This window comes from Deltaproteobacteria bacterium (genome assembly GCA_009692615.1).
Lineage (GTDB): Bacteria > Desulfobacterota > Binatia > UBA9968 > UBA9968 > DP-20.
Genome location: SHYW01000030.1, coordinates 1 through 47522, shown reverse-complemented (window position 1 = coordinate 47522; position 47522 = coordinate 1). Strand labels below are relative to the sequence as shown.

Below are 47522 nucleotides of genomic sequence, written 5' to 3'. Positions count from 1 at the left end.
GCCTCAACCACGGTGATCTCGCTGCGATATACTCGTTGAATTACGTCTAGTCGTTTCTCGTCTTTCATTGTCAGGGTTGTCATCCTTCCACCCTGACATAATTACGTTGCCGTTAACCCCTGACATAATCACTTTGCTACAACATTGAAAATCGCGTTGAATTGGCGAAGAATTGTGCGAAGATCGAAAAGCATGGTCGTCAGCGCGATAAATATTTGTTCATGAGTATGTGGCAGCCTCTCAGTCTACTGCTGCACCTGATCGCCAACGCCCTTTGGCTCGGCGGCATCGTTTATTTTCTCGTCGTCGCCGGCCCGTCAGTGCATGACGAAGAAGTCATCAGCGTGAAAATCGCCATCAAGACGATGAATCAAAGCCGCATCGGGCTGGAACTACTTTCCTGGACCGCCATCGCGCTGTTGCTGCTCAGCGGAGCGATCAATTTGATTTTGCGCAATCCAAACAGTGCGCCCAACGATTCGTTTCCGATCCTACTCGGCGTCAAATTATTTCTCTTCGGCGCCATGGTCATGCACCATGGACTGCAAGTCTTCAAATACGGCCCGCACATCGCCGCGCTCACCGCCGAGGTGCCCGCCAACGTGATCGATTGGCCCGAGCCCTTGTTATCGCACTGGCGCCGCTGGTTTTTGCTGCTCAAGATCAACGCCGGCCTCGGCCCCGTAGCGGTCCTACTCGGCATGGTGTTGCTGAAAGGTTAGGCCGCTGCGTTTGCATAACGTCTCATCGTCCCCGACACATTCTCCCACCGAGTAGTACCATGGCGCAGAGCACCGCCGCGGCGCGACGGATCAAACATGCCTTTCCCGGCGGCATTTTTGCTCAACAGTCTGATCAACGTTTTGCTATTCGCCGGCAGTATACGTTTACTGCTAAAAAACTTAGCGCTATCGGCGGATCAAAGAGATTGGCTGTTGTTGTTTACGTTCTGCAATTTCGCCACCCAAGCGGCGGTATTCAACGCGCACACTTCGGCCTTAGTCGTCTACTTCTTAACCCGTCACGTGGTCGCACAAAAGCGAGATCAATTCAGTCACGCCGGTTTTTGGGCCGCGCTGCTCAGCATCAAGCCGCAGTATTTGGCGATTCCGCATTTCGCGCTGCTCGTGCAGAAAAAATGGCGTGGACTGGCGGCCGGCCTCACCGTGACCTTCGCCTTGACCATCGGTTTTTTTCTTTGCCTCGGCAAAGACGTGACTGGAGACTACATTCGGCTCGCGCAATACATGGTAACCCACGACGCCGAATGGTGGAGCGAGTGGCGCGACATGCACAACCTGCGCGCCCTAACCACCTATTGGCTGGCACCCAACTGGCATCTTTACACTTGGTGGGCGGGTGTGGCGATCACTCTGGGCTTGGTAGCTTGGGCGAACTGGCGTGCCCAACGACAACCGAAAAATTTCGCGGCTTGCTGGATCGTCAACATACTCGCCCTACTGGTCGTGTCGCCGCATCTTTTTTCTCACGATCTGAGTATACTGATCATTCCCTGCGCGCTCTTTTTGAGTATCGGCAAACCCCAAGTGCCCGTTGGTCTCGGAATGAGCTTAATAGTGATCGCGCTCCTACCCGCGGTGAACTACCTACTGCCGACGATCATGGCATCGACACTCGCGATCTTGTTCATCCTCAGCGTGCGCCTATCCGAAAGCCAGCTAATTCGAAGTAACTGACGCCGCGGTTTTCGCAATCTGAAATCTGGAATTTGGAATTTGGAATGACCAAGGGTCGAGCCTCACCCTTTCGGATACAGCGATTTTATAAACCCGCTATCCTCAAGCTGCTTGACGAAGCGGGTGTCCATGAATGACTCCGGGGTAAAATTTTTCGCCCGCGGATCGCGCAGCGCGACTTCGTCCAAAACAAACTTGAGACCGCCAACGGTCGGATAGGGAACGCGTAGGAGTTTCGCCGTGTAAAAATCCACCGTCGCGGCGAGCACCGTGGCATCTTTGATGCCGGTATATTTGCCGGTGATCTTCATCGCCAACTCGCGGTTATTTTTGTAGATCGCGATGGCCTCGGTATAAGCACGGACAAAGCGCTGCACGGTGTCCAGGTTGTCCTTGATGTAAGACTTTTTCGCGACCAAGCCGACGAAGGGAAATTCCAAACCCAGGGTCGCCAGATCGGCGAGTTCTTTAAAGCCCAATTTCTTGGCCGCAAAGGTAAACGGATCGGCGAGCGCGCCGGCGGTCACCCGCCCGGACTGCATGCCGCCGAGAATATTGCCGTAGTCTTCTAGTTGAATCAGCCCGACATCTTTTTCCGGCTGCAACCCGGCCTTGCGAATCGCGTAGCGCGCCGAGGTGTCGGTGTTGGAACCGTAGCGCGTCACGCCGATGGTCTTGCCTTTCAGCTCTTCCATCTTCGAAACACTGCCCATGATCACGATTGGCGTGGTATTGAGCGCCACAGCGACAAACGTCACGTCCATGCCGGCGACACCGGCGGCTAACATCGCGGGTCCGCCCATCTGCGACAGCTGGATTTCTCCCGATACTAAAGTTTGCGCCATAGTCGAACCGCTGCGGATATAGGCGACATCGGTGCGCAAACCGTTTTTCTCGAACAGCCCAGCATCCCGCGCGATCCACAACACCGCGTGGGGACCGGAAGTGGCGCTGTAACCCGACATGACGCGCACCGGCGTTTGCGCCGCGGCCCAAGCACCAGTGAGAAACACGCTGAGTAGAACAATCGCGAATGAAATCATCGATCCTCCATGAATCCGTTCCTTAGACCCTCGACAACCACGTCCATACTACTAGCAAAACTCGCAGGCGCTGTCATTCACGCTCTATCGATGAAATGCCGTTGCCAGCTTCGTTTGACTCCCAATTCGCCAGACGATAAATTGCCCCTATCATTTCACTGGGCTTGTTTGAGCGCGCAATGCCCTCGCCAGGTCTGAGATTCTAATCGAAACTATTTTCTTGAGGAGGCTTTATGGATCATCCCGCAGAATCAACGTTTAAGGAACCGACGGACAATAAGACCAGGGCTGGACTGGGTAAATTTCTCCGGCCCAACACACCCTACGACAATTACATGGAATCTCAGGGCATCCCGATCTTCCGCGACATCGGCGTGCGCCGGGTGCAGGATCTGCCGCGCAAGCCGTGGAAAAAAATGGGCGGCAACGGCACCTTCATTCAGCTGCTCGGCACCGAAGGCCTCTGGGGTTGCTATGTCGTCGAAGTTCCCGGCGCCGGCGCGTTGAATCCCGAGAAGCATCTCTACGAGGAACAGTATCTCGTCGTCGACGGCCGCGGCACCACGGAAGTCTGGGTCGATGGTAATCCTAAGAAGCTGACGTTCGAATGGCAAAAAGGTTCGATCTTCGCGATCCCGATGAACGCCACCCATCGCATCGTCAACGCGACTTCGAGCCCGGCGCTATTGCTCGCCGGCACCACGGCGCCGAACATCATGAACAACTTCGGCAACGAAGATTTCATCTTCAACTGCCCCTATCAGTTCAAGGACCGTTTCGATCCCACCGACGACTATTTTAAATACAAAGAGGAAGTAACCCCTGATCCAGTGCGCGGTCTCGCCATGCGCAAGACCAATATTATTCCCGACGTGATGGGCTGCGAGTTGCCGATGGATAACCGCCGCTCGCCGGGTTATCGACGCATCGAACCGCATATGGCGGGGCAGCATTTCTACATGTGGATCGGCCAGCATGAAACCGGCCGCTATTCGAAAGCTCACGCGCACGGCTCGGCCGCGGTTCTGATTTGCTTGAGCGGCAAAGGCTACACTTACACCTGGCCAGCAAAATTGGGAATGCACCCCTGGGAAAACGGCACGACGGAAGAAATCAGACGGCAGGATTACGAACCAGTTGGCATGGTCAGCGCCGCGCCGATGAGCGGCAACTGGTTCCATGCGCACTTTGGCGCGAGCAAAGAGCCGCTGAGATTAACCGCCTGGTTCGGCCCCAACGCGCCGGGCCGCGAACGCGGCCGTCCCGGTGAGAAAGCGATCGATTACGGCGCCATCGACATGAAAGACGGCGGCACGGCGATCCCGTACAACGAAGAAGATCCGTACCTGCGTAAAGAGTTCGAAGAAACCCTCGAAAAGGTCGGCACCAAGTCGCGCATGGAAGCCGATCTGTACAAAAACTCCTACTAAGAAACCGTTCAGCGTCCAGGGTCTGGCGTCTGGGGTCTAGCGTTCTTAAGCGCCGAACTCCAGACGCCAAACGTTTTCAGCCCACACCCCCAAAGGATTTCTAATGGCCACCGCACCTAGAGGTTCGTTTTCCAATGCCAACCGCCACATGCAAGATGAGGAAAATCTCAAGCTCACCAGCGTCGGCGTCGACATTGGCTCGTCGACATCGCATTTGGTTTTTTCTCGCCTCGAATTGACCCTCGAAGGATCGCGCTACCGCGTCACCAAGCGCGAAGTAATCAACGAATCGCAAATCCTTTTAACCGCCTACGTAGACGACACGCGAATCGATGTCGACGCCCTGGGCAAGTTCATCAACGACCAATACGCGATCGCCAAAATTAGCCGCGAACAAGTCGACACCGGCGCGTTGATCTTGACCGGCGTCGCCGTGCGCCGGCGCAACGCCCGCGCCATCGCCGAACTGTTCGCCGAAGAAGCCGGCAAGTTCGTCGCGGTCAGCGCCGGCGACGGCATGGAAGCGACCATGGCGGCCCATGGTTCCGGCGCCGTGGCGCACTCGGCGAAAATGGGCGGCGTGGTGTTGAACATCGACATCGGCGGCGGCACCAGCAAGTTCGCCATTTGCAGCAACGGCAAAGTCCAGGAAGTCTCCGCCATCGATATCGGCGCGCGTCTGCTCGCCTTCGACAAAGACGGCGCGGTGGTGCGCATCGAAGAAGCCGCGCGCAAACACGCCGGCTGGGCCGGCTTCTCAGTGACCATGGGCGAAAAAATCCCCGAAGAAAATCTGCGCAAGATGGTTTCCGGCATGATGGACAAGCTGTTCGCGCTGTTGAAACCTGAATCGGTGAATGACGACATCAAAAGCTTGCTGCGCCTGCCGCCGCTCAGCTACACCGGCGAGATCGATTGCGTGATGTTTTCCGGCGGCGTGTCGGAGTTTATTTACAATCGCGCCAAGACCAGCTTCGGCGACTTGGGACCGCTGATCGCCGATGAAGTGCAAAAACGCGTCGCCAGCTTGGGCCTCTTCGTGATGGAACCCAACGCGCGCATCCGCGCCACCGTCATCGGCGCGTCGCAGTACACCGTGCAAGTGAGCGGCAACACCATCTTCATCATGCCCGAAGACGCCGTGCCGGTACGCAACATCGCCGTGGTGGCGCCCGAATTTCCCCTCGACAAAGACGAATTCACCAAGGACGCCGTGCGCGACGCGCTGCTCGCGGCACTGCGCCGCTTGGATCTATTGCACGGCCGCCAACCGGTCGCGGTAGCATTTCACTGGGACGGCTCAGCGACCTTCGCGCGCTTGCAAGCGTTCTGCAGCGGCGTCGCCGAAGGACTCAAAGATATTTTAGCCAAAGGCCACGCACTAGTATTGGTCAACGACGGCGACATCGGCGGCATCATCGGCCTGCACTGCCAAGAAGAATTGAAGTTGGACAGCGCGATCATCTCCATCGACGGCATCGCCCTCAGCGATTTCGACTTCATCGACGTCGGCGCGCTGATTCCCTCCTCCGGCGCCGTGCCGGTGGTCATCAAGTCGCTGATCTTCCCAGCCTCGCCGTAGTAGACGAAGACGCAATTGACCAGCGTCGCGGCAATTTTGCGTGGCGTTCGGCCACTGCCAAGATTGACCAGAGTCGGAAATCTTGGGACATAACGCCCTTCTAACGAATCGATCAAGTTAACTCGCTGATTATCCGCAAGAAACTTCGGCTATGCCGGGGCGTTTCCCTTGACATCCTCGACGAATACGAATATTGAAACGCCATCATCTGAGGCAACACAATGCTCAAATATCGCGCCCGGCTTTGTCCTAAATGTGATTACTACGTCGGCTTCGCTACCCCCACACCGGAGGCGACGAAAGGCACGGTTTCGGTCACCAACTTCTGTCTCAATTGCAACTACAAACTGCCCATGCACACCGTTCTTCGCGGCCCTGGGCGACCCAATCGGTTAGCGCGGCGCGCTTCCTTGCGTCTGGTTCATCGCACGGGGCAAGCGCTGCAAGAACCAGAGTTGGTAACGGCTCCGACTGAAATTCGCATCAACCCATCGGATTACGCCTGCCATTTGCGCGCCATCGGCCAAGATTTAGAGAATCTCCATCTCGCCTCGTTCAACTTAGAATGCACTGGCACCGCGTACCTGGTCTGGGTTCGGAACGAAAATCAAGCGGACAACACCAACCCGTTGTTTCGCATTAGCCGGAGCCGTTTACAAAAACTGTGGCGTAATAAATCCCAACCGATAGTGCTCGGCCAAGAAGAATCCTACACACTGCCGACGGCGCAAACCGGACACCGACTCCGCTATTCGGTTCAGGAATTGGATCGCATCGAACGCGAGCAGCGCGCCCATCGCCGTTATCAAAGCGGCACCGCCGACGGCCACTCGCTGCCGCAATTGATGCGCACCGTGGGCGACATGATCGGTCAACGGGGCGAACGGTTGCTGGGTATCTCCTGGCAGGATCTATCGGTCAGCACTGTCGTGGAAACCGCCGAGGGGCGTAAGGAGATCGATGTCTATCGGCCGGATAATCTCTACGATCTTTGGGTCGGCATGTTTTTGCGGCGCGACAACCGCGCCTTTTCGGCTGTGCCGCGTTAGCTAACTGCAATACGACGATTGTCAGCGACACCCACTCAAGCGTTAAAATTATTTTCAGCGGCGAGTCCGAGCTGCTCGGGCACCGCCGAGGATTGCGCCATCGGCGCGGGAATCCGCAGCGTAAACATCGCGCCCACTCCCGGCATGCTATCCACGTCAATCGAACCGCCGAGAAGCTCGGTGAATTTCCTCACCACATAGAGACCGAGGGTGACACCGCCGCGATCGGCAACGGCATCATTCGACGCATGCCACAAGCGCTCAAAACCGGTTTCGCCTTGCACTTGAACTTTTCCCGCATTGTTTTCAGCGACCCGCACCTGAAGGCATTGTTGCGCCGGTAAATAACGCACCATGATCGAGATGGCGCCGTGATCGGTAAACTCGATGGCGTTGTCGAGCAAGCTCGTCAGCACCTGCTTGAGTTTGCCACGGTAGGAACGCACTGCCGGCAGATCGATGGAATAATCCCATAGCAGTTTAACCTCTTTCACTGGCCGACCGTCGTACGCCGAGCGCAGTTCGGAAAAAAGCTCCCAAAGGCTCAGGTCATGGGCTTCGACATAAACCGCTTCCGCGGCAAAGTGCGACACCGACAGCAGCGCGTCAATCGATCCTTGCAGGAGTTTCGCCTGCCTTTCCATCGCTTCAATCGCCTGCTCTTGGATCGGCGTCATGGTGCCGAGCAGGCCGTCGCGAAACATATCGGTGTAACCGGTCACCACGTTGAGCGGCGTCTTGAGATTGGTCGAACAGGATTTTAGAAATTCGTCATTCACCCGCTGCGCCGCGCGCAACTGCGCGGCGAGCCGACGGCGTTGGCTATAGAGCTGCGCGCGATCCAGCGCCATGGCCGTGTGGCCGGCCAGGGTCTGGAGAAACTCTATTTCAATCGCGTTCCAGACATGTTCGTCGCCCGTCACCAGAACTAAAACTCCGAGCGCTTCATCGCTCGCCATGAGCGGCAGTGCGAGAATATTTTTCAGCCCCTGCGCTTTGAAAAGTTCGAGCTGGCCGGCGCGCGACAATTTACCAACCTCGCCGTCGATAACATCTCTGACATTTCCAACGTTGCCAGGAATCAACGGCCGTTTTTCGGCGGCGACGCGGTCGACGTATTTGAGTGTTTCCTTCGACTGACGCAGCCGTTCGCTACGCTCGCCGGCCGCCGCCACCGTTTCCAGTTCGCCGGATTCGCCATTCTTGAGCCGGATCAGCGCCGCCGTGTAAGGCAGATGCGCCAACGCGCGTTCGAGAAATAGCTCGACAATCGCGCCGACGTTAAGGGCCGAACTGAGCGTTTGATTGACCTCATGGAGTAGCTCCAGCCGTTGGCGCTGCTGGCCGATCTCGGCATTAGCACGCTCTTGGCGTTGGGCCAGTATTTGCTCGGTCAAGGCGTGGCTGCGGAGCCGCTCGACTTGGCCGAAGTAACCGTAAAAAAGCGCGATGGCAAAGGGAAAAGGCAAACGCAAGTAAATCGTCGAATCGAAATGCGCCGTGGTATTGAAAGCGATAAAAGCATAGACCAACGGTGCCGTGAAGGTGACCAGTAGTAAGCCGCGCGTATCTTGGCAAATGCAACTCAGCACCAGCGTCAACAAACAAGTGGCGACAAAATCCGGCGCCGCGGCGCCGCCGATTTCGAGCACTACCAGCAAGACGAGCGTATCGAAGAGCAACAACGGTGCGCAAAAAAATGGCGAAGCGAAGCGTCCGTCGGGGACAAAATAAAGCGCCGCGTGGCTGAGCAAATAGAGACTCAATAGCGCTTGCAACTGCAGCGCCGACAGCCACGGACTCTCAGCGTAATAGAGCAAATAAGAAGAGAGAATCACCAACGGCCAACGCAGCCGGATCACCATATTCTTGCCGGCGGTGTCGAAGAGCCGATCCAAACTCCAGCCGCTCCAACCGGCAGAGGAAAGTGTCAATTCTTGTGTAGCATTCATAGGCAACTCTCAGGGTGACTGGTTCGAGATTTCTAAAAGTATTGATGTGCATTTAATATGCCACGAGCGCAGTGGCGCGCGGCAGCGCTGCCGTCAATTGGAATTGCGCACAACCTTGCACGACTTGACCACCCATGGGATGTGAGTTTTGGCAGTTGCGTCTGCGCTGCCGGCCAATTTACGCCGACGCGAAACACATTTGTCATCCGCGGGCTAACCAAGGAGTATGGAACGAGAAGGAAGAATGCGGCACGGAAATGGAAAAGTTAGGAAATATGATTCGCCGCGGGCGTAATTACGCGCGCAGTTTTTTTTGCGCCGAGCGCACCGCGCGCAGAATATCGGCGTAGCCGGCACAGCGGCAAAGATTGCCGGCGAGATACTCGCGAATCTCATCGTCGGTGGGATCGGCGTTCTCTTCAAGCAGCGCTTTGACCGAGAGCACGAAGCCCGGCGTACAATAGGCGCATTGCAGGGCGCGCTCTTCGACCCAGGCTTGCTGAATCGGATGGAGCGTTTCGCCGTCGCTCAAGCCTTCGAGAGTGAGGATCTCATGTCCGGCAGCCCGTGCCGCGAGTAAAAAACACGAACTCACCGGCTTGCCGTCGAGCAATACGGTGCAGGTGCCGCAGGCGCCGACCCCGCAGCCTTCGCGCACGCTCCACAACTTAAAGCGCTCGCGCAACAGGTCCAACAAAGTGTCGGCGTCGTCAATGGTGAAACTCTCAACTCGCCGGTTGATCGTCAGTGTGATTTCACGCTTCATAAATTATTATCGCGCAACCGAAAAGGGCGACCGCCGGTCGCCCCTACATCGGGACGTTCTCGGAATCGTATTTTGCGCTTTCTGCGCCTTTTGCGGTTAGATATCCGAATCCCTGCTTTGTGAACTTTGCGTTCTTTGCAGCCAATCCTCCGACTCCGAATCTTCTACTCTGTACTACTATATCTCAAAATTTGCTTGTCACGCGCAAATTTTCCGACAGACAAAACATTTCGGACTCGGACATTCCTCTCGCCAAGGCGCCAAGGCGCCAAGTTCGGAAAAGAATTTATTTCTTAAAACCTTTGCGCCTTAGCGCCTTTGCGAGAGTTGTTCCGAAATTCGGTTGCGGCTTCGCCGCGCTAGGTTCTCTGTGGTGAAATTTCTTCTCCGTGTTGGCGGCGGCTCACTGAAACTTTTCCGCCAACGCTCTTAGCACCCGCTCCGGCGTGATAGGCAAGTCGCGAATGCGCACGCCGGTGGCGTCGTCGATCGCGTTGGCGATGGCCGCCGAAACCGTCAGCGTGCCGGTCTCACCGACGCCTTTGGCGCCGAAGGGTCCGGTCTCATGCGGCACCTGCACGATGATCGGACGGAACGAGTCAGGTAAATCTTTAAAGGACGCAATCTGGTAGTCGAGCAGCGAGCCATTCACCAGCTGGCCTTCGTCGAAAATCATCTCTTCGAACAGCGTCAAACCTAAATGGGTAATCGCCGAGCCGAGCAGTTGCTGCTCGCAGTGGCGCGGATTGATCGCCGTGCCGGTGTCGCCGACACTGTAGAACTGCAACAGGCGAATTTTTCCGGTCTCAGTGTCAACTTCGACTTCGACGGAAGTCGCCGACGGAAACCAGAACTCGGTGCATTTTTCCGACTGTCCGGTCTCCGGGTCCATCGGCGCCGCTTCCGGTTGGCAAATCGCTTCGCCGGTGATCGTCGTGCCGGCGCTGCCGAATTTCACTAAAAACGCATCGCCGATCGACATGCCGCGCTCTTCGTTGCCAAGCACGTGAACGCGATTGTTTTGCATGACTAGATCTTCCGGATCGACTTCCAACTTCTTGCCCACCGCTTCGCAGAGCACCGCTTTCACTTTACCGGCGGCCATACGCACGGCGTTGCCCATGTGATAGGTCGACCGACTGCCGGCGGTGATGGTGTCGTAGGGCGTGATGTCGGTGTCGGGTTGGACGATGTGAACTTGGTCGAAGGACACGCCCAGCTCTTCGGCGACGATCTGCCCCATCATCGTCTCCGAACCCTGCCCCATCTCGACGGTACTGCTGAGCACGTTGACGCTGCCGTCGGCGTTCATCATGACGATGGCGCCGGAGATCGACGGCGTCAGCACCGCTTTGACGCCGCAGGCGATGCCCTTGCCGCGCAGCTTGGTCTTGGATGGACTGACGCTCGGTTGGGAAATTCCGACCGCGTCGGCCGCTTCTTGCAGCGCTTGCTTGACGCCGAAGGATTTCACCGGCGTACCGGTGGCGAACGCTTCGCCTTCGTTAAGCGCGTAGCGCATGCGAAACTCGAGCGGATCGGCGCCGAGGGCGCGGGCGATCATATCGGTTTGCGAATCGTAGGCCCAGATCACCTGCGGTACGCCGAAACCACGGAACGCGCCGGCAGGAACGCGATTGGTGTAAATGCAGTAGGAATCGATCCAGACGTTGGGAATACGATAAGGCCCAGCGGAGGTGTAGCCGGACTTGTGCACGATGCGAGGGCCGATCTCGGCGTAGGCGCCCGTGTCCCAATAGACCTCGCACTTGCGCCCGGTGATCTCGCCGTTCTTAATCGAAGTTTTGATCTTGGCGATGACCTTATGTTTGGTGATGGTGAGAAATTCTTCTTCGCGCGTGAGCGCGTACTGCACCGGCTTTCTGGTAATCAGTGCCAAGGCAGTCACCAGCGGTTCCAGCTTGGCGTAAAGCTTGGCGCCGTAACCGCCGCCCAAGTAAGGAATACGCACGCGAATCCGATTCATCGGAATACCGAAGGTGTTGGAAATTTCCGTGCGCACGTATGACGGCGTCTGACTCGCGGTCCAAATGTTGATGCGCTGCCCCTCGTCTAAATAAACCAGCGTCACATGCGGTTCCATCGGCATATGCTGCGCCGGCGGCGAGCTGAAAGTATCTTCGAAAACGCGGTCCGCTTCGGCAAAGGCCTTGTCGACATCACCCGAGCGTAGTTTGAACTGGTAACAAATATTCGACTTCTGCCCAGCCTTCACATGCGCGAGATCTGCGAACGCCTTGGCCGGGCGATGAGTTTCATGAACTAACGGCGAATCGGGTTTCGCCGCGTCGAGCACATCGAGCACCGTCGGCAGCGGCTCATAGTCGACTTCGACCAGTTGCAGCGCATCTTCCGCCGTGCGCCGATCGACGGCCGCCACCGCGACCACGGGATCGCCGATGTAACAAACTTTTTCGACGCAAAGAATCGGTTGATCGCGAAACGCCGGACCGAAATGCGGATCGACGCCCGGCATCTTCGCCACTTCAGCGCCGGTGAGAACCACGGCGACGCCGGGAACTTTTTCAGCGCGGGATTTTTCAATGCGCGTGATCCGCGCGTGAGCGTAAGGACTGCGCAACACGGCGACGTGGAGCATGCCGGGCATCTCGATATTACCGACGTGCAACACTTGCCCGGTCACCTTCTGGTGCGCGTCTTTGCGAAACACCGATTGTCCGACAACTGAAAAGTTGGCCATGGGTTTATCCGTTCAACTGCGCAATTGCTTTCTTGGTAAACAGCCGCGCCATCTTGCGCTTATACCATTCGGAGCCGCGCAAGTCGGACGACGGCGCAATTTGCTCGTCGACCGCGGCGAGAATTTTTTCGATCACCGCGTCATCGAGTTTTTGGTCGTAGGCAAATTCCAAACCTGAAATTAGCAACGGCGTCGCCGCCACGCCGCCCAGCGCGACGCGCAGTTCTTGGCAGCGGCCATTTGCTTTGCGCAAAAACGCCGCGACATTCACGCAAGGCCAGTCGTTGGCCGACAGCGTGCTGTAGCGCAGATAAACCGCTTTACTGTTGGCCGGCATAGCAGGAATTTTCACTTCGGTAAGAATCTCTCCCGGATCGAGAACGGTTTCGTACAGGCCGCGAAAAAAGTTTTTCAGTGGGATCATGCGCGCGCCGCTGGGACCGACAGCAGTAATCTCGGCGCCGAGCGCAAGCAGCGGCGGCGGCGGATCGAGCCGGTAATCGGCGTGCGCGAGATTACCTCCGATGGACGCTGTCTGGCGAACTCGAACATTGCCGATGTGGCTGAAAGCTTCGGCCACCGCCGGGAACGATTGGCGTATCAGCGGCGACAGCTCGATCATTCGATGCGTCGTCAAAGCGCCGATGCGCACGCCGTCGCTCGCGATTTTGATTTCGTTCAGACCGGGCACCGATTGCAAATCGACCAAATAAGGATAGTAGAGCGCGCGCTGCTTCATCAAAATCACCAGCGTCGTGCCGCCGCCGATGGCGCGCGCGTCGTCGCCATGCTTTTGCAGAAGCTCGACGGCTTCTGCTAGCGAGTGGGGTTGGAGCAATTCGAAAGAGCGAATCGTCATCGGTGTTCCTAAGATCGTTTCGTTTCTATCCTTCCGCTATTTCAGAATCAAGGTCGCAGACCATCTAAACGCATTTGACAGCACGATCCAACTTTGAGATGAATCAGTTCAATAGGAGGGCAACGACCATGTTTACCAGCATTCGACATATCGCCGTGTTGACCGAAAATTGGGATCGTGAAGCGAAGTTCTATCAAACGATTTTCGGCATGAAGAAAATCACCAACGGCATGACCGACGAGAAAGGCGACTACAACAAGGATCGCGGCCATTTGAGCGACGGTGTCATCGGCCTCGCGCTCTTGCAGCGCCAACCCGGTTCGCGATCGGGCCTGGATCATTTCGGCTTTGCCGTCGAAAATGTCCAGCTGGTTCGCGATCGCCTCAAAGCGTCCTACCCCGATGTCTACATTGCCGAGAGCCCAAGTCATGTGCCGTTTGCCGGCTTGCGCGCCCATGACCCGGACGGCAACCAATACGATCTTTCGCAAAAAGGCATGGCCAACGTGCGCGAAGGCTACGTCGAATTCGGCTGGGAACAACCGCGCTGGATCAATCACGTCTGCATCCGTAGCGGCCGCCCGGCGTATATCGCCGAGTTCTACCAGAAAGTTTTCGATCTCCAACCCGTCGAGGGAATGTCCGGCGACGACAGCTACTATCTTAGCGACGGAAAAGTAAACCTGGCGATCCGTCCCTGGGACATGATCAAATACCGCGGTCACATGGCGGGCCTGGATCACTTCGGTTTCAAGGTCGACGATCTGGCGCAAACTAAAAAAGACCTCGACGCCCTCGCCGCCTCCGCGCCCGCTTCCGCGCCGAGAAAAATCGCCATCGGCCGCGAAGGCGAAACGCGCCAGAAAAATCTCGAAGGCTGCAAGCTCTGCAAGCAAAGCCTGGCCGATCCCGACGGCGTGCTGCTGGATCTGACGGATTAAGCGACCGAAGCGCGCGCCAAAGTCACAGGACACCGGCGTTTCAAGAGCGGCACGTATCGGAGGTTGTATGGAATTCGCGAATATCAACGACACCATGCGAATGGCGAAAGACGAAGATAAGCGCTTCGTGCCACTCTTCGGTTCAGAAACATTTCGTTCGTGGATGCTTTATTTCCGCCCCGGCGACCACACCGACATGCATTTTCATATGTCGCCGGAAACTTTTCTCGTGCTCCAAGGCAAAGCATCCGTTAAAGGGATCAAAGGTGAAGAGCGCGTGATTGAGAAAAACGAGATCGTTTTTTTCGGCGCCAAGGATTACTACCAGATCACCAACGTCGGCACCGAACCGCTGGTGCTCGTCGGCAACCGCTCCGAGGCGTTCGGCGGCGCTCACGTGACCGCGAAAGAATAAGTTCGGAATATCTCCCGCAAAGCATGTCCTGAGCAACGTCGAAGGAGCGCCAAGGCGCAAAGGTGACGGAATAAAATGCGGCTGTCATCGCGTGTCTGCGTGCTACTGTGTTTTCTTTTTGTCTCGACGCCCCATTTCCTCGCCGCCGAAGAAATTAAGATCGCCTCCACCGGTGCCGGCCTTAGTACCCTGCCCATCGAGATCGCCGCGCGCAAAGGATTTTTCCGCGACGAAGGCTTTGACGTATTGACGATTACGATGCGCACTAACATCGCGGTCAACGCGCTGCTCACTCGCAACGTTGACTACGCGACACCGAGCACTTCGGCGATCAAGGCCGCCACCGCCGGCTTGCCGGTCAAAACGATCGCGGTGTTGTTGGGCCGCCCCGATTATTTTCTCACCGTCAAACGAGAAGTAAACTCGATCAGAGATCTCAAAGGCAAACGCATCGCCATCGGCAGCTACGGCGCCGCCGCCGATCTCGCGCTGCGCACGGTCGCCAAACAAGATGGCTTGGACCCCGATCGGGATATTATTCGATTGCAAATGGGCGGCGCCGCAGCGCGCTACGCTTCATTGCTTTCCGGCAGCGTCGACGCGACGATTTTAACTCTGCCTTACAACCTGCAAGCGGAAAAAGTCGGCTACAAAGACTTGCTTTGGTTCGGCGAACGCTTAGAGCTACCGCTCGCCGGTCTCGCCGTCCGCGACGAGACGATTCAGAAAAATCCCAAACAAGTCCATGGCGTAATCAGAGCCGTCTTCCGCGCCATGGCCTTCGCCGGCGCCAACCGCGAGGAGACCACGCAGATACTAATGCACTGGCTAAAGCTCGACCGCGAAGTCGCCGCGCGAAGCTACGATCTCGGCAAGCGCAGTTGGTCCGACGGCGGAGTTGTGTCTGACGCCGCGGTGCAATCCCTAGTGGATCAGTCGATGCTGGAACTGAAAAGCAAAGACCCCGTCCCGCTCGACAAAGTCCGCAACTGGGCTTTTGCGGAACAAGCCAGGCGTGATATGGGAAACTCAGCGGGAGCGAAATAGACTCATTGACGGTTTACTCAAAGAAATACTCCGCCGCCGATATTTTTATCAATTATTTTCTTCTTCTTTATTAACTGTTAACCCTGACACCATCGCCCGAATCAGAGGATTATTTGTGGCAAACAGAACCGTCGAGCGCCGGCTCGCAGCGATCATGGCGGCTGATGTCGTCAGCTATAGCCGTCTCATGGGCACAGACGAAGTCGGCACGTTGAATAAACTCAAAGCCCATCGTCGCGAGCTGGTCGATCCGGCCATCGCCGGCCATCATGGCCGCATCGTCAAGACCACCGGCGACGGCCTGCTCGTCGAATTCGCTAGCGTGGTCGACGCGGTGGCCTGCGCCGTCGCCGTGCAGCGCGGCATGTTGAGCCGCAATGCCGAGGAGGCCGAGGACAAGCGCGTCATCTTTCGCATCGGCATCAATGTCGGCGACATCATCATCGACGGGGACGACATCTTCGGCGACGGCGTCAACATCGCGGCGCGGCTTGAGACCTTGTGCGAGCCGGGCGGGCTGTGCATCTCCCGCATGGCGAACGACCAAATTCGCGACAAGCTCTCGTTATCCTTCGCCGATCTCGGCGAGCAGACGGTGAAGAACATCGCCCGCGCGGTCGGCGTGTTTGGGCTAGCGGCGAAAGACATCGCAGCGCTGGCCGAGGAAGAGCTGCCACAGGCGCCGGAGATCGCCAAGCCGGCGGTCGAGATCGCGCCAACTCCGCGCCGCCGGGGGATATTGTTCGCCGCCGCCGCTATTGTGATTCTCATTGTCGCCGGCGGCGCTTGGTTTGTGCGCCAACATGGATGGACGCTCGGCGGAAATGTCGCCTCCACCGAGCGCCGTTCGATCGTCGTGCTGCCGTTCGCCAATTTGAGCGGCGACTCGGAGCAGGCTTACCTGGCCGACGGCCTGACCACCAAGATTACCACTGACCTGTCACGCGCGGCGGGGCTCTTTGTAATCGCCGCGACGACTGCGAACACTTTTAAAGACAAGCAGATCAATGTGCAGCAAGTAGGCAAGGATCTGGGCGTGCGCTATGCCTTGCAGGGCAACGTTCAGCGCAGCGGTGAAAAAATCCGCATCAACGCCCAACTGGCCGACACCTCCTCCGGCGGGCAGCTCTGGGCCGAGACCTTCGATGGCGACCGCTCCGACCTGTTTGCCCTGCAAGACCGGATCACCTCGCGCATTGCCAACTCCATCGGGCGGGAGATAGTAGTGGCGGCTGCCCGCGAGAGTGAGGCGCGCAAAATCGACCCGCAGTCGGGCGACCTGCTGCTGCGCGCTGTGGCCCTGACTACCAAGTCCCCGACTTTGGAAAACCTGCAACAACAGGAAAAGCTCTTTCGCGAGCTTTTGCTGCTGGATCCCAATAGCGTCGACGCAATGGCACACCTGGCAGTCTGCCTCATGTATCAAAGACGTTTATTCATCAATGTGCTGGGTCCGCAAGTCGCTGAGGAAAAACTCAAAGAGGGTTACAAAATTGCCCTCAAAGCCAAAGAACTCGACCCGGCCAACGCCTTCACCTATGAGGGGCTGGGCAATTACTTCATATTCCGAAGGGACCTGTCGCAGGCGATATCCGCGTTCCAGAACGGCATTGCACTCAACCGCAACTATTCACCTTTCTACAATGGCCTGGCCTTCGCGAGTCTGATCAGTGGGGAGCCGAAGAAAACGATCGGGTATGCGGAGCAAGCTTTGTCCCTCGATCCGCGCGGGCCACAGAATTTTTCTTCGATGAATTTCCTTGGCGTGGGGCACTTTTTTCTGGGCCACGACGACCTGGCGATCGAGTGGATCGAAAAGGCGCGCGCGGAAGCTCCGAAGAACCCCAACCCGCTTTACAATCTTGCAGCCGCCTACGCCAAGAAAGGCGACCTGGTGAAAGCAAAAGCGACTGCGGCGGAACTGTTTCGCATCGCGCCAAACTTCAAGCTTTCGAATGGCGGCACTTACCCATTCCCATCGTCGCCCGAGGCCTACAAAAAACTGTGGCGCGAGGTCTACATGCCGGCGGCCACCAAAGCGGGTCTGCCGGAGTAAGCTTGGCAACCTGAGCGGGGATGTTCGGAGCGGTAACCGACTTGGTTCGCGACGAGCGCGTTAAGTATGGGAACAAACGTTAAAAAAATAATTGAAAGCTACGAGCCAAAACGCCAACTCTCCACGGCTTCAACACCGCGTTCGTCTTGGTACACCGACCCAGGCATCCTCGAACTAGAACGGCTGACGGTCTTCTCGCGCGCTTGGCAATTCGCAGGCCGCGCTGATCAAGTTCGTGAAGCAGGGCAATACATCACGCACGAGGTTGCCGGTGAGCCGATCTTGGTCATCCGCGGCAACGACAACGTCCTGCGCGGCTTCTTCAACGTCTGTCGCCATCACGCCGCGGCTGTTGCGACAAAGTGCGAAGGCAAAGCCGAAAATCTACGTTGCCCGTATCACGGCTGGACTTACGACCTCGAAGGCAAACTAATTCTCACGCCGGAGTTTGCCGGAGTTGCCAACTTCGATCGTAGCGCCAACGGCCTCGTTCCGGTTCAAACCGCGGAATGGCATGGTTGGGTGTTCGTGAAACTTGACGGTGGCGGCCCAACCCTAGAAGAATTTCTCTCCGCCGACTTGATTGAACGTATTGAACCTTTGCACCTTGAACGACTGAAGTGGTTCGAGCGACGGAGTTATTCTTTGAATTGCAACTGGAAAGTTTTCGTCGACAACTACCTCGACGGCGGTTACCATGTGCCGCATATTCACGGCGGCCTCGCCAGCGTGCTCGACTACAGCCAATACACGATCGAAACCGGTGAACATTTCTGTCTGCAATCGAGCCCGATTGCGAGCGGGAAAACTAAATCGCCAAACGCCGCCGTGCGTCAAGGCGAGCGCGCCAACTATTTCTGGCTATATCCGAACTTCATGATCAATGTTTACGACGAAGTGATGGACACCAATCTCGTCATCCCACACGGCGTCGACAAGACCGAAGTCATCTTCGACTACTACTTCGCCGACGTTTCGCAATCGGCACGAGAAAAGAATCTCGCCAGCATCGCCGTCAGCGAACAGATTCAGTCGGAGGACGTTGCGATCTGCGAATCGGTCCAACGTGGTTTGAATTCTCGCGTGTACAATACGGGTCGCCTCTCGGTTCGGCGCGAAGCTGGCGAGCATCTGTTTCACAAACTCCTCTATGCCAACTTGAGTGCAGTTGTGACATGAGTGCCGACCCGCGCGGCGCAGGCGCCGGTGACGAGTTTTGCTAAGCTCAACGAATCGTCGTAATATTCACTCCGAATAGTTCCAGCGAAGAATTTATGCCACCTAAAATCTACATCGACGGCCAAGCAGGAACCACCGCGCTACGCATCCGCGACTGGCTCGCCGGACGCAACGATCTTGAAGTTGTCACGCTTCCGGAGAAGCTGCGCAAAGACCCGGCGGCGCGGAAGAAGGCGCTGCAAGACGCGAGCATCGTGCTGCTCTGCCTTCCTGACGACGCAGCGAAGGAAGCCGCGGCTTGGCTTGCCGATTCGCCGGTGCGGATTCTTGATGCCAGCACGGCGCACCGCGTCAATGCCGGTTGGGTTTACGGTTTACCGGAATTGATCGCTGGCCAGCGAGAACAGATCGCGAAAGCTAAGCGAGTTGCGAATCCCGGTTGCTATGCTTCCGCAGCCATATTGCTCACGCGCCCGCTCGTCGATGCCGGATTGATCGCGCCCGACACGGCGCTGGCGATTCACGCGCTGTCTGGTTACTCCGGCGGCGGACGCGCGATGATCGAACGCTGGGAAGATCCGAAGAAGAAGCTAATCCATCTGCCGCACGAGGCGCCGTACAGCATCGGCAAGCTGCACAAGCATATTCCGGAAATCATGCGCCACGGCGCGTTGACCACCGAGCCGCAATTTCTTCCCAACGTCGGCCCGTTTCGCTGCGGCATGCGCGTCGAGATCATGCTGCCGGCCAAGTCGTTGCCAAAATCTGGATCGAGTAAAGCGATGTGGGAAGTGTTGGCCGCACGCTACGATAAAGAAGTTTTCGTTGCAGTCGAACCGCTTACCGAAGCCAGCGAGTCCGATGAATTAAGCTTCGATCCCCAAGAGTTCAACGACACCAATCGAATTTCCCTGCGCGTCCTGCCGCATCAATCTGGCCACGTGATCCTGATGGCGCGCTTGGACAATCTCGGCAAAGGCGCCGCCGGTGTGGCGATACAGAATTTAAATCTCATGCTCGGCGTCGCCGAAGGCACCGGTCTGCCCGCCTAGATTTTTATGCAGTATCCGATTTCCCGAGTAGCGCGCAGCGCGTAGCGAGGGATTCTCCCCCCTCGATACGCCATGAAACATGGCTACTCGGGGAATCGGATGGTTTGCAGCGGATCGTCGGAAGGGACGGTCGCGACCGCCCCCTACTTTGCGTTCTTTGCACTGCCATCAATAAGGGCTTGCGCGCCTCGCGCAAATTTTGCAGAAGTCGAAGACTTTCGGATTCGGATATTCCTCCCGCAAAGGCGCAAAGTTTTTAAGAAATAAATTCTTTTCCGAACTTGGCGTCTTTGCACCTTTGCGAGAAATATTCCGATCTCTTTTTCTTCTGGCAGCGCCTTCACCACTGCTCGCGCACGCCGAAACGTTTGCTGAGCGATTGCGAGATCGTCACCAACACGATCAGCATGAGAAAAATCAGCACGCCGAAGGCGCTCAGCTGCGGGAATGAGCCGCTGGTCCACAGATAGAAGATGATCACCGACGCCGTGCGATTTCTCGCCCGAGCCAGCATCAGCGAGATCGTCAGCTCGCGATAGGCGTGCACCATCACCCAAAACCAGCCCGCCATCAGTCCGGGACGAAGCAGCGGCAGATAAATGCGATAGAGATTGCTCCACCAAGTGCCGCCGGCCACCGCTGCGGCTTCTTCGAGCTCGGTGTGGATTTGCACGATGGCGCTCGACACGAAACGCAAAGCGTAGGGCAAGTATCGCGTCAAGTAAGCCAGGCCGATGACGGTCAGCGAGCCGATCACCGGCAGCGGCACGATCAAATAAAGCCAGAGAAACGCCGAGCCGAGCACCACGCTCGGCAACGCGATCGGCGCGAAGCCGAGAAAGTCGAGGAGCTTGCGCCCGCGCACTCGCGTCTTGTGCACGAAGTAACTGATGGCGGAGACCAACAGCAACACCACCGAAGCCGTGCCGATGCCGAGCAGCGTACTATTGACGATCGGCGTGATCGCGTAGCCGCCGTCGTCGAACAGACTTTTGTAGTTGACCGTCGTCAGCGCTTGCAGCGTTTCTTGAGTGGGCACTTGGAAGCGCGGCAAGAACGACGCGTAGAGCATGACGAGAAAAGGCAGGCCGGTGATGAGAAAGACCAACAGCAAGCTCACCGCGCAGCTAAGATATTTCCAGCCGCCGAGATCGATGCGGCGGGGCCGAAAATCTTTGCCGGTGATGGTCTGATAGCGCTCGCCGTGGCGGACCAAACGAAAGTAAACAAACAGCAGCGCCATCGACAACACCAATAGCACCATCGAGTAAGTGCTCGCCAAACCCCAGTCCGTCGGCATGCGCGAAGTATTGAAATAAACTTCCGTCGTATAAACCGCGAAGCGCGCGCGGCCGCCGAGCAGAAGCGGCACTTCGAAGCTCTCGACGGTTTGAATGAACAGCAGCAACGCCGCCGCCGCACCGGCCGGCAACACCAGCGGCAACGAGATCCGCCGCAGCGTCGGCCACGTGCCCGCGCCGGCGATGGCCGAGGCTTCTTCCAGGCGCGGATCGATGGACTGCAATGCCGCGGACATGAGCAAATAGGCCAGCGGCGTCATCTCTAAACTTTGTACCCACACCATGCCCCAGAAAGAATAAATATTGAGCACGCGGCTGACGCCGGTGACTTGCTCGATCAAATAATTGACCACGCCGATGTTGGGCGCGGCGAGCAGAATCCACGAGATCGTAATGATCACGCCGGGAATGATGATGCGGCTGAGCGTGATGATGCCGATCACGCGCCCGAGCGGCGTGTTAGTGCGCTCCACCGCCCAGGCGAGAAAGATTCCGAGTGCGAACGATGCACCGGTGGACACCAATGCGAAATAAATCGTATTGACGCTCGCCTGCCAGAACTCGCTGACACCGTAGGCGCGAGAATAATTCGCCAAGGTGAAGCTGAAATCCAAAAAGCCCGCCTCGCCGGGACGTAAGGTCTTAAAACTGGTCCAAACGATCAGGACCAAAGGCAGCAGAACTTGATAAAGAAGAATCGCGATCAGCCCGACCAACACCAACCGGCCACCGCTGGAAACCGGCGAACGGTTGGCGGCGCCGCTAGAACGCGAGCTATTAAACATCGGCGCAACGCCGCTCTTACTTCGCCCGGCCGATGTATTGACCCCAAGCTTCATGCAAGCGCTTCGTGACATCCTCGCTGACGACGTTGTACGTCACCAGCTTGATGTTGTCCGGCAGATAGGGATGCTTGGTCGTCAACGGGCCGCGCAGGATGCTGTTGATCATACCCTGGCTGTCTTCGCCGAGGGTCCAGTCGACGAACAACGCCGAGGCATAGGGATGCTGAGTATTTTTGTTGATCACCATGGCGCCGGCGAAGGCCAGCACCGGCGCGCTGTAAACCATCGCGAAGGGCGCCTTAGGATCTTTCTGCTTTTGCTCCACGCCGGTGTAAAAATAATTATCCCCTTGCACCGCGTGATCGCCGGTGAGCATCAGCTCCATACGCTGGGTGTGGCCAGTTTGCACAATCGGCTGATTCTGTCCCATGCACTTGAGCCACTCTTTGGCCTTCGCTTCACCCAACATGACGTACATACCGGCCAAGAAACGCGTCTCCGACGGATCGAAAGAAACCTGGCCTTTGAACTCAGGCTTACAGAGATCGAACCACGCCTTGGGCGCCTTGTCCGGTTTGACCAGATTGGTGTTGTAGGAAATCCCATGCTCAGCCCAGTACCACGGGATCCAATGATTGTCCGGGTCGAGAAAGCCTTGATAGGGTTTTAAAATCTTTTTCGTCGCCGGCGTGATATATTTTGCCAGCAGATTTTGTTTGAGGATGATCGCCAAGTCGGGCACGCCCAAAGTGAGAATGTCGGTGAGATGGCGCCCGGCGGTTTCCTCAGCGATGAAACGCTCCGCGGCGTCTTGCGAACCGAGATCGCCCATCTCGACTTTGAGGAACGCGTAGCGCTTCTCGAATAGCTTGACGTGATCGCGCGCGTTCTTGCCGCGCCAGGTGTGGACGAAGTTGAGCGCGCCCTCTTTGCGCGCGCCTTCTTCCAACTGTTTGGCGCGCTGCTCCGCCGGCAACTTGGCCAGCGTCGCGTAAAGTTGATCGGTCGAAGCGGGCGCCGCCGCCTACCATGCAAGATGCGAGTCAAGCCAGCAAAACGCCAACGGTAAGAACAACACCCGAAGCCAATGCGTCATACGACCTCCGTGGAATTACAGCAGTGCGAACCTGGCTACCGTATATTCCAGGTGCATGCGCGATATCAAGCGAATGTATCGCTCACCGCGACTTCCGCCGGCAACCCATCGGTCGGCCGTTTTACCGATGGCAGAATCCAAGTCGCCGCCAGTCCCAACAGCAAGGAGCCGATGCCGCAGATCAGATAGAGCCGATCCGCGCCCTTGTGCTCGACCAGCCAGCCGGCGGTCAAATTCGAGAGTATTCCCGCCAAACCGCCGCCGACCATCGAGAGCATGCCTTGGGCCGTCGAGCGCAACTTCTCCGGCGCGACCACATCCAAATACAGCGGGCTGCCTAAGTTCAATCCGACCACGGTAATGCCGTGCAGCGCTTGGACAAAGAAAAACCAATCTGGATCGCTGATCACAGCCGAGAGCAGCCAGCGCAAACCACCCACCGTCACGCCGACCGTCAACATGCCGCGCGCGCCCAAGCGCTTGAGGCCGCTGCCAGTCGACAGCACCAGAGGAATTTCGACGATCAGCATGAGAATCCAGATATTGCGAATCGTCGTCAGATCGCCGCCGCGCGAGCGCACGAAGATCGGAAACAACCACATCGGCCCCTGCATGAGAATATTCGCCAGCAAGGAAAAAATCAGAAAGCGCAGGAACGGCCTATTGCCCAATAGCTCGCGCCAATCGCCGCGCGCCGCGCGCAAAGCGACGACGCCTTTTTGCGGCAAGAGAAAGGCGACGCATGCGGCAATCAAAACCAGCGCCGCGGTCAAAGGAAACATCAGGCCGAGTCCCGGCTGTGAAGCTGGCTTGAGGCTCGCGCCCACTTGAAGCGCCGGTTGATAACTCGCCAGCGCTACGGGAAAAACCAGGATGAGAATGAAATAGCCGATGGTGCCCCAAGCGCGCACGCGGCCGAAGGCGTGGCGTCCCGCGTCGCGCAGAATCGCTAAGCTCACCGAAGTCATCAGCGGAAAGACCGCCGTGCCGACGACAGCGAGGGCCGCGGTCGCGAGCACGACGGCCGCAAAACCCTGCGCATAGCCGAGTCCGAGATAGCCGAGCGCCGTGCCCAAGGTGAGAAACGCCAACGTGCGCGTGCGCGCGCCGGTGCGGTCCGCCATATGTCCCCAAAACGGCTGGGCGATCATACCGACGAGCGGTGAGATCGCCAGAATCATTCCCGTCTCACTTCCCGACAAGCCGGCATTCTCGCGCAGATAGAGACTGAAATATGGAAAAAATATTCCGAGAGAGCCGAAATAGGTAAACCAAAAAAACGTCAGCGGGATCGAATGCCACATGGCGCGATGATAGCATCCCTGTGCATGGGTAACAGCCGATGAGCGAAGTAGTGCAGAATAAATTTTGCGGCGAGGCGCATGCGATTCACACCATCGGCCACTCGACGCGGACAATCCAAGATTTCATCGAACTGCTGAACGCGCATCGAATTGAATTGCTGGTCGACGTGCGCCGCTGGCCGATGTCGCGTCGCCATCCCCACTTCAACCGCGAAACGCTCGCCGTCTCACTCGAAGCGAACGGCATTGTTTATAACTGGCGCCAAGACTTGGGCGGCTTTCGCAAAGCCGACCCAAACTCGTTGAATAGCACTTGGCGAGTGACCACCTTTCGTGCCTACGCCGATTTTATGCTGACGGAAAAGTTCGCACGGATCATGCGGGAGCTTGAACCGCTCGCGAACCAACGGCGCATCGCAATCATGTGCGCCGAAGCCGTGCACTGGCGCTGCCACCGACAATTGCTCGCCGACGCCTTTCTCGTACGCGGCTGGAACGTCCAGCATATCCGCGACGACAGCTGCCACGAACATCAACTGCCAAACTTCGCGCAGGTCGACGCAACCAGAATCGTCTATTCAGGAGAAACCGCAGAAGATCCCAACGGCAAATTATTTTGACTGACTGGCAAGCCGGTCGAAGACTTGCCCGCCGCCCTGCTTGCTCTCATCGCGCAAAATATTTTTCTGCACCTTCGAGCTCGGCGTTTTCGGCAGCTCGTCGCGGTATTCGACATAACGCGGCACTTTGTAGGCGGCCAAGTGCGGCTTGCAAAAGTTCCAGATATTTTCAGCGGGCACGCTGCTCGGCGCAGCGCCCGACTTGAGGACGATGTAGGCCTTCACTTCCTCGCCGCGAATCAAATCAGGAACCGCGATCACTGCCGACTCGGCGACATCAGGGTGCGAATTCAAAACTCGCTCCACTTCCTCCGAAGAAATATTCTCATCGCCGCGCCGCACCATGTCTTTCACGCGATCGACGAAGTAGAGATAACCGTCGGCGTCGAGATAACCGAGATCGCCGGTGTAGAGCCAGCCATTCTTCAAAGCCTTCGCCGTCGCTTCGGGATTTTTATAATAACCCTGCATCACCGTCGGGCTCTGCTTGACGATCTCACCGGCCTTGCCCGTCGGCAGCGCCTGGCCCTCCTCGTCGTGAATCGCCACACGATGCACCTCCGGCGCCAGCACCACGCCGCAGCTACCGAGTTTTTCCTTCGGCATATTCTGCGGGCCGATGACGCTGAGAATATCTTCGGTGAGACTGTAGGAAGGCACGCCTGTAAGCTTAAAGCGCTCTTCGAAACGTAGATGCATTTCGAGCGACAAGAGTGTAACGATCAGCCGCAGCGGATTGTCGCCGTCGTCGGCTTTCTCCGGCAGGGCGAGCAGAATCTGCGGGATCGTCCGCATCAAACTCGATGTCGTCACGCCATGCTCGCGCACCTCGTCCCAGAAACGCGACGCGCTGAATTTTTCCGTCAGCACGATGCTGCCGCCCACCGACAGCATGGCGATGCAGGTGTGGCACAGCGCGTTGACGTGAAACAGCGGCAGCACGCAGAGCACGCGATCGTTCTCGTTCCAGCCCAAACCCAGCGCGCGCATGCGCGGCGCGAAGGCATAAGCGTACTGCGACAGCATGACGCCCTTGGGCCGGTCGGTGGTGCCGGAAGTGTAGGTGATCGATGCCAACTCTTCCGGATCGAGAGGAATGCTCGGCGCCGCGTCCGCCACGCCGGATAAAAACTTGTCCCAGGAAAGCGCGCCGGCAAATTCCCCCGCGCCGGTGACGATCACCTGCTTGAGTTTGGCGAGTTTACCGCGCACCGATTCGATCAACGGCAACAGCTCGGGCGAAGTGAGCACGATGGACGCCTCGGAGTGTTGCAACACATATTCAGCTTCTTCGGCGATGTACTGCGGATTGAGCGGCACGAACACCGCGCTGATCTTGGTGACAGCGAACACCGAGAACAGAAACTCGCCGCAATTGGGCAGAAAAAACGCGATGCGGTCGCCTTTCTTCACTCCCACGCGCAGCAAGCCATTGGCCACGCGGTCCACTTCCCGTTGCAACTCGCCATAGCTCCAACGACGGTCTTTGAAAATCAGCGCAAGCTTGTCCGGATGGCGCTTGGCGCGCCCAGCTATTAATTCCGTCAACGTTGCAGGGGATTCGTAGTTCATAGGAAATAGTCTAAGTCACACTCTTATATTTTCTTGATCCGACTTCCCCCTTTTTCAAAGGGGGATCGAGGGGGATTTTTCACGGCGCCTAGAAACCCCTCTCTGCCTCCTATTCAAAATTCGGAACACCTGTCGACAATTTTAATTCGTCATCCGATTTTCTTGCTGAATGCCAAAACTCTGTCGATCAACTTCTCACTCTCGCCGAGATAATTTTCCGGTCTTGCCAATGCCTGCCAGTCGATCGATGTAACCGAATCTCCGGCGAGATTCTTGACCACATCGATGAGCGATTTGTTCTCCGACACGGCGATGGCGCAGGCTTTTTTTACTAATTCCTCTGCCTGTGCGCGCGGCATCGTTATAGCCAAAGCGAACACCGCCGCTTCGCCGAGGACAACATCGTTAGCGCGTGAAATGTTCGCCCGCATCGCTTGTGCATCAACCTGTAAATTCTTTGCCAGATAATCCGCGTGCTTCAAAGCGCCGCTGGTCAGCTGAATCATCTGTGGCAACGTCAGCCATTCCACTTGCCAGCCATGGGTGCCGCGCTCCTGTTCCTGAATCTGCGCGTTGTGCAGCGCCGACAGCAACGACGCATTCATGCGCGCCGCGGCGACGATCAACTCGCTGGTTATCGGATTGGACTTCTGCGGCATGGTGCTGCTGCCGCCGCGGCCCGCTTCGCCCGACTCGCCGACTTCGCCCACTTCCGTCTGCGCCAGAAGAATAATGTCCTGGGCCATCTTGCCGAGCGAGCCGGTGAGCAAACTCAACCAGCCGGCGAATTCAACGAAACAATCGCGCTGGGTGTGCCATGGCGTCAGCGGCGTGGCCAATTTCAATTCGCTCGCCAATGCTTGCGTCACCGCCAAACCTTTGTCGCCCAGCGCCGCCAACGTTCCAGCCGCACCGCCGAACTGGACGACCAGCAAGCGCGGTCGCATTTCCTGCAATCGCACAACGTGGCGCAGCAGCGGCGCCAGCCAACCGGCCACTTTCAAGCCGAAGGTAATCGGCAACGCTTGCTGGCTATGGGTCCGTCCGGCGAGCACCGTCGAACGATGCCGCTCCGCCAGCACGCTCAAGTTGCGAACAATTTCGCTAATCCGCTTGCCGATCAACTCAATGACGGCACGCAGCTGCAACACGCAAGCCGTATCCACAATGTCCTGCGTCGTCGCGCCCCAGTGAACATAAGGCGCGGCATCGGCGGAAACTTGCTTGCGCAACTCCTGCACCAACGCGATGATCGGAAAGCCGGAACGCACAGTCCCCGCCGCCAAAGCCGCGAGATCAATTTTATCCGCGGCAACTTTATCAATCTGCTCGGCGGCACTGGCGGGAATCACACCGACATGAGCTTCAGCGCGCGCGAGCGCGATTTCGACTTCGACGAGCGCGCGAACATACGCAGGGTCGCTGAAGAGCCGATTGATCTCATCATCGCCAAACAGCGGCGCGAAAATAGTTGAATCGAGTAAACTCATTGGCAGAAGCGACAATTCCTCACAATCCGAATCTCTTCCGAAAACCCATCCACCGGTTCCCTCTCCCGCTGGGAGAGGGCTAGGTTGAGGGCTCTTGTAGGGGCGACCGGCGGTCGCCCTTGCGCGCATGCCGCTTTGCCCTCACCTCAATCCTCTCCCAGCGGGAGAGGCCGAAACGCACCGAGATAAAACCAATTCACATATCGAAAAAAACCGTCTCGCCATCGCCCTGCAGCCGAATGTCGAATCGATAAACTGTTTTGCCGTTCTCCATTCCGGGCACGGCAATCAAAGTCTGGCGCCGCTGTTTGTTCTTAATCGAATTCAGAACTGCATCACTATCATTCGCCGGCTCGTCGGCAAAATACACGCGTGTGTACGCGTGCACCAACATGCCGCGGGCAAATACGACGACATTCACGTGCGGCGCTTGCACGCTCTCGTCATTCCCCGGCACCGAGCCCGGCTTGATGGTTTCAAAACTGTAGAAACATTTTTCATCGGTGCCCGAACGGCCCCAACCCGTAAACGTCGGATCGAGCGGTTTCTCCTGCTTGTCATCGGGATGATTGTAGCGGCCGTAGGTGTTGGCCTGCCAGATCTCCACCATGACATCGGGGATCACCACGCCGTCGCCGTCAAAGACTTGTCCTTCGATACGAATGCGCTCGCCTGGGGTCGAATCGGCCGTCATGACGTTCATCGGCTGGCGCGTCAGGCCGATGGCGTAGAACGGGCCGACGGTTTGCGAAGGTGTTTGCTTGCTCATTGCGGTCCCTCGAATGGCGTTGCTTTCCGGCCGCGCAAAACGATATCGAAGCGATAGCCCAAGGCGAACTCGGGCTCGCTCACGTCGTGCGCATAGCTCGACATCAGCCGCTCGCGGCCGCTTTTGGTCGGCACCGAATTGAAAATCGGATCGAGCGGAATCAAGGGATCGCCGGGAAAGAAGAATTGCGTCACCAGCCGCGTCACGAAGCTCGGCCCGAACAACGACAGATGAATATGCGCCGGCCGCCACGCGTTGGGGTGATTCAACCAAGGATAAGCGCCGGGCTTGATCGTCAAGTAACGATACTCGCCCTTGTCATTGGTCACGCAGCGCCCCGTGCCAGTGAAGTTCGGATCGAGCGGCGCGTTATGTTGATCCACCGGATGATCGTAGCGCCCGGCGGCGTTGGCCTGCCAAATTTCGATCAAAGTATTGGGCACCGGCTTGTCGTCTTCATCCAACACCCGGCCGACCACGATGATGCGCTCACCCATCGCCTCTTTGCCGGTGTCGGCATTGCGCGTCAGATCGTCCTCGCCCGGCTCCAGTTTGATATCGCTGAACAACGGCCCGGTGATCTCGGACAGAGTTTGCGTAAGCGGAATTAATTTCTTGAGCGGCCCGCGTTTGACCGACGAGCCGTAGGCTTTGAAACTGTAAGGCGGATGGGAGCGCCAGTCGCGCGGGTTGTACGGTTTTATTTGCATCGTAATTATTCCTCTGATTTTTTCACCACGAAGGCACGAAGGACACGAAGGTTTTGGATAAATTATTCTCCGAACTTCGTGTCCTTCGCGTCTTCGTGGTGAGTAGTGAATTACGTCTTTCCTTCCATCTCCTTATAAACCCGCTTGGCGATGGCGAATGCCGAGTTCGCCGCCGGCGCGCCGGCGTAGACGGCGACTTGGAGCAGCACTTCTTTCACTTCCTCTTTCGTCACACCGGTGTTGCGCGTGGCGCGGATATGCGCGCCGAGTTCGTCCAATCTGCCAAGCGATGCCAACATCGCGATGGTCAACATGCTGCGCGTGCGTTGTTCCAATCCCGGCCGCGTCCACACCGCGCCCCAGGCGTGCTCGGTCACGTAATTCTGCCAGTCAAGGTCGAACTCGGTCTTGTTCGCTTCGGCGCGCGCGACGTATTCTTCGCCGAGCACCGCTTTGCGCACCACCATGCCTTTGTCGAAAAGTTCGTCAGACAATTTTTACCTCCCGAAAAAACTCCATCATGCGCTCGGCCACCGCCGCCGGTTGCTCGATGCAAGGCAGATGCGCCGCCTTGTCGATCAAGCAAAACTGCGCGCCGGGAATCGAACCGGCCAACTCGCGGCCCAACTCCGGCGGCGTGCCGATATCTTCCGCGCCGCACAGCACCAGTGTCGGCTTTTTGATTTGCGTCACAGCCTGGCGCAGATCGGTATCGCGCAGCGCCGCGCAAGTTCCGACATAACCGTCCGGCGAAGTCTGCCGCAGCATGAGCGAATAACCGCGCACGTCGAGCGCGCAGCGCTCGCGAAAGCCGGCGCAAAACCAACGCTCCATGGTCATTTGCACGAGCGAAGCCACCCCGTCGGCGCGCACCTTGTCGATGCGCTGCTGCCAGGCTTCGGCCGTCGCGATTTTCGCGCCGGTATCGCAGAGCACCAGCGCGCGCGCGCGCGCGGGATAATTCACCGCGAACGCCTGGGCGATCATGCCGCCGACCGATACGCCGCAAATTATTGCGTCGTTGATTTCCAACGCGTCGAGCAAGCCGCCCACATCCCGCGCCAGGTCGTCAGCCGAATACGGCGGCGGCGGCGCTTCGGTCAGCCCATGGCCGCGCAGATCGTAACGCACGATGCGAAAGTGCGGTAACAAACGTGAAGCAACGCCGTCCCAAATGCGCAGATCGCCGCCGAGGGAATTGGCGAATAGCAGCGCCGGCTTGTCCTTGCCACCGTCAATCTCGTAGTGATGAACGTAACCGTCTATTTGCAAAAATGGCATGGTGTGAAACTATCCGAGCGCATCGGTGAAAGTCAAATTAGCCGGCGAAAAAGCCTTTGACTTCCACCGAGCATCGACCGTAGAATCCGTTTTAACAGATTGCACGGCTGGAACGTTTTGAACTGGAGGTCTGTATGTCCGAACCCTTAGTATTAGAAATCTTTTCCGACTTCGTTTGACCCTGGTGCTACCTCGTCACCGGGCGTGTCGAGAAACTCAAAAACGAATACGGTCTAGGAATCAAATTCACCAACTTCCCGCTCCATCCGGAAACGCCGGAAGAAGGCAGCGTGCGCGGCCCGGAAATCATCGCGCGCAACGGCAAGATGAAAGTGAACATGGAGCGCGAAGGTTTGCCGTTCAACGCCGAACGCAACATGTCCTTCAACAGCCGGCTGGCGCAGGAATTGACAGCATGGGCGGAAACCAAAGGCAAAGCCGAAGAAGTCGCCAACGCACTGTTCCGCGCCTATTTTGTCGACGTGAAAAACATCGGCAAAATCGAAGTGCTGGCGGAAGTCGCCGAACGCAACGACCTGCCCAAAGACGAAGCCACCGACGTGCTCCTCAGCCGCAAATACAAAGACGCCGTGGATGAAGATTGGAAACGCTGCGCGTCTTTCGGCATCAACGGCGTGCCAACGTTTTTAGCAGGAAAATATCTGATGGTCGGCGCGCAGCCCTACGAAGAGTTGTCGCGGCTGGTGGAGCATGTGTTGAAGGAGCCGGAGATGAAAACTGAGGGGGACTAACTCTTACAGCGGCCGTTCGAAATCGATCTTGAAATAAATTTCCGAGACTGCCAGCGCGACGCCGACCGATTCCAGCCGCACCACGTCATCGATCAGGTCGGTTTCTCACAGCGACCAGGTGCCATCGCTTTGCTTTGAATAGCGCTCGACATGAACCTTTGCTTGATCGACGAGCAGATACTCGCGGAAAGAAGGAATGCCACGGTACTGCTGAAACTTGTCGCCGCGGTCGTAGTTACGGGTCGATTCAGAAAGAACTTCGACGATCAGTTCGGGGTTGAGCAAAGTGTCCAGCGTCTCATCCAAAAGCTGCGCCGGAGCGCAACACACCACGACATCCGGATAGGTGTAGCGATGGTTCCGGTCGACGCAAACCCGTAGGTGCATCGAGTAAACTTGGCAGGGGCGTTGCCGCAGTTGATTGCGCAATTCACTGGCAATGTTACCGACAATGGCGACGTGCCGCAGCGACGCGCCGGTCATCGCGAAGATCTCGCCGAAAGCATACTCATGCTTCTCGCTCGAAGCACGCTCCATAGACAAATATTCGGCGGCTGTAAAATGCGGCCTTTCTAGTTTTGGCACGGTCGAGTTCCCCGTGAATTCACCTTATGTAGAACAGCACAATTACCCACAGCAATGACAATTGAGCCAACCGTCGGTTGTGGTTCAGTTTGTTTTTAACATCGCATCTCACTGTAGGGGCCGACCTGCGTGTCGGCCCTCCGAACGGGCGGACACATAGGTCCGCCCCTACAGATTCCGGCGAAACTGAACCACTACTCAACCGTTCGTTAGTGCTGCTCCAAAACATCGACAAACAACCCATCGGGACTCGAACACTGAAACTGCCCGTGGCGGCACGACGCAATTAAAGCCACGCGCCGTTCGGCTTCGCTCGGCTCGGCGATGATGCGCTCGCGCATTTCTGGATCGGCTGCGCGCAGCGCGGCCAACTCTTTCTTGACCGCTTCGATGCTTTCGACTTTGAAGCCGATATGTTCGATGCCGGGCCGGTCGATGCCGGCGCCTTCGAAGTCGCTCATCTTCCAGGGCGCGACGATCAAGCGCACCTGGCCGTCGGTGAGATAAAAGTTTGGGTCTTCGAGTGCCTTGTCTTCTTCACGCATGTCGAACAGGTCGCGATAGAACTCGGCGATGCGCGGCGCGTTCATCACGCGCAACTTGATGTGATGAATCCGCCGCGGCTGCTCGTGTTGCTGTTCCGTATAAACATCCCGCCGGTTCGGCATTCCCTCTTGAGTCAAGTCGAAATAATTTCCCTCGGGATCGTGCGCCCCGTAGGTCGCGAAGGGACGATTGGACGGCCGCTTGAGCACGGCGACTTCGGGATATTTTTTCTTGATCCGCGCCATCGCTTCGCCGACGTCGTCGACATCGACGCCGAAATGGTGCAGCCCCGGCACGTAGCCGGGTTTGCGGCCGATGATCGTCACACCGACGTTACCGTCGCTGACGCTGACCGCGTAGTTGGTGCGAATCGCCTTCTGCTCTTCCTCGGAGCCGGGCTTCGAGCGCTTCATGCCGAATGCGGCTTCGAAAAACTTCGCTTCGCGCACGAAATTTTCACTGACGATGGCGGCGTGTTGAATTTTGGCTAGCATCAGACCTCCCTACGGTCGCTGCGTTTAGTGCAACCCCCGCATCACGGGGGAGGAAAAGGGCTCGCGCATCACTTCCCGGTAATGCGTTTGAAGAACCCCTCTTTTTCCAATTCGTCGAGGATCGACTCGTCGACATACTTGGCGACGTTGCGATCGATCTTGGGAGTGCGCTCGGCGACCATTTCCAATGTATTGCGAATCCCTTGCGGCGAAACGCGCGTCGGAAAGGCGAAACTGCTGGCGACGTATTGATAGGTCTCATCAATCGCCCTGGGATTTTTCTGCTGCAACCATTTGGTCAGCACCGCGGTGGCTTTGTCCTTGCTGTTGATCAACTGATAGGTCGCCTCGGCGTAAGCCTGCTGATAGCGTTTCACCAGCTCGCGGTTTTGTTGCAGAAACGACCGGCGCACCACCATGACGTTCATCGGAAACGCCGCGGTCTTCATGTCGCGCATATGCACCAACACGTTCATGCCCTGACGCTGAGCCTCGCCGATTTCCGGTTGCGCTAGCACGGTAGCATCGAGCACTTTAGTGATAAGGCCGAGATAGCGCTGCGGCGCGCCGCCGGCTTGCAAGATCGTCACTGCGTTGCGCGGCAGGTTCCATTCCTTGAGTGCGAGCAGCACGGCGAGTTCGTTGGCGCCGCCGAAACCGACGATGCCGACTTTCTTGCCGGTGAGATCTTCCGGCTTGCGAATCTCCTTCTGCGCCACAAAACTAAATGGAAACGTATTGAGAGAACCGGAGATCATCACCAGATCGGCGCCCTGAGCGATGGCATTGATGGTCGTCACCGCATCCACTTGGGCGAAGTGCACGCTGTTGCCCACCAGCGCTTGAATCTGCCGCGTCGAGCCGGGAGTCAGAACTAAATCGGCGCTGATGCCATATTTGTTAAGCAGGCCAAGCTCTTTGGTCGCCCACAGCGGCGATTGAAAACCAGCGAAGCCGGCGTAGGCGATCAAATAGCGCTCCTGCGCGTGGGCGGCCGATGCAACCGTCAGCAGGAAAAAGAAAAAGGAAATTAGCTTTCTCATTATCTCCGAAACCTTGGCGTCTTTGCGCCCCTTCGACGTCGCTCAGGACGTGCTTTGCGGGAAATATTTTCCGAAATTTATTTGCGTTGCCGGCTCCGCGTGTACTCTTTCCAATCGTCCTGGTTGGGAATGACATCGGAGAGCACGACCAAATGACCGAAGCGATTCGCCTGCGCGTCGCGAACCACATGCTGCGGGTCGCGTCCCTGCTGCACGTCCTTGATGGCATTGAGAATCAACTTGCGCGCGCCAATGATCGCCTTGTCTGACAAGACCGGATTTTCTGCCGTGCGATTTTGCACCTGGCCCTGACTTTCGGTGGCAAAAGCATCGTGCACCTGAAAGTTAATGCCCATGCCAGTGAAGGTGTGCGTCTTCATCGAGGCGCGGTCCTGCTCGTAGCGATTGGCGCCGTTGCGCGTCAAACGATAATCGGCGCCCAGATCCAAGCGGCTGCGCGTGCGCAGGAACTCGTCGAGTTCTTTGTCGCGGCTGAAGGCGAAAATATATTTCCAATGACTGTGATCATTGACGGGCACATGCCAGTGCACGGCGTAGCCGTCGCCGACGGTGGAACCGCCGAAGGCGGCGAGATTAGGCATGACAAAATTGGTCACGCGCAGATAGCGCTTGTCCGCGCTGGCGGCGCGCAGCGTGTAGATGCGCAAACCGTAGTCGGTCACTTCGACTTCGATATTGGGCGCGACATCTTTACCGAGCAGCGTGTTGTCGGTGGCGTTGACCGATTGCACGACGCGCAAGCGCGCCACTTGCGCTTCACTCAGATATTGGTGCAAGAACGACAGATGCACCGGATCGATGTTGCCTTCGTTGCCCTGCAAGTAATTGCATTCGTAAAAAGCCTTCACCACCGTGCGTCGCTCGGGCGGCGCGGTGAGAAATTCATAATTGGGCAGCAGCGGCGGCTCGCCCGGCCCCATGTAGGTGAAGATCACCCCGCCCGATTCTTGGCAGGGATGGGCGCGATGACGAATCGCCGCTTTGTTGGCGCCGCCGCCCGGCTCGCCCGGCTGATCGAGTACCCGGCCGCAAATATCGTAAAGCCAGCCGTGATAAAGACAGCGCAAACCGCCATCTTCGACGCGGCCGTAACTCAAATCCGTGCCGCGATGGGCGCAGTGCAACCCAATCAATCCCGGCCGTCCCTGATCGTCGCGAAACAAGACCAACTCTTCGCCGAGAATTTTCACTTTGACCGGCGCGCCACCGAGCGGCAACTCTTCAGCCAAAGCCACCGGCTGCCAGTAACGGCGCATCATCTCGCCGCAGGGCGTGTTCGGGCCGCTTTGTGTCAACAGTTGGTTTTCTTCAGAGCTAATCATGATTATTTACCTCTGGAAACTAACCGATATCCCTGCCGTCACACCGGCGAAGGCCGGTGTCCATGACCGACTCCTATCGACACGCAAAGCTCCGCCCTTCCCCGCCTGGATTCCGGCCTGCGCCGGAATGACGGACCGGAGTCGCGTGCAGCGCAATAGAAAAACGACGGAACTCAATATCCAGCTAAAGCAACCCATCGTACAAGTCTTTCCATTCCGGATTCACCTCTTGAATTAGGCTAATTTTCCAAGCCCGTTGCCATTCCTTAATCGCCTTTTCTCGAGTGATCGCAACCTCCATCGTACCGCAGACTTCGTACCAGACTAACATATGCACGCCGTAACGTTTTGTGAATCCGTCAACGAGATCGTTTTTATGCTGCCAAACCCTTTGGACGAGATCCGATGTCAAGCCAATATATAGCGTACCATTTCGCTTGCTGGCAAGGATGTACACACAGGGCTGCTTCATGGAATCGGCAGCGTACAAGCCGTAACGCGTCACGTCAAAACCGTACAGGGCAAGACTCCACGCGGAATACATCAGCCTCCCACATCCCGTCACACCGGCGCAGGCCGGTGTCCATTCTTAGGTTTGTGACTCGATAGAGACCTCCCCCACCATCCCTGGATACCGGCGTTCGTCGGTATGACGATCACGGAAAATGGGACTAGGCCGACAGCTGCTTCACCAGCCCATCGATAAACCCGCCATCGTCAAGCTCTTTCACCCAGTGTAAATCCCACAGTGACAGCGGATTCAGCCCCTTTGCGTCGGGAAATTCAATGACCGCGATCTCGTAGGTGTTGGCGATCGCTTGCGCTGTCGGATAAGGACGGATCTGCAAGCCGCCGACCACGGCATCGAAACGGCGCTTGAGTTCGCCGGCGTCGTCGACGGCCATCGCGGTTTTCAAATCAGGCGCAAGTGCTGCGAGCGCGTCGTTTGGACGATGAGTAAGCCAGACCAGCGCGTGTAGAACCGACTGAACATACGACAGCATCACGGCAGAATTTTCCCGGGCGTATTCCGCCAAGCAGGCTTGAGCAAAATGACCGACGATGGGAATGTCGGGAACCGAAAGAATTTTCAATCCGGCATTCAGCGCCTCGGGCAAATACAACGGCGACATGAACGTGGCGGCGCACTCGCCGCTGACGACTTTCTTCCACTGTCCCCAGCGGCCGACATCCTTGTCGTGGACGATTACAGTCGTCACATCGTTTTCGAATCCGAGCATGCGCAGCCAGAGCGTCACCGCGTGGGGCTGGCCGTGGGAACGAACGGCGATTTTTTTGCCGCGCAATTCTTCGACGCCGTGAATTCGCTGCGGCACGACCAGATCGAGCCCGCCGCCCTTGCTCGGCGCGCAGAAGAAACTAATTTTTTTGCCTTTTACGGCTTCGTCGTAAAGATATTCGAGATGCTCGATGATGGTGTCGGCGCCGCCGTTGAATAGCGCGGCTTCATATTCGTCGCCGTCTCTGATGCGGACGATACGCACGTCGAGATCGTAATGGCGCTTGGCCATTTCTCGAATGGCGAAGATCACAGGCGTGCGGTCGTCGTCACGATAGGCCAGAGTTACTTGCAGCATCAAAGCTCGCAGTTTTAATTCGCCGCCGGCTTGGCCGCGCCGCTCACGCGCACGGCGAAACTGATATCGGGCCGCACTTTGAGCACCGTGCCTTTGGCCACTTGAACCGTGCCGGTTTTGACGCCGCGCGGTTTCTTGACGTTGCGCGCTTGGGTGCAATGCACCGGCGCCAGCCCCGCGTTGCGCGCCTTGCTATGGTACAGCGCCACCGCCGCCGCTTGGCGCAAAGTTTCGCGGCTCGGCTCTTCATCTGCTTTCGCTCGTAAAATGACATGACTGCCCGGCACGCTGTCGGCGTGAAACCACCAGTCATCGGGATTCGCCAATTCGGTGCTCAGATAATCGTTATCGGCGTCGGTGGCGCCGGCAAGCACAGTCCAGCCGCCGGGGAGTTCGTACGTGATGATGCGCGGTTTCGCTGTGCTCAAGATCGGCCTGTTTGGGGCGTGTCAGCTATTTGCCGTGCAGCCGTTTGAAAAAGCCTTCTTCATCCATGCTCTTGAGCAACGAGATATCGATGAACTCGCTCGCCTTCTTGCCCTTGAGATGCGCCAGCGTATGGCTCAAATCTTCGATGTCGTTTTGAATCGCCTCTTCGTTTGGAAAAGGGCGTACGGGGATCGAACCGAGTAAATAATTCTTGTGCATGGACTCGAGCAGTTTAGTATCTTCGATTTTCATGTTCTTGCGATAGATACGCGTGGTCAGCTCTTTGTTGTTGCGGCCGATCCAGATGCCTTCGGTGAGCGCCATGAGAAAAGCTTTCAACTGCCGCGGTTTTTGCTTGAGCAGCTGGCGGCTGGTGACGATATCGCTGCCAGTTGTGAAAACCCCGGAATCGTAAAGGTCGGCGAGAATAGAAAACTTCATGCCGCGATTGCCCAACTGCAAAATATTATCTTCCGTGCCCAAAGTCGCATCGATCTTACCCTGCATCATCATCAACAAGCGCCGATCCGATTCGCTCACGCCGGTGGGAATCAGCTGCACGTCCTTGCCGGGAATCAGCCCGAGCTTGGGCAGCAAACGCTGCAAGGCGAAGTCGGAGCCGGCGCCGATGCGGCTCGAGCCGATGATTTTGCCTTTGAGATCCTGAATGGTTTTAATCGACGGCATGGCGATCAGTTTGTAAGCGATGTGACCGAGACTGGCGATGACCACGATCGGCGCGCCGCGCGCCGCCGCCCCCGTCGCCGAGGAGCCAGATGCCGCGATGATGTCGACGCTGCCGCCGAGCAACGCGTTCACCGAAGTAACGCCCGAGGCGATGTAAATCAGATTGCCGTCGAGTCCATACTTCTCAAACAACCCCAGCTCGCGAGCGATCCACAACGGCGCGCGAGTGCCGGAAACCGAGGCGTAAGAGATGGTAAACGAGTCGAGCTTCTTGTCTTGCGCCGCCAGCAATCCCGGCATTAACAACGCTGCAACGACAAGCAGCAGTGAAATATTGCATCGATACATCATCCGTCTTTCTTCATTCTGACCACTGACTACTAATTCTTAATAATGCTCGCCTTCCTTCAAGGTGCGAATCCCGGCGCGAATCTGCGCTTTGGATTTTACTTTATGCTTCCATAGAAGAAACGGCCAAGCGCGATAGGGATTTTCCAAGCGCGCTTGATTGCGGCCGCGGCCGGCATCGGTCATGGGCTTGAGTTCTGTCACACTCATCATCAACAACTGATCCTGGCAGGCGCGCTCCAGTTGAATGGCGGAAACGCACGCGCCCTCGATACCCGGCCCGGCGACGACGATGCCATGACCGCGAAGGAAAGTCGCCCAGTGCGGTCCGAGGTTTTTCACCATGCGCTCGGCCAAAGTGAAATCGTTGATGCCATGGCTGTCTTGAAACACCGGCACGCCATCGGAAAAGATCCGCGCCTCACGGTTGAAAGGTATCAGCCCTTTGTCCAACAGGCCGACGAGAATCGAATAGCGCGCGTGACAATGAATCACGCTGCCGACGTCGGGCCGCGCCCGATAAACCGCCGCATGAATCGGCGACTCGGATGGAATCGGTCCCTTGCCGGCGATGCGCTTGCCGTCGAAGGTCACCGTACAAATATCCTTCGGATCGGCGAGCACGCCGGCGAAGCGCGGATTGATCAAAAACGTTTCCGTCCCGGGAATCCGCGCGCTCAAATGGCCCGAGCCGCTGAGCACGCCTTCGCCAGTGATCACTTGAATGCCCTCGACCAGGCGGCGCTTAAGATTTTCGATTGGGGATTTGGAATTTTGGATTTTCGGCCCCATAGATTTTTCAATCCTCGACACTTCTATCGACTGCGATCTCAATGCTTGAGCCACTCGACGTAATAACGCCACACCGGCTGCACCGAGCCGTCGCCTTTGCCAGTGCGATTTTGAAACGCCGCAAGGTCGGCTTCGGAAATCGTCGGACTCTTGCCCAGCCGAGCGAATTCTAAATTCATCTGCGCCAACGCATCGAGCTTGATCGCTTTGATGGTTGCGTCCTCGACGCTCTTGCCGCACACCACCACGCCGTGGCCGCGCATGATGCAGATATCGCGATCGCCCATGACATCCATCATCGCGTGAACCTGATCTTTGCTATGGAGCGTCAGGCTGCTTTCAAAAACTGGGATCGGCCGCAGCGCCAAACGCATGGCGCGCGGATCGTAGCCGCCGAACACCGGCTTGAGTTCGATGCCGGCCATGCTGGTCAGAACCAATGACGGCGGATGGGCGTGAACAATCCCGCCGACCTCGGGCCGCGCCCGGTACAGCTCACCATGAATGCACGACTCGTTGGGCGTCTTGAGTCCGGCTTTATCGCGCAGCATGCGGCCATCGAAATCCGCCGCGACAACGTCGCCCGGCTTGGTGAACAGCAACCCCGACTCTTCCTTGCCGCGGCCGCGGATCAGCATGTTCAAGCCGTCTTCGCTGCGCGCGCTAACATGCCCGGTGGTCTCTTTGAACTGCCCGAGCTTAGCGAGAATGCGGCACGACAGCGCGACATTCTTCGCCAACGCCGCATCGCTCTGCCGATTTGGAATCTGTGATTTAGAATTTGGAATCGCCATTCTCCTCGCCCGAACTATTCGGCTAAGTAACACGCGGGCAAATCACAATCAACGAACCGCGCAATTGACAGCCACGTGTGCTTGCTATACGAAATTCGCCATGTCGAAAAAAATCTGGCTGCGGGTAAAACTCCCCGACGAAGAAATCGCCGCGCTCAAACAAGAATTTCCCGGCTGCGACCTGCGTCAAGGCGACGATGCGAGCATCGATTCGCAGTGGCTTAGCCAAGTCGACGGCGTCTTCACCGAAGAAGCTGTCCTCGACGAAGTCGTCCAGCGCATGACTAATTTAAAATGGCTCCACGTCACCCGCGGCGGCGTCAACGCTTACCTGACGCCAACGGTGAAGGCGCGGCCAATTCAAGTCACCGGATCCAAAGGCATCCACGGCACGGTGTTCTCGGAATTCGCCCTCGCTTGGATCTTCGCGCTCGCGAAAAAGTTGCCCGAGTGCATCGACGCACAGCGGCAGAAAAAATGGCAGAAACTCCAGCCGGTGGAAGTTGAAGGCCAAACCGTCGGCATCGTCGGCCTCGGTACGGTGGGAATGGAATTGGCGCGCAAAGCCAAAGCCCTCGGCATGCACGTGCTGGCGATCAAAAGAAACGCCGGCGTTAAGCCGGACTTTGTCGACGAGTTGGGCGGGCCGGAATTTCTGCCGCAATTATTAGCGCAAGCCGATTTCGTCGTCCTGCTGCTCGCCTCCGTGCCGTCGACCTTCAACGTCATCGGCGAGAAAGAGTTGCGCTTGATGAAGCCAAGCGCCTACTTCATCAACCTCACCGGCGGCCGCGCTGTGGAAGAGACGTTGCTGGTGCGCGCGCTCAAAGAGAAATGGTTCGCCGGCGCCGTGCTCGACGCCTTCGCCAAACAACCGCTGCCGGAAGATTCCGAGCTGTGGAACTTGCCCAACGTCATCGTCACGCCGCGCATCGCCGGCATTACCAGCCAAAAATGGCCCGCGCTGTTGCCAGTGTTCAAAGAAAATCTGCACCGTTTTCTCGCCGGCGAGCCGCTCAACAACTTGGTCGATAAAGAGTTGGGCTATTAGTCTCAGGCGCCGATTCCGAACGGCTTGATAAAGAACCACTGCCAATTAACCTGCGTCACCTTGTCGACCAAACCGCAGTGTAGTAGATATTAATCCATCAAACCCCGGAGGAAAATCCCATGGCATCGATCCTTTATGTCGCAACTGATGAAGGTGTGGTCACGCTCAAGAGCGAAGATGGTCGCAAATGGAAGCAAGAACATCACGGGCTCAAAGACTGGCAGATTCCCGAAGTAGCGGTGTCGCCCAGCGCGCCCAATAAAGTTTTCGCCGGCACTCGCGGCGACGGCGTTTGGCTGAGCGAAGATTTCGGCGCGACCTGGAAAAAGCCCTGCTACGGCAAACGCGGCCCCGGCAAAGTGCGCTGTCTGACCTTCGATCCCCATGACAGCAAGACTCTCTATGCCGGCACCGAACCGATTGACGTGTTCGTCACTCACGACGAAGCCAAGAGCTGGGAGCGGCTCGAAACCGTGTGGGATATTCCTTGGGTCTCGACGGTGACCTATCCTGTCGCTGCCGTCGAGCCGCATGTGCGCGACATCACCATCGATCCGAATAATTCCCAGATCATGTACATCGCCTTGCAAGTCGGCTACATGCTCAAGACCACCGACGGCGGCAAGAGCTGGGAGCTGTTAAATAAAAATCTCGACTGCGACGTTCACACCATCGTGCTCCATCCCGAAGACAGCAACAAAATTTTCATCGCCACCGGCGGCCATGACGCGCGCACCGGCAAAGCACCGGGCCGGGCGCTTTATTCAAGCAACGACGGCGGCAAGAACTGGGCACCGATGGCGATGGAGTTCAAAGAAGAGTATTCGGTGCCGCTGACGGTGCATCCCAAGCAAGCCAACGTGCTCTACTCGGCTGTGGCCAACGGCCAACCCGGACAATGGCGCAAGCGCCAGAGCGGCGCTGAAGCGTTCTTGATCAAGTCCAGCGATGCCGGCAAGAGCTGGCAGAAACTCGATGGCGCGGTGTCTCAAGCCACCAGCAGCTTCGTCGAAAGCTTCGCCTTCGATCCGGCGAACGCCAACAACATGTACGCCGCCCAGCGCAACGGCGACCTGTTCGGCAGCGACGACAGCGGCGCGAGCTGGTTCAAGTTGAATTTGTCGGTGCCGGAACTTTCCGACATGAAAGCGGCGCACGCGTAAGCAGGAAGAAGATTGGAGTGATGGAGTACTGGAGTAATGGGGTTCCGGATCTGAACCCAACACTCCATCACTCCAGTACTCCAACCCAATTTGGAATTTTCTTTATGGCAAACCTAGTCGGTTGCGTGGCCATGTCCCACGCCCCACAATTGATGCTCGATCCGAGTCATTGGCACCTTTTGAATACTCGCAAGGGCGAGAGTCTGCCGGACAAACCGGAATTGGAAAAAGAAACCGACGACGTCAAGTGGACCAAGTGGAACGGTTGCATGAGCGCGATTGAGCAGCTGCGGCAAAAAGTCGCCGCGCTCAAACCCGATGTCGTGATCGTCGTCGGCGACGACCAGCATGAGAATCTCGTCGATGACAACATGCCACCGTTCACGATTTTCATGGGCGCCGACGCCGAAGCGAGTCTGAGCTTGCGCTACTTGAATCAAGCCAAGTCGGAAAACCGCACCAGGTACAACATCGACGCCAAGATGGCCGAAGCCATGATCCATGGATTAATGGATCATGGCTTCGATCCAAGTTACTCGAAGAAAACCCGCTACGACGGCGGCCTCGGCCACGCCTTCGCCCGGGTGCTCAAGTTTCTCGTGCCGGAAAATAATTGCCGAGTGATTCCGGTGATGGTCAACACCTATTATCCGCCGGCGCCATCGGCCAAGCGCTGCGTGCAGTTCGGCCAAACTCTCGCGGCTTTGATTCGCGAATACCCGAGCAACGAGCGCGTCGTCATCGCCGCATCCGGCGGCCTCAGCCACACCAAAATCGACGAAGCCCTCGACGCCGGCTTTCTCAAAGCGTTGAAGTCCAACGACACGAATTACATGGCCGCCATGCCATCGACGATTTTTTGCGAAGGTACTTCGGAAATTTTAAACTGGATCGTCATCGCCGGCGCGGCCAATAAACCCGGCAGCGTCATCGAATATTCGCCACTTTACCGCACCAAAACCGGCGTCGGCTGCGCCATGGGCTTTGCGTACTGGGATTTGAACTGAACCATCGTCGCCTCTTGTCGGTGGACCACACCTCCCGCCTATCATTTCGAGCGCAGCGAGAAATCTCAGATCCCTCACCTTCGTTCGGGATGACACCTCGATATTTGCTTGTCGCGAGACGCTCACTGAGAATTCTGGAATGACCGTCGACGACTCCACTGAAACTAACTCTCAACCCATCGGCCGCCTCGCCGCTCTCGGCTATCGCGACTTCCGCCTGTTCTGGTCGGGTCAATTAATTTCCAACATCGGCACCTGGATGCAGATGACCGCCACCAGTTGGCTGCTTTATCAACTCACAGGTTCGGCGGTGCTGCTCGGCTTGAACGGCATCTTTCGCGCGATTCCGGCGCTCAGTCTCGGCGTCATCAGCGGTACCTTCGCCGATCGCTACGACCGGCGTTGGATGCTCTTGTGGACGCAAGTTGCTTTAGGATCGCTGTCGCTCTCGGTGGGCATCTTAGACCACTTCGGCCAAATCCAACCTTGGCACATCTACACGTTCACGTTTTTGAGCGCCGCGGTGGGCGCCTTCGACGGCCCGGCGCGCCAGGCGATGTTTCCCGCGCTAGTACCGCGCGCGGCGCTGCCCAATGCCGTCGCGCTCAACTCATTGCTGTGGAAAGGCTCGGCGCTTATCGGTCCGTCCCTCGGCGGCGTCGCGATTAGTTTGATGGGCACTGCCGGCGCCTTTTACGCCAACGCCGCGAGCTTTCTTGTCGTCGTCGTCACGCTGTTGCTACTGCGCGTAAAAGCGAAAGCAGAAGAAAATCGCCCGCGCCACTTTATGTCGGAAACTCAGGAAGGATTCAAATATATCGTGGCTAGGCCAGTGATTCTCGGCCTCACCGTCATGGAAGCGATCGGTTCGGTCTTCGGTTTGGACCACACCATGCTGACCGTGATGGCCAGCGACGTGCTGCGCGTCGGCGCCCATGGCTTCGGATTGTTACAATCGGCGCGCGGCCTCGGCGCCGTCATCGGTTCGAGTATTTATCTCGCCGTCGGCCAACGCCCCTATCAGGGAAAAATTTTGATCGTCACGGCGATTCTTTACGGCGCTGCATTCGCACTGCTCGGCCTGGCGCCGACTTTCGCCATCGCATTATTGCTCATGACCTTCATCGGCATGACCGACACCGTCTGGGGCGCGGCGCGCGGCACGATCATGCAGCTAATCACGCCGGACAAATTTCGCGGCCGGGTGATGGGCGTTTTTCAATTGAGCAATCGCGGCCTCCATCCCCTCGGCCAAGTGGAGTCCGGTTTGCTGATCCCCCTCATCGGCGTGCGCGAAACCACGGTTTTCGGCGGGTTACTGGTCACCGCGGTGACGATTTTAATCGCCTGGAAAATTCCCGCCATCCCAAAATTTCGTTGGGATGATGAGAGATACAAAGCAGGCCCGGAAAAATGACACCCGAAACGCGGTTTCGAACGTTTTGAACTTGTTGAATGGCTTGATCGTTTTGAACAGCGCCGCTAGGCGCTTCTAAGCCAACGGCTTGAAGCGCTGCGCGTAGCGCCGCCGCATTCCCTGTATCATCCCCGCCCGGCCGGTGAGAAAATTTTCTCGGCTTTCGGTGGTGAGATCGATGCGGATGTTTTTCGCCGGATCGCGAAAAATGTTGAGCGGATCCTTGCCGGCTTGAATCAGCTTGATCTGATTGTCGAGCAGATGGCGATAGAGCACGACGCCGCGATCGGATTCGCCGAGCCGCTCTTTAGTACGATCGTAAACCGGACCCTGGGAAATAAAAATCGCGTTGTCCTGCGGATCGACGTCGTTGTTTAAATATTGAAACTGCGGCTGGCCATGCTGGTCCAACTGCGGCGACGGCATATGATAGAGCGGCATCTGTTCATCGCTTTGCCGCTCGCCTTCTCCGAAGGGATGCGCCGAATAATACCACTGCGCCGTGTGCGTCTCGTCCACCGGCACGCGGAAGCGCAGCATGTCCGGTCCCTTTTGCGTCGTCGGGAAAACCAGCCAGTGGCCGAATTTCCAGTCGTCGGACTCTTCGGTCTCGCCTTCCAAGATACGCCGCTTGATGATGCCGTACTCGGCGAGATCGAAGCCGATCCGCTGATGGCGCACGCGCCGACGGAGTAATTCCGGATTACCGGTGCGCTCCGCCGCGTAGTTGCGAAACACCCCATGCAGCCACTCGACATGCACCGGGTCCAAGATATTTTCCACGGTCTGCATCCAGTTGCAGGCGGTCATGGTGTAACCGATCTCGCGCCAGTATTGATCGTCGACTAGTAAATCCCAATGCGGCACCAGCGGCGCCGGCTGCGGCCCGAGATAAGCGAAGATCAAGCCGCCAAGTTCCTCGGCGACATAGCTGGTCAGTTTAATTTTTTCTTTGAAGCATTTGTTGAGCGTCTCTTCGAAGGGCTGCTCGACGCACTGGCCGGCGCGGTTGAACATCCAACCATGATACGGACAGCGCAAACCATCTTGCTCCACCATGCCGTAAACCAGATTGGCCCGGCGATGGGCGCAGTAAGCATCGATCAAACCGAGCTTGCCATTGGCGTCTTTGAATAACACCAACTCTTCTCCGAGAATTTTCACGAACTTAGTCGGATGGCGCGCCAACTCCGACACCGCCGCGATCGGATACCAATAACGCCGCAGCAAGTCGCCCACCGGCGTGCCGGCTTTGATCTGCGTCAGTCGTTCGTTGTCTTCTCGGCTGATCATAAACTTCTCCTATCTCAAATTATCCCCTCGCCACCACGTCCGCGCCCTCACCCTCCCCTCTCCCATCGGAATGGGCGAGGGTAAATTCACTCACGGCTTCCTACCGCTCTTGGCCAACGCCTGATTGACAACTTTTTGCATCGGCTCGGCGTCGATCCACTCTTCTTTCCAAGTGACCATATACTTCGCGCCATCCTTGCGCCGCGCCATCGGGCGCACTTCGCTCTTGGAAATATCGAGGCGAAGCGAATCGTTGACACCGCCGTCGCGCTGCACCGCCAACTGCCCTTCGCGCGACAGTAGCCAATTGATAAACACCTTGGAAGCATTTGGATGCGGCGATCTATCCGCCCAGGCGACAGTAAAGGCTCCCGGCTCCAACATGCCGCCTTCTTTCCAAACCCCGGTGTCGACGACGTTTACCGGTAAGCCCTGCGCTCTGGCCTGCAAAACATCGTCGCCGTTACCGAACAACATGATCGCGAATCGTTTTTGCGCCAGCCAATCGATCGCCTGCCGATAATCGCGCGACACCATCACGACCTGTTCGGTAAACAAGCGGCGTAAAAATTCGCCGCCGAGTTGGGGATGAAAATAGGCGGCGCGGGCGCCGCTGCGGCCATAGCCGGTGGCGCGTGGATCGATGACGACGATCTTGGCGCGCCACTTCTCGTGCAACAGATCCCAGAACGAGTGCAGTTCCGCCGGCGCTACCAGCTCGCTGTTGTAGGCCACCATGTTGACCGACACGCTGCCCACCGGCACGAAAATATACTTACCCTCGCTGTCGATGTACTGATGCTTGCCCGACCACCACTTCGACTCGTCTTTGACTTCCGGAAGAATGAACGCCGGCGCGATCGGCTGCAATGCTTTAGCTAGGTAAAGCGCATAAGGGGAAGTGTTGCCGATGCGCGCCACATCCGCGAGAAATCGGCCGCCGCGCCGCTCAGCCATGATGCGCGCGAGCAATTCATTGCCCTTGCCCTGCACGACTTTGACTTTGATGCGGGAAAATTTCTTCTCGAACTCGCCGAGAAAATTGAAATCGCCGAGTGTGTAATAGGCAATTTCCCCCTCCTGCTCCGCCGCTTTGACCGTGCGCTCCCACTCGGACTGCCAATTGGCTCCGGTGACATCAGACTGCGCGGCCTGGACGTCAGAGACGACACTAGCGAAGACAATTAAAAATATTCCAACGATGATCTTCATAGTTCGATCCTCTCGCCCCTTGCGGGAGAGAGTTAGAGTGAGGGGTACAATCCATTGAGCACCCTCACCTCAATCCTCTCCCGTCAAGGGAGAGGAGGCAGCTCTGTTGTAGCAAAGTGATTATGTCAGGGGTTAACGGCAACGTAATTATGTCAGGGTGGAAGGATGACAACCCTGACAATGAAAGACGAGAAACGACTAGACGTAATTCAACGAGTATATCGCAGCGAGATCACCGTGGTTGAGGCCG

At 57.3% G+C, this 47522-nt stretch carries 43 protein-coding genes; 17 read left to right on the top strand and 26 right to left on the bottom strand.

All coding sequences use genetic code 11. The features are described 5' to 3' along the window. Window positions 1-161: 161 nt before the first annotated feature. Complete coding sequence (locus EXR70_09655; GenBank protein ID MSP38742.1) at window positions 162-722, top strand: hypothetical protein; 561 nt, start codon at window positions 162-164, stop codon at window positions 720-722. Window positions 723-746: 24 nt separating this feature from the next. After that, entirely contained in the window at window positions 747-1697 is a 951-nt protein-coding gene (locus EXR70_09650) for a DUF2029 domain-containing protein (protein MSP38741.1), read from the top strand. Between the two features lie 62 nt (window positions 1698-1759). Here EXR70_09650 and EXR70_09645 read toward each other — a convergent pair whose 3' ends face one another. Continuing rightward, the gene (locus tag EXR70_09645) at window positions 1760-2740 is read right to left on the bottom strand and encodes an ABC transporter substrate-binding protein (protein MSP38740.1); all 981 of its coding nucleotides are present in this window, start codon (window positions 2738-2740) and stop codon (window positions 1760-1762) included. A 233-nt stretch (window positions 2741-2973) separates the two neighbouring features. Between EXR70_09645 and EXR70_09640 the strand changes: the two genes are divergently transcribed. From EXR70_09640 to EXR70_09630, 3 genes are all read left to right on the top strand, one after another. Further along, on the top strand, window positions 2974-4170 hold the full coding sequence (locus EXR70_09640) for a cupin domain-containing protein (protein MSP38739.1): 1197 nt from the start codon (window positions 2974-2976) through the stop codon (window positions 4168-4170). Between the two features lie 103 nt (window positions 4171-4273). Further along, a complete protein-coding gene (locus EXR70_09635) occupies window positions 4274-5752 on the top strand; it encodes an ethanolamine utilization protein EutA (protein ID MSP38738.1) in 1479 nt (492 codons plus the stop codon). 221 nt (window positions 5753-5973) lie between these two features. Continuing rightward, window positions 5974-6801: a hypothetical protein gene (locus tag EXR70_09630; protein ID MSP38737.1), complete on the top strand. Its 828-nt coding sequence runs from the start codon at window positions 5974-5976 to the stop codon at window positions 6799-6801. Between the two features lie 35 nt (window positions 6802-6836). Here the strand turns inward: EXR70_09630 and EXR70_09625 are convergent, their stop codons facing one another. The 4 genes from EXR70_09625 to EXR70_09610 form a co-directional block, all read right to left on the bottom strand. Then, a complete protein-coding gene (locus tag EXR70_09625) occupies window positions 6837-8753 on the bottom strand; it encodes a GAF domain-containing protein (protein ID MSP38736.1) in 1917 nt (638 codons plus the stop codon). 295 nt (window positions 8754-9048) lie between these two features. Then, a complete protein-coding gene (locus EXR70_09620; GenBank protein MSP38735.1) occupies window positions 9049-9519 on the bottom strand; it encodes a (2Fe-2S)-binding protein in 471 nt (156 codons plus the stop codon). A 403-nt stretch (window positions 9520-9922) separates the two neighbouring features. After that, a complete protein-coding gene (locus tag EXR70_09615) occupies window positions 9923-12241 on the bottom strand; it encodes a xanthine dehydrogenase family protein molybdopterin-binding subunit (GenBank protein ID MSP38734.1) in 2319 nt (772 codons plus the stop codon). 4 nt (window positions 12242-12245) lie between these two features. Next, entirely contained in the window at window positions 12246-13100 is an 855-nt protein-coding gene (locus EXR70_09610) for a xanthine dehydrogenase family protein subunit M (GenBank protein MSP38733.1), read from the bottom strand. A 98-nt stretch (window positions 13101-13198) separates the two neighbouring features. Here EXR70_09610 and EXR70_09605 point away from each other — a divergent pair, with 98 nt between their 5' ends. The 6 genes from EXR70_09605 to argC all read left to right on the top strand — a co-directional run bounded on the left by EXR70_09605 (window position 13199) and on the right by argC (window position 19790). Next, window positions 13199-14041: a hypothetical protein gene (locus tag EXR70_09605; protein ID MSP38732.1), complete on the top strand. Its 843-nt coding sequence runs from the start codon at window positions 13199-13201 to the stop codon at window positions 14039-14041. 67 nt (window positions 14042-14108) lie between these two features. Continuing rightward, window positions 14109-14456, top strand: coding sequence for a cupin domain-containing protein (locus tag EXR70_09600; GenBank protein MSP38731.1), 348 nt, complete (start codon window positions 14109-14111; stop codon window positions 14454-14456). A gap of 75 nt (window positions 14457-14531) precedes the next feature. Then, window positions 14532-15503 carry an ABC transporter substrate-binding protein gene (locus tag EXR70_09595; GenBank protein MSP38730.1) on the top strand — a complete coding sequence of 324 codons (972 nt, stop codon included), beginning with the start codon at window positions 14532-14534 and terminating at the stop codon, window positions 15501-15503. A 115-nt stretch (window positions 15504-15618) separates the two neighbouring features. Continuing rightward, complete coding sequence (locus EXR70_09590) at window positions 15619-17559, top strand: guanylate cyclase (protein MSP38729.1); 1941 nt, start codon at window positions 15619-15621, stop codon at window positions 17557-17559. A 66-nt stretch (window positions 17560-17625) separates the two neighbouring features. Continuing rightward, window positions 17626-18738: an aromatic ring-hydroxylating dioxygenase subunit alpha gene (locus EXR70_09585; protein MSP38728.1), complete on the top strand. Its 1113-nt coding sequence runs from the start codon at window positions 17626-17628 to the stop codon at window positions 18736-18738. A gap of 95 nt (window positions 18739-18833) precedes the next feature. After that, window positions 18834-19790, top strand: coding sequence for an N-acetyl-gamma-glutamyl-phosphate reductase (gene argC / locus EXR70_09580; GenBank protein MSP38727.1), 957 nt, complete (start codon window positions 18834-18836; stop codon window positions 19788-19790). Window positions 19791-20130: 340 nt separating this feature from the next. Here argC and EXR70_09575 read toward each other — a convergent pair whose 3' ends face one another. From EXR70_09575 to EXR70_09565, 3 genes are all read right to left on the bottom strand, one after another. Continuing rightward, window positions 20131-21948 (bottom strand): iron ABC transporter permease, encoded by a 1818-nt coding sequence (locus EXR70_09575; GenBank protein MSP38726.1) that lies wholly within the window; start codon window positions 21946-21948, stop codon window positions 20131-20133. Continuing rightward, a complete protein-coding gene (locus EXR70_09570) occupies window positions 21893-22852 on the bottom strand; it encodes an extracellular solute-binding protein (GenBank protein MSP38725.1) in 960 nt (319 codons plus the stop codon). Before EXR70_09570 ends, EXR70_09575 begins: the two co-directional genes overlap by 56 nt. Window positions 22853-23037: 185 nt before the next feature. Further along, window positions 23038-24276 (bottom strand): MFS transporter, encoded by a 1239-nt coding sequence (locus EXR70_09565; protein MSP38724.1) that lies wholly within the window; start codon window positions 24274-24276, stop codon window positions 23038-23040. A gap of 38 nt (window positions 24277-24314) precedes the next feature. On the opposite strand from EXR70_09565, the gene EXR70_09560 reads away from it, so the two are divergent. Beyond that, on the top strand, window positions 24315-24896 hold the full coding sequence (locus tag EXR70_09560; protein MSP38723.1) for a DUF488 domain-containing protein: 582 nt from the start codon (window positions 24315-24317) through the stop codon (window positions 24894-24896). On the opposite strand, the gene EXR70_09555 is transcribed toward EXR70_09560, so the two are convergent. The 6 genes from EXR70_09555 to pcaD all read right to left on the bottom strand — a co-directional run bounded on the left by EXR70_09555 (window position 24888) and on the right by pcaD (window position 30718). Continuing rightward, window positions 24888-26468, bottom strand: a complete 1581-nt coding sequence (locus EXR70_09555) for an ATP-dependent acyl-CoA ligase (GenBank protein MSP38722.1) — start codon at window positions 26466-26468, stop codon at window positions 24888-24890. The two genes, EXR70_09560 and EXR70_09555, sit on opposite strands and share 9 nt — an antisense overlap. 149 nt (window positions 26469-26617) lie before the next feature. Continuing rightward, window positions 26618-27958 (bottom strand): 3-carboxy-cis,cis-muconate cycloisomerase, encoded by a 1341-nt coding sequence (gene pcaB / locus EXR70_09550; protein ID MSP38721.1) that lies wholly within the window; start codon window positions 27956-27958, stop codon window positions 26618-26620. Between the two features lie 196 nt (window positions 27959-28154). Further along, window positions 28155-28727 (bottom strand): protocatechuate 3,4-dioxygenase subunit alpha, encoded by a 573-nt coding sequence (pcaG, locus tag EXR70_09545; protein ID MSP38720.1) that lies wholly within the window; start codon window positions 28725-28727, stop codon window positions 28155-28157. Next, window positions 28724-29437, bottom strand: a complete 714-nt coding sequence (gene pcaH, locus EXR70_09540) for a protocatechuate 3,4-dioxygenase subunit beta (GenBank protein MSP38719.1) — start codon at window positions 29435-29437, stop codon at window positions 28724-28726. The genes pcaG and pcaH overlap by 4 nt, the downstream gene beginning before the upstream one ends. Before the next feature lie 110 nt (window positions 29438-29547). Beyond that, on the bottom strand, window positions 29548-29931 hold the full coding sequence (gene pcaC / locus EXR70_09535; protein ID MSP38718.1) for a 4-carboxymuconolactone decarboxylase: 384 nt from the start codon (window positions 29929-29931) through the stop codon (window positions 29548-29550). Beyond that, window positions 29924-30718, bottom strand: coding sequence for a 3-oxoadipate enol-lactonase (gene pcaD, locus EXR70_09530; GenBank protein MSP38717.1), 795 nt, complete (start codon window positions 30716-30718; stop codon window positions 29924-29926). Before pcaD ends, pcaC begins: the two co-directional genes overlap by 8 nt. A gap of 290 nt (window positions 30719-31008) precedes the next feature. Here pcaD and EXR70_09525 point away from each other — a divergent pair, with 290 nt between their 5' ends. After that, window positions 31009-31470: a hypothetical protein gene (locus EXR70_09525; protein MSP38716.1), complete on the top strand. Its 462-nt coding sequence runs from the start codon at window positions 31009-31011 to the stop codon at window positions 31468-31470. Window positions 31471-31575: 105 nt separating this feature from the next. Here EXR70_09525 and EXR70_09520 read toward each other — a convergent pair whose 3' ends face one another. From EXR70_09520 to EXR70_09475, 10 genes are all read right to left on the bottom strand, one after another. Then, window positions 31576-32055 carry a Uma2 family endonuclease gene (locus tag EXR70_09520; protein ID MSP38715.1) on the bottom strand — a complete coding sequence of 160 codons (480 nt, stop codon included), beginning with the start codon at window positions 32053-32055 and terminating at the stop codon, window positions 31576-31578. 209 nt (window positions 32056-32264) lie between these two features. Next, the gene (locus tag EXR70_09515; GenBank protein ID MSP38714.1) at window positions 32265-33095 is read right to left on the bottom strand and encodes a hypothetical protein; all 831 of its coding nucleotides are present in this window, start codon (window positions 33093-33095) and stop codon (window positions 32265-32267) included. Window positions 33096-33163: 68 nt separating this feature from the next. Next, a complete protein-coding gene (locus tag EXR70_09510) occupies window positions 33164-34138 on the bottom strand; it encodes a hypothetical protein (protein ID MSP38713.1) in 975 nt (324 codons plus the stop codon). Window positions 34139-34215: 77 nt separating this feature from the next. Beyond that, window positions 34216-35481, bottom strand: a complete 1266-nt coding sequence (locus EXR70_09505; GenBank protein ID MSP38712.1) for a hypothetical protein — start codon at window positions 35479-35481, stop codon at window positions 34216-34218. Window positions 35482-35665: 184 nt separating this feature from the next. Next, a complete protein-coding gene (locus EXR70_09500) occupies window positions 35666-35953 on the bottom strand; it encodes a GIY-YIG nuclease family protein (protein ID MSP38711.1) in 288 nt (95 codons plus the stop codon). A gap of 199 nt (window positions 35954-36152) precedes the next feature. Further along, a complete protein-coding gene (locus EXR70_09495; GenBank protein MSP38710.1) occupies window positions 36153-37079 on the bottom strand; it encodes a hypothetical protein in 927 nt (308 codons plus the stop codon). Window positions 37080-37093: 14 nt separating this feature from the next. After that, window positions 37094-37507: a DUF814 domain-containing protein gene (locus tag EXR70_09490; GenBank protein MSP38709.1), complete on the bottom strand. Its 414-nt coding sequence runs from the start codon at window positions 37505-37507 to the stop codon at window positions 37094-37096. A gap of 25 nt (window positions 37508-37532) precedes the next feature. Beyond that, window positions 37533-38546: an ABC transporter substrate-binding protein gene (locus EXR70_09485; GenBank protein ID MSP38708.1), complete on the bottom strand. Its 1014-nt coding sequence runs from the start codon at window positions 38544-38546 to the stop codon at window positions 37533-37535. A gap of 36 nt (window positions 38547-38582) precedes the next feature. Next, on the bottom strand, window positions 38583-39335 hold the full coding sequence (locus EXR70_09480) for a class II aldolase/adducin family protein (protein ID MSP38707.1): 753 nt from the start codon (window positions 39333-39335) through the stop codon (window positions 38583-38585). A gap of 38 nt (window positions 39336-39373) precedes the next feature. After that, the gene (locus tag EXR70_09475) at window positions 39374-40129 is read right to left on the bottom strand and encodes a class II aldolase/adducin family protein (protein ID MSP38706.1); all 756 of its coding nucleotides are present in this window, start codon (window positions 40127-40129) and stop codon (window positions 39374-39376) included. Here EXR70_09475 and EXR70_09470 point away from each other — a divergent pair. From EXR70_09470 to EXR70_09455, 4 genes are all read left to right on the top strand, one after another. Then, the gene (locus EXR70_09470; GenBank protein ID MSP38705.1) at window positions 39972-41180 is read left to right on the top strand and encodes a D-2-hydroxyacid dehydrogenase; all 1209 of its coding nucleotides are present in this window, start codon (window positions 39972-39974) and stop codon (window positions 41178-41180) included. The two genes, EXR70_09475 and EXR70_09470, sit on opposite strands and share 158 nt — an antisense overlap. 119 nt (window positions 41181-41299) lie before the next feature. Next, entirely contained in the window at window positions 41300-42343 is a 1044-nt protein-coding gene (locus EXR70_09465; protein MSP38704.1) for a hypothetical protein, read from the top strand. A 20-nt stretch (window positions 42344-42363) separates the two neighbouring features. Further along, complete coding sequence (locus tag EXR70_09460; GenBank protein MSP38703.1) at window positions 42364-43350, top strand: hypothetical protein; 987 nt, start codon at window positions 42364-42366, stop codon at window positions 43348-43350. A gap of 139 nt (window positions 43351-43489) precedes the next feature. Next, complete coding sequence (locus tag EXR70_09455; GenBank protein MSP38702.1) at window positions 43490-44767, top strand: MFS transporter; 1278 nt, start codon at window positions 43490-43492, stop codon at window positions 44765-44767. 75 nt (window positions 44768-44842) lie between these two features. Here the strand turns inward: EXR70_09455 and EXR70_09450 are convergent, their stop codons facing one another. Together EXR70_09450 and EXR70_09445 are read right to left on the bottom strand one after the other, a co-directional pair. Beyond that, complete coding sequence (locus EXR70_09450) at window positions 44843-46060, bottom strand: aromatic ring-hydroxylating dioxygenase subunit alpha (protein ID MSP38701.1); 1218 nt, start codon at window positions 46058-46060, stop codon at window positions 44843-44845. A 90-nt stretch (window positions 46061-46150) separates the two neighbouring features. Further along, entirely contained in the window at window positions 46151-47272 is a 1122-nt protein-coding gene (locus tag EXR70_09445; protein ID MSP38700.1) for an extracellular solute-binding protein, read from the bottom strand. Between the last annotated feature and the right edge of the window lie 250 nt (window positions 47273-47522).

Excerpts from the sequence above, each read along its gene's own strand:
- EXR70_09645 (MSP38740.1), bottom strand. The coding sequence starts at position 2,740 with ATGATTTCATTCGCGATTGTTCTACTCAGCGTGTTTCTCACTGGTGCT.
- EXR70_09640 (MSP38739.1), top strand. The coding sequence starts at position 2,974 with ATGGATCATCCCGCAGAATCAACGTTTAAGGAACCGACGGACAATAAG.
- EXR70_09635 (MSP38738.1), top strand. The coding sequence starts at position 4,274 with ATGGCCACCGCACCTAGAGGTTCGTTTTCCAATGCCAACCGCCACATG.
- EXR70_09630 (MSP38737.1), top strand. The coding sequence starts at position 5,974 with ATGCTCAAATATCGCGCCCGGCTTTGTCCTAAATGTGATTACTACGTC.
- EXR70_09625 (MSP38736.1), bottom strand. The coding sequence starts at position 8,753 with ATGAATGCTACACAAGAATTGACACTTTCCTCTGCCGGTTGGAGCGGC.
- EXR70_09620 (MSP38735.1), bottom strand. The coding sequence starts at position 9,519 with ATGAAGCGTGAAATCACACTGACGATCAACCGGCGAGTTGAGAGTTTC.
- EXR70_09615 (MSP38734.1), bottom strand. The coding sequence starts at position 12,241 with ATGGCCAACTTTTCAGTTGTCGGACAATCGGTGTTTCGCAAAGACGCG.
- EXR70_09610 (MSP38733.1), bottom strand. The coding sequence starts at position 13,100 with ATGACGATTCGCTCTTTCGAATTGCTCCAACCCCACTCGCTAGCAGAA.
- EXR70_09605 (MSP38732.1), top strand. The coding sequence starts at position 13,199 with ATGAATCAGTTCAATAGGAGGGCAACGACCATGTTTACCAGCATTCGA.
- EXR70_09600 (MSP38731.1), top strand. The coding sequence starts at position 14,109 with ATGGAATTCGCGAATATCAACGACACCATGCGAATGGCGAAAGACGAA.
- EXR70_09595 (MSP38730.1), top strand. The coding sequence starts at position 14,532 with ATGCGGCTGTCATCGCGTGTCTGCGTGCTACTGTGTTTTCTTTTTGTC.
- EXR70_09585 (MSP38728.1), top strand. The coding sequence starts at position 17,626 with ATGGGAACAAACGTTAAAAAAATAATTGAAAGCTACGAGCCAAAACGC.
- argC (MSP38727.1), top strand. The coding sequence starts at position 18,834 with ATGCCACCTAAAATCTACATCGACGGCCAAGCAGGAACCACCGCGCTA.
- EXR70_09575 (MSP38726.1), bottom strand. The coding sequence starts at position 21,948 with ATGTCACGAAGCGCTTGCATGAAGCTTGGGGTCAATACATCGGCCGGG.
- EXR70_09565 (MSP38724.1), bottom strand. The coding sequence starts at position 24,276 with ATGTGGCATTCGATCCCGCTGACGTTTTTTTGGTTTACCTATTTCGGC.
- EXR70_09560 (MSP38723.1), top strand. The coding sequence starts at position 24,315 with ATGAGCGAAGTAGTGCAGAATAAATTTTGCGGCGAGGCGCATGCGATT.
- EXR70_09555 (MSP38722.1), bottom strand. The coding sequence starts at position 26,468 with ATGAACTACGAATCCCCTGCAACGTTGACGGAATTAATAGCTGGGCGC.
- pcaB (MSP38721.1), bottom strand. The coding sequence starts at position 27,958 with ATGAGTTTACTCGATTCAACTATTTTCGCGCCGCTGTTTGGCGATGAT.
- pcaG (MSP38720.1), bottom strand. The coding sequence starts at position 28,727 with ATGAGCAAGCAAACACCTTCGCAAACCGTCGGCCCGTTCTACGCCATC.
- pcaH (MSP38719.1), bottom strand. The coding sequence starts at position 29,437 with ATGCAAATAAAACCGTACAACCCGCGCGACTGGCGCTCCCATCCGCCT.
- pcaD (MSP38717.1), bottom strand. The coding sequence starts at position 30,718 with ATGCCATTTTTGCAAATAGACGGTTACGTTCATCACTACGAGATTGAC.
- EXR70_09515 (MSP38714.1), bottom strand. The coding sequence starts at position 33,095 with ATGCTAGCCAAAATTCAACACGCCGCCATCGTCAGTGAAAATTTCGTG.
- EXR70_09510 (MSP38713.1), bottom strand. The coding sequence starts at position 34,138 with ATGAGAAAGCTAATTTCCTTTTTCTTTTTCCTGCTGACGGTTGCATCG.
- EXR70_09505 (MSP38712.1), bottom strand. The coding sequence starts at position 35,481 with ATGATTAGCTCTGAAGAAAACCAACTGTTGACACAAAGCGGCCCGAAC.
- EXR70_09500 (MSP38711.1), bottom strand. The coding sequence starts at position 35,953 with ATGAAGCAGCCCTGTGTGTACATCCTTGCCAGCAAGCGAAATGGTACG.
- EXR70_09495 (MSP38710.1), bottom strand. The coding sequence starts at position 37,079 with ATGCTGCAAGTAACTCTGGCCTATCGTGACGACGACCGCACGCCTGTG.
- EXR70_09485 (MSP38708.1), bottom strand. The coding sequence starts at position 38,546 with ATGATGTATCGATGCAATATTTCACTGCTGCTTGTCGTTGCAGCGTTG.
- EXR70_09480 (MSP38707.1), bottom strand. The coding sequence starts at position 39,335 with ATGGGGCCGAAAATCCAAAATTCCAAATCCCCAATCGAAAATCTTAAG.
- EXR70_09470 (MSP38705.1), top strand. The coding sequence starts at position 39,972 with ATGTTCAAGCCGTCTTCGCTGCGCGCGCTAACATGCCCGGTGGTCTCT.
- EXR70_09475 (MSP38706.1), bottom strand. The coding sequence starts at position 40,129 with ATGGCGATTCCAAATTCTAAATCACAGATTCCAAATCGGCAGAGCGAT.
- EXR70_09465 (MSP38704.1), top strand. The coding sequence starts at position 41,300 with ATGGCATCGATCCTTTATGTCGCAACTGATGAAGGTGTGGTCACGCTC.
- EXR70_09460 (MSP38703.1), top strand. The coding sequence starts at position 42,364 with ATGGAGTACTGGAGTAATGGGGTTCCGGATCTGAACCCAACACTCCAT.
- EXR70_09455 (MSP38702.1), top strand. The coding sequence starts at position 43,490 with ATGACCGTCGACGACTCCACTGAAACTAACTCTCAACCCATCGGCCGC.
- EXR70_09450 (MSP38701.1), bottom strand. The coding sequence starts at position 46,060 with ATGATCAGCCGAGAAGACAACGAACGACTGACGCAGATCAAAGCCGGC.
- EXR70_09445 (MSP38700.1), bottom strand. The coding sequence starts at position 47,272 with ATGAAGATCATCGTTGGAATATTTTTAATTGTCTTCGCTAGTGTCGTC.